This window comes from Paenibacillus sp. FSL H8-0548 (genome assembly GCF_038630985.1).
GTDB lineage: Bacteria > Bacillota > Bacilli > Paenibacillales > Paenibacillaceae > Pristimantibacillus.
This window is the reverse complement of record NZ_CP152049.1, coordinates 2,947,385-3,005,055: the sequence shown is the minus strand read 5'-3', so window position 1 is coordinate 3,005,055 and position 57,671 is coordinate 2,947,385. Positions and strand designations below refer to the sequence as shown.

51 protein-coding genes (2 of these 51 running past the window's edge) are annotated in these 57,671 nt (G+C 45.3%); 11 read left to right on the top strand and 40 right to left on the bottom strand.

Annotated elements, in window-relative coordinates; all coding sequences use genetic code 11:
- The 7 genes from MHI37_RS12340 to MHI37_RS12310 all read right to left on the bottom strand — a co-directional run.
- A protein-coding gene (locus MHI37_RS12340) for a response regulator (protein WP_256710216.1) crosses the window boundary here: on the bottom strand, positions 1-37 show its 5' portion. Its footprint begins 1,511 nt before the window's first position; 37 of the gene's 1,548 nt are visible here — the first part of the coding sequence; its start codon is at positions 35-37; its stop codon lies off the left edge, out of view.
- Position 38: 1 nt separating this feature from the next.
- Entirely contained in the window at positions 39-1,841 is a 1,803-nt protein-coding gene (locus MHI37_RS12335) for a sensor histidine kinase (protein WP_076335812.1), read from the bottom strand.
- A gap of 178 nt (positions 1,842-2,019) precedes the next feature.
- A complete protein-coding gene (locus tag MHI37_RS12330; protein WP_076335813.1) occupies positions 2,020-2,367 on the bottom strand; it encodes a hypothetical protein in 348 nt (115 codons plus the stop codon).
- Positions 2,368-2,544: 177 nt separating this feature from the next.
- On the bottom strand, positions 2,545-5,373 hold the full coding sequence (locus MHI37_RS12325) for a glycoside hydrolase family 3 C-terminal domain-containing protein (RefSeq protein WP_076335814.1): 2,829 nt from the start codon (positions 5,371-5,373) through the stop codon (positions 2,545-2,547).
- 7 nt (positions 5,374-5,380) lie between these two features.
- Positions 5,381-7,765 (bottom strand): glycoside hydrolase family 95 protein, encoded by a 2,385-nt coding sequence (locus MHI37_RS12320; RefSeq protein ID WP_076335815.1) that lies wholly within the window; start codon positions 7,763-7,765, stop codon positions 5,381-5,383.
- Between the two features lie 505 nt (positions 7,766-8,270).
- The gene (locus MHI37_RS12315) at positions 8,271-9,107 is read right to left on the bottom strand and encodes a sugar phosphate isomerase/epimerase family protein (RefSeq protein ID WP_076335816.1); all 837 of its coding nucleotides are present in this window, start codon (positions 9,105-9,107) and stop codon (positions 8,271-8,273) included.
- Between the two features lie 33 nt (positions 9,108-9,140).
- Positions 9,141-10,220 carry a Gfo/Idh/MocA family oxidoreductase gene (locus MHI37_RS12310; RefSeq protein ID WP_076335817.1) on the bottom strand — a complete coding sequence of 360 codons (1,080 nt, stop codon included), beginning with the start codon at positions 10,218-10,220 and terminating at the stop codon, positions 9,141-9,143.
- Between the two features lie 160 nt (positions 10,221-10,380).
- On the opposite strand from MHI37_RS12310, the gene MHI37_RS12305 reads away from it, so the two are divergent.
- Positions 10,381-11,262, top strand: coding sequence for an AraC family transcriptional regulator (locus tag MHI37_RS12305; protein ID WP_076335818.1), 882 nt, complete (start codon positions 10,381-10,383; stop codon positions 11,260-11,262).
- 306 nt (positions 11,263-11,568) lie between these two features.
- Here the strand turns inward: MHI37_RS12305 and MHI37_RS12300 are convergent, their stop codons facing one another.
- Positions 11,569-12,804 (bottom strand): MFS transporter, encoded by a 1,236-nt coding sequence (locus MHI37_RS12300; RefSeq protein ID WP_076335853.1) that lies wholly within the window; start codon positions 12,802-12,804, stop codon positions 11,569-11,571.
- 199 nt (positions 12,805-13,003) lie between these two features.
- Here MHI37_RS12300 and MHI37_RS12295 point away from each other — a divergent pair, with 199 nt between their 5' ends.
- Positions 13,004-13,669 carry a GntR family transcriptional regulator gene (locus MHI37_RS12295; RefSeq protein ID WP_076335819.1) on the top strand — a complete coding sequence of 222 codons (666 nt, stop codon included), beginning with the start codon at positions 13,004-13,006 and terminating at the stop codon, positions 13,667-13,669.
- 110 nt (positions 13,670-13,779) lie between these two features.
- Here MHI37_RS12295 and MHI37_RS12290 read toward each other — a convergent pair whose 3' ends face one another.
- The 7 genes from MHI37_RS12290 to fabF all read right to left on the bottom strand — a co-directional run bounded on the left by MHI37_RS12290 (position 13,780) and on the right by fabF (position 22,066).
- The gene (locus MHI37_RS12290) at positions 13,780-14,604 is read right to left on the bottom strand and encodes a uroporphyrinogen-III synthase (RefSeq protein WP_076335820.1); all 825 of its coding nucleotides are present in this window, start codon (positions 14,602-14,604) and stop codon (positions 13,780-13,782) included.
- Positions 14,605-14,698: 94 nt separating this feature from the next.
- Positions 14,699-15,778 (bottom strand): AI-2E family transporter, encoded by a 1,080-nt coding sequence (locus MHI37_RS12285; RefSeq protein WP_076335821.1) that lies wholly within the window; start codon positions 15,776-15,778, stop codon positions 14,699-14,701.
- 182 nt (positions 15,779-15,960) lie between these two features.
- Positions 15,961-16,923, bottom strand: coding sequence for an ABC transporter substrate-binding protein (locus MHI37_RS12280; RefSeq protein ID WP_076335822.1), 963 nt, complete (start codon positions 16,921-16,923; stop codon positions 15,961-15,963).
- A gap of 1 nt (position 16,924) precedes the next feature.
- A complete protein-coding gene (locus MHI37_RS12275; RefSeq protein WP_076335823.1) occupies positions 16,925-17,962 on the bottom strand; it encodes an iron ABC transporter permease in 1,038 nt (345 codons plus the stop codon).
- A 1-nt stretch (position 17,963) separates the two neighbouring features.
- A complete protein-coding gene (locus MHI37_RS12270) occupies positions 17,964-18,968 on the bottom strand; it encodes an iron ABC transporter permease (RefSeq protein ID WP_076335854.1) in 1,005 nt (334 codons plus the stop codon).
- Positions 18,969-19,113: 145 nt separating this feature from the next.
- The gene (locus tag MHI37_RS12265) at positions 19,114-20,727 is read right to left on the bottom strand and encodes a helix-turn-helix domain-containing protein (protein WP_076335824.1); all 1,614 of its coding nucleotides are present in this window, start codon (positions 20,725-20,727) and stop codon (positions 19,114-19,116) included.
- Between the two features lie 100 nt (positions 20,728-20,827).
- A complete protein-coding gene (fabF, locus tag MHI37_RS12260) occupies positions 20,828-22,066 on the bottom strand; it encodes a beta-ketoacyl-ACP synthase II (RefSeq protein ID WP_076335825.1) in 1,239 nt (412 codons plus the stop codon).
- A gap of 125 nt (positions 22,067-22,191) precedes the next feature.
- On the opposite strand from fabF, the gene MHI37_RS12255 reads away from it, so the two are divergent.
- Complete coding sequence (locus tag MHI37_RS12255) at positions 22,192-23,022, top strand: helix-turn-helix transcriptional regulator (RefSeq protein ID WP_076335855.1); 831 nt, start codon at positions 22,192-22,194, stop codon at positions 23,020-23,022.
- A 9-nt stretch (positions 23,023-23,031) separates the two neighbouring features.
- On the opposite strand, the gene MHI37_RS12250 is transcribed toward MHI37_RS12255, so the two are convergent.
- The 5 genes from MHI37_RS12250 to MHI37_RS12230 form a co-directional block, all read right to left on the bottom strand.
- The gene (locus MHI37_RS12250; protein ID WP_076335826.1) at positions 23,032-23,631 is read right to left on the bottom strand and encodes an ATP-binding cassette domain-containing protein; all 600 of its coding nucleotides are present in this window, start codon (positions 23,629-23,631) and stop codon (positions 23,032-23,034) included.
- The gene (locus MHI37_RS12245; protein ID WP_076335827.1) at positions 23,621-24,544 is read right to left on the bottom strand and encodes an ABC transporter ATP-binding protein; all 924 of its coding nucleotides are present in this window, start codon (positions 24,542-24,544) and stop codon (positions 23,621-23,623) included. The genes MHI37_RS12250 and MHI37_RS12245 overlap by 11 nt, the downstream gene beginning before the upstream one ends.
- A 30-nt stretch (positions 24,545-24,574) precedes the next feature.
- Positions 24,575-25,342 carry an ABC transporter permease gene (locus tag MHI37_RS12240; protein ID WP_256710219.1) on the bottom strand — a complete coding sequence of 256 codons (768 nt, stop codon included), beginning with the start codon at positions 25,340-25,342 and terminating at the stop codon, positions 24,575-24,577.
- A gap of 89 nt (positions 25,343-25,431) precedes the next feature.
- Entirely contained in the window at positions 25,432-26,427 is a 996-nt protein-coding gene (locus tag MHI37_RS12235) for an ABC transporter permease (protein ID WP_076335829.1), read from the bottom strand.
- Between the two features lie 21 nt (positions 26,428-26,448).
- A complete protein-coding gene (locus MHI37_RS12230) occupies positions 26,449-28,029 on the bottom strand; it encodes an ABC transporter substrate-binding protein (protein ID WP_076335856.1) in 1,581 nt (526 codons plus the stop codon).
- Between the two features lie 249 nt (positions 28,030-28,278).
- Between MHI37_RS12230 and MHI37_RS12225 the strand changes: the two genes are divergently transcribed.
- Positions 28,279-28,971: a response regulator transcription factor gene (locus tag MHI37_RS12225; protein WP_076335830.1), complete on the top strand. Its 693-nt coding sequence runs from the start codon at positions 28,279-28,281 to the stop codon at positions 28,969-28,971.
- Entirely contained in the window at positions 28,949-31,180 is a 2,232-nt protein-coding gene (locus tag MHI37_RS12220) for a HAMP domain-containing sensor histidine kinase (RefSeq protein WP_076335831.1), read from the top strand. Before MHI37_RS12225 ends, MHI37_RS12220 begins: the two co-directional genes overlap by 23 nt.
- Positions 31,181-31,303: 123 nt before the next feature.
- Here the strand turns inward: MHI37_RS12220 and nikR are convergent, their stop codons facing one another.
- The gene (gene nikR / locus MHI37_RS12215; RefSeq protein ID WP_076335832.1) at positions 31,304-31,789 is read right to left on the bottom strand and encodes a nickel-responsive transcriptional regulator NikR; all 486 of its coding nucleotides are present in this window, start codon (positions 31,787-31,789) and stop codon (positions 31,304-31,306) included.
- Positions 31,789-32,133, bottom strand: coding sequence for a Dabb family protein (locus tag MHI37_RS12210; RefSeq protein WP_256710203.1), 345 nt, complete (start codon positions 32,131-32,133; stop codon positions 31,789-31,791). The genes nikR and MHI37_RS12210 overlap by 1 nt, the downstream gene beginning before the upstream one ends.
- A gap of 196 nt (positions 32,134-32,329) precedes the next feature.
- Here MHI37_RS12210 and MHI37_RS12205 point away from each other — a divergent pair, with 196 nt between their 5' ends.
- Both MHI37_RS12205 and MHI37_RS12200 read left to right on the top strand, forming a co-directional pair.
- The gene (locus tag MHI37_RS12205; protein WP_076335833.1) at positions 32,330-33,760 is read left to right on the top strand and encodes a PLP-dependent aminotransferase family protein; all 1,431 of its coding nucleotides are present in this window, start codon (positions 32,330-32,332) and stop codon (positions 33,758-33,760) included.
- Between the two features lie 24 nt (positions 33,761-33,784).
- Positions 33,785-33,919, top strand: a complete 135-nt coding sequence (locus tag MHI37_RS12200) for a hypothetical protein (protein ID WP_256710205.1) — start codon at positions 33,785-33,787, stop codon at positions 33,917-33,919.
- A 51-nt stretch (positions 33,920-33,970) separates the two neighbouring features.
- Here the strand turns inward: MHI37_RS12200 and MHI37_RS12195 are convergent, their stop codons facing one another.
- The 7 genes from MHI37_RS12195 to MHI37_RS12165 form a co-directional block, all read right to left on the bottom strand.
- Positions 33,971-37,006, bottom strand: a complete 3,036-nt coding sequence (locus MHI37_RS12195) for a glycoside hydrolase family 2 TIM barrel-domain containing protein (RefSeq protein WP_076335834.1) — start codon at positions 37,004-37,006, stop codon at positions 33,971-33,973.
- Between the two features lie 75 nt (positions 37,007-37,081).
- Positions 37,082-37,906 carry a carbohydrate ABC transporter permease gene (locus MHI37_RS12190; RefSeq protein WP_076335835.1) on the bottom strand — a complete coding sequence of 275 codons (825 nt, stop codon included), beginning with the start codon at positions 37,904-37,906 and terminating at the stop codon, positions 37,082-37,084.
- A complete protein-coding gene (locus tag MHI37_RS12185; RefSeq protein WP_083676137.1) occupies positions 37,899-38,738 on the bottom strand; it encodes a sugar ABC transporter permease in 840 nt (279 codons plus the stop codon). The genes MHI37_RS12190 and MHI37_RS12185 overlap by 8 nt, the downstream gene beginning before the upstream one ends.
- Before the next feature lie 177 nt (positions 38,739-38,915).
- Positions 38,916-40,217: an ABC transporter substrate-binding protein gene (locus tag MHI37_RS12180; RefSeq protein ID WP_076335837.1), complete on the bottom strand. Its 1,302-nt coding sequence runs from the start codon at positions 40,215-40,217 to the stop codon at positions 38,916-38,918.
- 185 nt (positions 40,218-40,402) lie between these two features.
- Positions 40,403-42,178 (bottom strand): sensor histidine kinase, encoded by a 1,776-nt coding sequence (locus tag MHI37_RS12175; RefSeq protein WP_076335838.1) that lies wholly within the window; start codon positions 42,176-42,178, stop codon positions 40,403-40,405.
- Positions 42,179-42,181: 3 nt separating this feature from the next.
- Positions 42,182-43,753: a response regulator transcription factor gene (locus tag MHI37_RS12170; protein ID WP_076335839.1), complete on the bottom strand. Its 1,572-nt coding sequence runs from the start codon at positions 43,751-43,753 to the stop codon at positions 42,182-42,184.
- Between the two features lie 49 nt (positions 43,754-43,802).
- Complete coding sequence (locus tag MHI37_RS12165; RefSeq protein WP_076335840.1) at positions 43,803-44,705, bottom strand: ArsR family transcriptional regulator; 903 nt, start codon at positions 44,703-44,705, stop codon at positions 43,803-43,805.
- 157 nt (positions 44,706-44,862) lie between these two features.
- Between MHI37_RS12165 and MHI37_RS12160 the strand changes: the two genes are divergently transcribed.
- Positions 44,863-46,374 carry an alpha-N-arabinofuranosidase gene (locus MHI37_RS12160; RefSeq protein ID WP_076335841.1) on the top strand — a complete coding sequence of 504 codons (1,512 nt, stop codon included), beginning with the start codon at positions 44,863-44,865 and terminating at the stop codon, positions 46,372-46,374.
- Between the two features lie 1,231 nt (positions 46,375-47,605).
- Positions 47,606-48,850 carry an IS4 family transposase gene (locus MHI37_RS12155; protein ID WP_076340182.1) on the top strand — a complete coding sequence of 415 codons (1,245 nt, stop codon included), beginning with the start codon at positions 47,606-47,608 and terminating at the stop codon, positions 48,848-48,850.
- Positions 48,851-49,058: 208 nt separating this feature from the next.
- Here MHI37_RS12155 and MHI37_RS12150 read toward each other — a convergent pair whose 3' ends face one another.
- The gene (locus MHI37_RS12150) at positions 49,059-49,319 is read right to left on the bottom strand and encodes a hypothetical protein (RefSeq protein ID WP_076338814.1); all 261 of its coding nucleotides are present in this window, start codon (positions 49,317-49,319) and stop codon (positions 49,059-49,061) included.
- 275 nt (positions 49,320-49,594) lie between these two features.
- Positions 49,595-50,188, bottom strand: a complete 594-nt coding sequence (locus tag MHI37_RS12145; protein ID WP_144023766.1) for a hypothetical protein — start codon at positions 50,186-50,188, stop codon at positions 49,595-49,597.
- A 252-nt stretch (positions 50,189-50,440) separates the two neighbouring features.
- Between MHI37_RS12145 and MHI37_RS12140 the strand changes: the two genes are divergently transcribed.
- Positions 50,441-50,659, top strand: a complete 219-nt coding sequence (locus MHI37_RS12140; RefSeq protein WP_076338812.1) for a hypothetical protein — start codon at positions 50,441-50,443, stop codon at positions 50,657-50,659.
- A 60-nt stretch (positions 50,660-50,719) separates the two neighbouring features.
- On the opposite strand, the gene MHI37_RS12135 is transcribed toward MHI37_RS12140, so the two are convergent.
- The 8 genes from MHI37_RS12135 to MHI37_RS12100 all read right to left on the bottom strand — a co-directional run bounded on the left by MHI37_RS12135 (position 50,720) and on the right by MHI37_RS12100 (position 56,833).
- Positions 50,720-51,907 carry an MFS transporter gene (locus MHI37_RS12135; protein WP_076338811.1) on the bottom strand — a complete coding sequence of 396 codons (1,188 nt, stop codon included), beginning with the start codon at positions 51,905-51,907 and terminating at the stop codon, positions 50,720-50,722.
- Positions 51,908-52,428: 521 nt separating this feature from the next.
- Positions 52,429-52,602 carry a hypothetical protein gene (locus MHI37_RS12130; RefSeq protein WP_179090291.1) on the bottom strand — a complete coding sequence of 58 codons (174 nt, stop codon included), beginning with the start codon at positions 52,600-52,602 and terminating at the stop codon, positions 52,429-52,431.
- A gap of 21 nt (positions 52,603-52,623) precedes the next feature.
- Complete coding sequence (locus MHI37_RS12125; RefSeq protein ID WP_076338810.1) at positions 52,624-53,205, bottom strand: GNAT family protein; 582 nt, start codon at positions 53,203-53,205, stop codon at positions 52,624-52,626.
- 39 nt (positions 53,206-53,244) lie between these two features.
- Positions 53,245-53,820, bottom strand: a complete 576-nt coding sequence (gene lepB / locus MHI37_RS12120; RefSeq protein WP_076338809.1) for a signal peptidase I — start codon at positions 53,818-53,820, stop codon at positions 53,245-53,247.
- Positions 53,821-54,062: 242 nt separating this feature from the next.
- Positions 54,063-54,755, bottom strand: a complete 693-nt coding sequence (locus MHI37_RS12115) for a metal-dependent hydrolase (RefSeq protein WP_076338808.1) — start codon at positions 54,753-54,755, stop codon at positions 54,063-54,065.
- Between the two features lie 26 nt (positions 54,756-54,781).
- Positions 54,782-55,399: a cyclase family protein gene (locus MHI37_RS12110; RefSeq protein WP_076338807.1), complete on the bottom strand. Its 618-nt coding sequence runs from the start codon at positions 55,397-55,399 to the stop codon at positions 54,782-54,784.
- A gap of 190 nt (positions 55,400-55,589) precedes the next feature.
- Positions 55,590-55,856, bottom strand: coding sequence for a hypothetical protein (locus MHI37_RS12105; protein ID WP_144023764.1), 267 nt, complete (start codon positions 55,854-55,856; stop codon positions 55,590-55,592).
- A gap of 251 nt (positions 55,857-56,107) precedes the next feature.
- The gene (locus tag MHI37_RS12100) at positions 56,108-56,833 is read right to left on the bottom strand and encodes a hypothetical protein (protein WP_076338806.1); all 726 of its coding nucleotides are present in this window, start codon (positions 56,831-56,833) and stop codon (positions 56,108-56,110) included.
- A 173-nt stretch (positions 56,834-57,006) separates the two neighbouring features.
- On the opposite strand from MHI37_RS12100, the gene MHI37_RS12095 reads away from it, so the two are divergent.
- On the top strand, positions 57,007-57,222 hold the full coding sequence (locus MHI37_RS12095) for an alpha/beta-type small acid-soluble spore protein (RefSeq protein WP_076338805.1): 216 nt from the start codon (positions 57,007-57,009) through the stop codon (positions 57,220-57,222).
- A gap of 142 nt (positions 57,223-57,364) precedes the next feature.
- On the opposite strand, the gene MHI37_RS12090 is transcribed toward MHI37_RS12095, so the two are convergent.
- Positions 57,365-57,671: the 3' portion of a hypothetical protein gene (locus MHI37_RS12090; RefSeq protein ID WP_076338804.1), read on the bottom strand. Its footprint extends 248 nt past the window's final position; 307 of the gene's 555 nt are visible here — the last part of the coding sequence; its start codon lies beyond the right edge, outside the window; it ends in the stop codon at positions 57,365-57,367.

Here is a 57,671-nt window from a genome sequence, read left to right as displayed (position 1 = left end):
CTTCTCGAATCATTGGCTCATCGTCGACAATCAGCACTTTATGCAAATGGATGACCCCCTGTCGGTATTTCAAAATTTATACGCGTACCTTCCCCCGGCTCACTTGTAATACGCAAGCCGCAGTCCTCGCCATAAATCATGACCAGTCGCTGATGAACGTTTCGAAGTCCAATCCGGTATTCAGCCTCTTCCTCCATATCAAGCAGCGCTTCGTTGATTTGCCCCAGCTTTTCCCCACTAATTCCAACTCCATTATCCGCTACCTCGATGCAGAGAACCTGCTCCTTCACTTGAGTAGTCAACGAAACGAAGCCGCCCTCTGCAATATTTTCCAGTCCGTGCACGACAGCGTTCTCAATGAGCGGCTGAATAATGAGCGGCGGTATTTCAATGTTTTGGCTGGAATCATCGATATCAAGCCGGAAGGTTAAGCGCTCGTTTCCGTATCTGAATTTTTGTATTTCCAAATAACAGCGCACCATTTCCAGCTCGTCCTTTAACGCGATTTTGCGAGAGCCAACCTCTAGGTTGCGGCGAATCATTTTCCCAAGCATCCTGACGATTGAGGAAATTTCAGTTTCGCCCTTGATATGAGCCTTCATGCGAATCGATTCGAGCGCGTTAAAGAGAAAATGCGGATTGATTTGGCTTGCCATCATTTTCAGCTTGATCTCTTTCTGCCGCAGCTGCAGCTGCGCCTGCTGCTTATGCGATTCTGCAACCTCGTCCATTAAACCGCGTATGCTCACAACCATATTGTTGAATTGCTTAGATAAAATGCCGATCTCGTCATTGCCTGATACATGAGAAATTACGTTAAAATCACCCATGGCCACCTTGTTCAAATCCTTGTTCAGCAGCAGCATCCGCTTTGCTAACATGACCGAGAATATATAAATTAAAACAAACGCAATGACCAAGCTCACCATAATTATCCCAAATCCAAGAAGACTAATACGATTCGCGCCGCTAACAATGCTTTCTATTGTAAAGACCGAGATAATTTTGAGCCCATTGTTGCTAGACTCGGGAAGAAGATCCTCCACAACGATTTTGGAGGACTTGCCTTCAAACTTAAACTCGTAAGTCCCTGCGACCTTATCCGTTAATTGACTGGCAAAATCCAATTCTGATATGTTCTTGCCGACCCAATCAGGATTTTTCGCCGCAATCATATAGCCGTTGTCATCAATGATCATCGTGTCGAACGGCTCTTCACTAATCATCGCATTCAGCTCTACAGGATTGACGCCAATGACAAGCACTCCGCTTGATCGGTACGTAGGAAACGTGATTTTTCGAATAAGGCTCAAATAGTTCTGATTGTTCTTCGTCTCGTCAGCAAAATATCCCCAATGAATGCCATCCTGTTCCATCGCAGCGATATACCAGTCTTCATCCGTCGTCGCAGGGGTCACCTTTAGAAACTCCCAATTGTCCAAAATCGTCATATTCGTTGTATAGAAGCGCACGTTGTACACTTCACTGTATAGGCGTATGTAATCGCGAAAATCGCGATAATCCCAAAACGCCTTGACCACTTCAAAGGTAGAATTATAATGCGTATTAACAACATTCGTTAATCGGCTATCTACGAGCAGCTTATCCGAAATTTCAATTGGCATTCGAATAACATCGAGCGTCTGCTTCTTTATTCGTTCCACATTGTTCGTAATTTGCTGCGTCGCCTGATCAAGGACATTTTGGCGAAAAGCGACCGTCAAAAATACGCCGACGATCAGCACAGGAACGAATACGACGAGTATAAACGAGAAGATCAGCTTTTTTTTTATTCTAATATTGTTGATTCTAAGTGCAAGCGCTCTGATGCCAGTCATCATATAGGCGGCTCCCTCCATTATTAAGGAAAGCGTTTTCTTTTCTATGTTGAATTTTGAAGCATCCTATATTATAAAGCAGGGGTATAGACATTCATACATGACTTATTCGTTATTTTATCCTATATAAATTAGACATTTCGATACTTACTCTGTTTCTTATTCGCTAAAACCGCTCCAACTAGAGCGGTATGCGGTACATAGAGTGCTGCTCGACGACATGCTCCCCTTGATTATATACCCACTTAAAGGTAAAGCTATCTCCGGTGTAGCTTGTCCTGCTGCGAATATCGGGCAAAATAGCCGTCTCAAAATGGTCCAAAATAATTTGCTGCGCAGTGAGCAGCCGCTCCTTATTAGCTTCCAACTGCTGCTCCGCGTCCTCACTGGATTCCGCAGTCTGCAAAAAATATGCCAATGCTGCTTCCTTATCGGTAACGGTCTCAGGCAGTGGCGATCCAGAGCCGCTAAATACTTCCTTCACCGTATTTATCCAATCCTGATACAAGTCGATCTGTAATTCATTCATCACTGGAACTTGCTCCTTTATGTAGGTTAATGGTCAATCTAAAGAATAAAGCTGCTCTCGATAAAATGCAACTGTTCATGTGTATAGACGAAGTTATGGCTAGTCACTATTAAAAAAAAGAGCTGTTTCAAGAGCTGCCAAGGGCAGCCTATGAAACAGCTCTTTCTGAGTCATTTATTATTGAATATGGAACCAGCTCAGCTTGACGCTCCCACTTAGCTTAATAATCAGATCGCCATCCGGCTGAACCTCTGGCAGCTCGATATGAATCGTTTGCCATTCCTGTTCGCCGCTTGCCGCAACCGTACAAGAACCGATAACGGAGCCTTCAGCACTTCCAATCAGGATCGAAAGCTGTCCGCCCTCAGATCCGCCGCTCACACGCGCTTCAAAGCCGCTATTGCCGTTCGACCAATCAATATCAGCGAATTGAATCCAGCCCTCAGCATGCGACAACCGAACCGCCGTTCCGCCTTCCTTGCTCTCATCTAAATATACCTGTGCATAGTCATCATAGTTTTCTGCCCGAGTAGCAGTTGAAAGGTTCCGCTTCGGAATCTTTTCCCCCTCAATCACAATCGTAGCCGAGGACTTCACATCCTCAGACGAGCCGCCTGCCGCAAACGTATATTCAGCTGTTTCCAGGCAGAAGCGGTCGCGAGTAACATCCCAAATGGCCAGCTCCTCCGCAGGCACAATCAACTCCACAGCTTTTGTTTCTCCCGGCTGAAGCGTAATACGCGTAAAGCCTACCAGCTTCTTAAGCGGGCGCTCTACTCTTGAGCCTTCCACGCGCACGTACAATTGAACAACCTCATCCGCTGTTCGATCCGATTCATTCGTTACGTGCAATTGTACGATTACGTGACCATCCATGCTTGTCGCATGATTCGTAATTTCGAGCGGGCTGTAGCGGAATGCTCCATAGCTTAGTCCATAGCCGAACGGATACAGCGGCTCGCCGTCAAAATACAAATACGTTCGTTTGCCCTTCAAAATATCGTAGTCCATCAGATCAGTCAGCTGCTCCTCTGATTGGTACCAGGTCATATTCAGGCGTCCTGCAGGAGAATAATCACCGAAGAGTACATCAGCAATCGCATTGCCAAGCTCTTGGCCGGCATGCGATAAGTAGATGATGGCCGGAATTTGCTCATTCACAGCATTTAACGTAAACGGATAGCTACCGATAACGACAACTACTGTGTTCGGATTAGCTGCAAAAACGGCGCTGATCAGCTCATTCTGCGAGGCTGCTAGATCAAGGCTCGGACGGTCAATCTCTTCTTTTCCGTTGATGAGCGGATGGTTGCCAACGATGACTATAGCTGTTTCCGCTGCTTTCGCAGCTGCTACAGCCTCCTCAAGCCCGTTTGCAACGATATCCTTCGTGAACAGCTCGTTAGCTCCGATCTCCTCGTCCTCTATCACTTGAAGCGAATCTGCACCGCCGTTTGGCGCTGATACCAGCTTGCCGTTCCATGTACGAATCGCAAATTGATCATTTTCCTGCTCATCCAGCTTGAATACTTCCTTCACATACCAGCCAAATGCTTCGCTTGCTGCTGCAGCGATATTGACATCATCTGCGCTAGTTAACAGCTTGCCAGTGACTTTGCTCTCCAGTGTATAGCTGCCCCAGCCCCAATCCGTAACTTCAAACGTTTCATTAGCAGCTTGCGACTCCTCCGCTTGCAGGCGCCCCTCGTTATCAGCTGCAGCACGAAGTGCTTTGCCGTTCGCAGCTGATTTTAATACGATACGATCGTTTCCGCTGCTGTAGCCTACCTGTTTGCCTGCCAGCTTGCTCTTAATGCCCTCAAGCGGCGTTACTTTATAGGGAAGCGAGCCCGAATACCAGTCGCGGTAAACCACATCTGCAAGCGGTCCGATAACAGCGACGCTGCTTAGCTTCTCTTTGTTAAGCGGCAATGTATTGTTTTCGTTTTTCAACAATACAATCGACTCACGCGCAGCCTGCAGCGACAGCTCGCCATGCTCAGGCGCACAAAGCTTTGATTCCGGTACATTCGCATACGGATTCTGATCAGCAGGGTCAAACTCGCCCAACCGGAAGCGGACACGGAATGTGTTAATAAGCGCTTTATCCAAATGCTGTTCCGTCAGCAAGCCCTCTGCAAGCGCCTCGCGAATGGCCGCACATGATTTCTCCGCATCGTCCGTAATGCTGTCGATACCGGCTTTAATCGAATGCGCGACCGCGTCCTTGTAAGAATCATAATAGTTGTGATCATTGACGATTCCGAGCAGGTCACCAGCATCGCTTACGATGAAGCCGTTCATGCCCCACTCCTCTTTCACCACTTTATTGACATCCTCATGCAAAATCGTTGGCGTACCGTTGACCGAGTTGTACGAGGTCATCATCGACTGCGCGCCGCCCTTGACGAAGGCTGGTTTGAACGCCGCTTGATAATATTCCTTCATATTGCGCGGATCAATGCTCGCCGAGCAGCTGCCGCGGTTAATTTCATTGTTATTTCCGATAAAATGCTTCAAGGTCGCTACCGCTTTGAAATAAAGCGGATGATCGCCTTGAATTCCTTGTACAAGCGCTGCGGACAGCTCACCAGTCAGCTTCGGATCCTCGCCGTACGCTTCCTCCGTCCTTCCCCAGCGCGGGTCGCGCTCCATATCGACCGTCGGTGCCCAGAGTGTCAGGCCATTAATGGCTGGGTTGCGCTGGAAATAAACGCGAGCTTCATCGCCGATGACTGAGCCCACTTCCTTTAGCAGCACTGGGTTCCACGTGCAGCCGAGTCCGATCGGCTGCGGGAATGTCGTCGCTTCTCCCAGCCACGCCATGCCGTGTGCCGCTTCCGTTCCATGCTTGTAAGGCTTGACGCCAAGACGTTGAATTTCCGGCTGATATTGAACCATCGAATCAATCTTCTCATCAAGTGTGAAACGAGATACAAGATCAATCACTCGATCTTCAATCGGAAGTGAACTATTTTCAAAAGGAAAATTAGTCGTTGCAGTCATAATTTGATTACTCCCCTTCGTTAGTTGCAGATATAATGCTGTACCATTCGTTCTTACTCGTCGCAAATGGCTTTGTCGGATCTATCTTAGTGCCATCAGAAGACCTTACAGTGATTTGAACATTGGTGCGCAATTGACATGGTGAGCCATGTGTCGAGAAAATCCGGCCGCCAGTCAGCTTGCCCCTCTCCCACTCGATGTCAACAAGGAAGCCTCCCCTTGCTTTAATGCCCTTCACATAGCCGCTTGGCCATGCCGCAGGCAGTGCCGGCAAGAGCTCGATACCGTCTTGATGGCTTTGCAATAGAAGCTCTGCTATGCCGGCTGCTCCTCCAAAGTTTCCGTCAATCTGGAAAGGCGGATGATCATCGAATAAATTTGGATGCGTTGACCGTGCAAGCAGCGTGTGAATAAATCGATAGGACGATTCCGAGTCCTTAAGCCGCGCATACAGATTAATTAGCCATGCGCAGCTCCAGCCCGTATGCCCGCCTCCGTTCTTGATGCGGCTCTCAAGCGACCTCCTGCTTGCTTCAACTAGTTCAGGCGTTTCTGCTTCGTTGATCGACGTACCAGGGTACAAGCCGTACAAATGTGAAACATGGCGGTGACCGGGCTCATGCTCTTCGAAATGTTCCTGCCATTCCTGCAGCATTCCGCTCGGTCCGACCATTAGCGTAGGAAGCTTGAGCATCGCTGCAGCAATACGCTGCGCGAATGCCTCATCCTGCTGAAGCAAGCCTGCCGCACTAATACAATGGTCAAACAGCTCCCCGATTAATGTAATATCCATGGCTGACGATTCTGCTACGCTGCTTGCTTCGCCGTCAACTGTCAGGAACTTGTTCTCAGGGGAGGTCGAAGGCACCGTCATCAGAATACCTTTTTCATTCTCTTGCAGCCAATCCAAACAGAATAACGCGGCACCCTTCATGAACGGAAAAGCTCTATCCCGTAGAAAGGCCTTGTCCGGATTGTACAAGTAATGCTCCCAAAGATGCTGCGTAAGCCATACGCCGCCCATTGGCCAGAAAGCCCAGCTTGGATGGCCTGCAGTCGGAGTTGCCGTCCGCCATAAATCAACATTGTGATGGGCAACCCAGCCAGCGCTGTTATAATGGATAGCTGCTGTGCGTGCCCCCGTCTCGCTAAGCTCCTCGATCAGCTTCAGCAGCGGCTCATGACACTCACTCAAATTTCCTAGCTCCGCGGGCCAATAATTCATTTGCGTATTGATATTCGTCGTATAATCACTGTTCCATGGCGGCTGTACACGATCATTCCATATCCCCTGCAAATGAGCTGGCTGCGTACCCGGGCGCGAGCTTGCCATGAGCAAGTACCGGCCGTATTGAAAATATAGCGCTTCCAGCTGCGGGTCCTGCTCGCCTCTCTTATACGCTTCAAGCCGCTCATCCGTCGGCAGCAGTGCATTTGGTGTTTGACCTAAATCGATTTGAACCCGCTGGAACATAGCGCGGTGATCCTGCACATGACGATCTCGCAATTGCTCATAGCTATAAGCTTCCGCCGCTGCCAAGACTGCATCATTTTGCTCGCTTAACGCTGCTTCACTTTTATTCGGTTGACGGTCAAAACGCTCGAAGCTCGTCGCTGCGCTTAATAGAAAAGTTACCGATCGCGCGCCGCTTATAACTAATTGGTTGTTGTCGTTTACCGCAACCTCTCCCGCGTCTAGCTTTACTAGCAGCTTTGTCTGAAACGTAATGCCGCGATCATCCTCGTATTGCACAGCCTTTGGATGATCACCCCTATAATTGTCTGCCACATGACTAGGACAACGGCCGTGAAGCACAATCGCATTGCTGCTCTCTGCTGTAAGCTTGTACTGCACGGATGCTTGCAGAGAAGCCGTAAGTGCAAGCAGCTCACTCCCTTGCGCTTCGTAACGCGAACATAGCACTTGATCGACTGCGCTTACAAACGTCTCGCGTGTATACATCGTTTGACCTTTTTGGAACCTTGCTGCCGTAATGCCCGCATCAATATCTAAGCTGCGAGTATAGTCGATCGTCTCTTTATTTTGCTCTGATAGATGCTGCTCCACATACCAATCGCCCATAGGTTGATACGATTCTGTATTTGTGCCGAGCATCTTGGCCTCAACAAGCTGCTCCGCCTCTACAAATCGCTTTTCTGCAATAAGCTCCCGAGCGCGCTGTAAATACCTCAAAGCCTCGTAATTATTCGTATCGCGCGGAAAGCCCGACCAAAGCGTATCTTCATTTAATTGAATCCGTTCTATATTTACGCCGCCAAATACCATGCCGCCTATTCTTCCATTGCCAATCGGCAGCGCCTCTTCCCATCTAGAGGCAGGCTGTTTGTACCAAAGATTCCACGAATGATTCTGATTTTCCCCAATTGTCATATTTACGTTCTCCTATTAGTTCGAACATTTTGATTTTATATCTACATATAGTATCCATCATAACGGAGAACACACCAAGTACAGTACCCATCAGATTTCATATAAACTCATATCAAAATTAGCGGTCTAGGGTGATTGGGAACCGCAGACGCGTCAGCTCGAACTTCTAACGGAAACCAGAGACGCTAAATCGCCTATATATGTCGTTTCAAGATTGTAACGGAAACACGGGCCTTTATTTGTACAAAAGATACACGATATCGCTTCATTTCTGCGGAATAGAGTCTCCCACTTCCGTTAAAATATGACGCTAACCAAAAATGGGACTTTAGCGTCTCTAGTTTCCGTTAGCTTTCGTTATCCGCTCTCCGGCTGCTCGCGCAGCAACGTTATCAACAAATTCGGAGAATCCATAGTTTCCTATACAAAACAAAAAGAAGGCTGCGCATACCCATGCGGGATGTGCAGCCTCCTTTCTGTAATCATTTAGAGCCACAGCAGCTCTTTATAGGCCTGCTGCGCCAAACACTTTATCAAAGCCAGCCTTGGAGCGTAAAACGAGCTCTTCAGGTGATTCCGATGGAGCCTCTGCTGTTAATATTTCTTGCGATATTGCTCCCTTATAGCCGATACGATCGAGCGCTTGAAGGAAGCCCACCAAATCAATCACGCCCTCGCCTGGATATACCCGGCCATTATCGAGCGCTTCCTCTACCGGCACATTCGGTGCGTCATTAATATGTACATGTACGATTTGATCAACGCGAAGCGCGTCAATATCCGCCACAGTCAGGCCATTCGTATACCAGTGATAAGCATCAAACAGCAAGCCAACGTTGCTCTCGCCAATAGCGTCGATCCACTCCAGCGTCTCCTCAAGCGTCCAAATAAAGGGATTGGCCCAGCGAGTGCGCAGATGGTGCGGACCTACAAACTCAAGCCCCAAGCGTATACCGTAGGCGCCGAGAATTTGTGCACATAGACGCAATCGGCGTGTAGCCTGCGCCATAAAACGGGCAGCTTTCAAATCAGTAGAAGGCAATATATAAGTGCAGCAGCTTGTACAGCCAAGCGCTGCTGCCGCCGCTGCGGACGATGCTAGGTTTTTCAGTCCTTCAAGGAATGCCTCTTCCGTCGTTCTCCATTCCACTGAAAGCCCAATGGTTCCAATTACAACGTTATTGCTTGCCAGCAGCTCTCTCGCTTTATCAATGCCATGGCGGTTAACCAATGATGCAGCATCAATATCTACTGCCTGAAAACCATGTGCTCCGGCCAGCTCAATGAGTTTTTCATCATTTTCAATACGGCCTAGGCCAGCTCCAGTTAATCCTCTTAGCATTTCGGTTGCCTCCTTTTTCTACTTCACTACCTACTAATTTAAATTCCAATTCAGCTTCACTTCATTGCCTGTGCGCGAGGATTCGTAAATGGCATCCAGCACAAGATTGTTCGTAAAACCCGTAAGCGCTGTCGTAATCGGCTGTTTTCCTTCGCGAATACATTCCAAGAAATGCCGGCTCAGCCGCGCACGTTCTCCCTCATCCTGCTCAGCCCTATGCAATTCCGTTTCAATTGGACGGTTGAACTTCTCCGTCAGCAGCTTGCCTTTCCCTCCGCGGTAGCTGGCGCCACCCTCTGAGCCCATCAATTGGATAAATTCCGAATTATCAGTATCCATATGAACGGCCCAGCTTACTTCTAATGAAAGTGTGCTTCCATCTTCCATTTTAATCAACGCTGTTCCGAAATCCTCTACATCGTAGGTTCCGTCCCAATCAGGCGTGCCCCATGTGCCAATTCCTTTACGCTTCGGACCGAACTCCGCGTAAGTAGCACCGAATACGGACACTGGTTTTGGATTACCCATCAAATATAACGCAAGATCAAGCATATGAACACCAATATCGATAAGCGGTCCACCGCCAGATTGACCCATTTGTGTAAACCAGGTACCCCAGCCTGGAATCCCTTTGCGGCGGAACCACCCTGCCTTCGCCGAATAAATGTTGCCGAGCTCACCGCGATCGATTTGCTCTTTAATTTGCATCGCAACCGATTCCCAGCGCATTTGGTGCGCAACCATTACTACACGATCAGATGCTTGGCTAGCATTCAAAATTTGACGAGCAGCTTCGCTATTAATGCCCATTGGCTTCTCTAGAAGCACATGCTTGCCAGCAGCGAGCGCTTGCAGCGCAAGCGGCGCATGAAATTGATTCGGCACACCAATAATGACGGCATCTATATCCGGACGCTGGATCAGCTCTTCATTTGTAGCTATAACATGCTCAATTCCGTATTGCTTCGCTTTCTCCTCCGCACGCGATAAATTCAAATCGGTTATCGCTGTAATCACACAATCATCGCCTAGCTTTGAAAACTCATTTGCGTGCACATTCCCGATATTACCCGCTCCAATAATGCCTATTCTAATTTTATTTTCAGTGGACATTGTTGTTCCTCCTAAAATGTATTTGATCAACAAAACTCGTTTCACAAGCAGCCGCTTTTACTAACGCCTGATCTCTTTATTTATGTTAGAATAAACGGGATGAGAAATCGTGCTTGTTTTTCGATAAAAGTCTCAGTATTTCGGAGGAAACCATTATTTCATGACCTATATACCTGATTATTTGAAAACGTATCCAAATATGAACACTTCTTCTCCGCTGCATATTAGCCTAAATCGTCTGGTTAGCGGCTTTCGTCAGCATCGGCATGACTTTTTGGAGTTTTCTTATGTCGTCGATGGAAAAGGCAGTGAATTGATCAATGATGCCCGCCATCCGATGCTCCCAGGTACGTTCACGTTTGTGCTGCCTTATCAGGTGCACGAAATATTTACAGAACCCGGCCATACGCTCGTACTCTATAATTGTATGTTCAGCATGGATCTGCTCATGGAGCCAAGGCAAGAGGAAAGCTTGATGGACCTAATTGAGCAGAGTGCTATGCTGCCTTTTGTTCAACTGAGCGGCCCTGACAACGACCGAATAAAGCATTTGATCGAAGATATGTACCACGAATATACGGGAAATGAACCTTGGCGGCAAACGATGCTTCAAGTCAGGCTAAAGGAAATTTTAGCTTGCTTTGACCGGTACCGTCGGAAATCCCCATCTTCTATCTCTGTAGCGACGATATCAGCGAGGCCTAACGCCTCCGTCTGGCCGATCATTCATTATATTCATCTCCATTATCAGGATGAGCTTGCGCTGTCCGACCTTGCAAGCCGCTTCTCGCTTAGCGTTTCTCGGATCAGTGAGGTCATTAAGCAAACGACTGGACAAACCTTCGTTCATTTTCTGCATGATTTGCGATTGCGGCATGCTTGCAGCTTATTAGTCTCAACGGAGATGAGCGTAGCGGAAATTGCACTTGAGGTGGGCTACGGCTCCTACAAAACATTTTCACGTATTTTTCGCGAGTCTAAAGGTATCGTTCCGAAGGATTTTCGTAAAATGAAGCAGAATCAGAGCAGCCTGAGCAAATAGCCGCTTCCTCAATAAACAAGGGCTGCCTTGTAAGTAGAATATTCTACTTATAGGGCAGCCCTTGCTTGTTGCTTTGTTATGTGTTTACTGGACAATAGATAATATCAGGAATAAGATGGCTAGCAAAACGTAAATGACCAACGATAAAATCATTAAGGTCCGTTTACTCACAGCACGTCTCCCCTTCCAGCACCTTTATAAGCTATACACCATCATTGTATGTGCCCAGTGAAAAACGTGGAAATTGTCCAAGTGAGAAATTCGTCCTCTCAGAGCTTCGTTTAACGCCCTACAATCCCTGGCTGCTTAACTTATTTGCTCTGCTTGCCCTTTCCGATCGGAAGGAAGCAGTATCGTGAGCATGCCGAGCAGAGGCAAATAGGAGGTGCAGCGGATTACAAATTCGATGCCCATCTCATCCGCCAAATTGCCAAGTACGGCAGAACCAATACCGGCAAGACCGAACGCCATTCCGAAAAAAACTCCCGATACCAGCCCTACTCTGCCTGGCAGCAGCTCATTGGCATACACCAGTATGACAGAGAAGGCTGAGGCTAATATCAATCCGGCAAAGAAGATCAATATAATGGAAAACGTTAGATTGGCGTAAGGCAGCAGCAGTGCGAACGGTGCCGTTCCCAATATCGAGAACCATATCAAGCTGCGCCGGCTAAATCTATCTGCGAGCATACCGCCAAGGAGCAGACCGATAACATTCGCTGCAAGAAACACGAACAACACGATTTGTGCCTGACTGACCGAAAGACCAAAATGCTCGATCGCGTAAAAGGAATAATAGCTGCTTATTGCCGCTATATATACGTTTTTAGAAAACACAAGAATCATTAGAATCGTGATGGCAAACACAACCTTGCCTGTGGTCACATTCAAATTGGAAGCTGGCTTCGCCGCTTTCTTCGAGCTTGAGACAGGCATAAGCGAAAGCTGATTCCCGTACCATTTTGCCACATTGAACTGGATGATGACGCCAATCGTAACGACTAAAGCAAACCAAATGACGCCGCGCTGTCCCGTATGTACAAAAAGCACCGCAGTCATAATAGGAGCGAGCGATTGCCCGAGATTGCCCCCGAATTGAAAAATAGATTGTCCAGTTCCCTTCCGCTTTCCTGCTGCCATATAGGCAACACGTGCAGAAATCGGATGGAATACCGCTGATCCAATACCGATCAGCATGACCGCTGTCATCACCATCCAGAATTGGGTTGCATAAGAGAGTGCGGCAACTCCCCCTAACGTAAATAACATGCCAATAGGAAGCATCATCGGCTTAGGGTGTGAGTCGGAGAAAATGCCAATGACAGGCTGCAGCAGCGCAGCCGTCAAATTAATCATTAACGAAATTAGGCCAATTTGTGCAAAGCTGAGCGATAAAGAATCTTTTAAAATAGGAAATAATGCCGGTACGACCGATTGAATCGTGTCATTAATTAGATGTACGAAGCTGATTGCAAACAGTAAAGGAAATATTGTCTTTATAGCGGATGGCGATACTGCAACTGAAGCTTGATTGCTGGACATGCTAATGTCTCCTTCATTTTTCGAGTAGGCTTTGCGATATGCAATATATCGCATATTATATTTCCTATCCTGCTCAAAAGCAATATATCTTTTTTCGCTAGCAGGTGATTTGCGTCAATCGTCAATCGTGCGATATATTATATAGTGTTATTCTGATTATCTATTTACAACATTACATTCATATAAAGGAGGGTCTCCGATGCCGATCCCGACGGATTATACAACACCGATTAGATTATCCGCCAAAGAGCGCACCTTGACCCAGCTGCAAAAATGGATCATCGACGGAACGCTCCAGCCAGGAGAAAAGTTAAATGACACAGCACTTGCCGTAGCGCTTGGCGTAAGCCGTACGCCTATTAGAGAAGCCTTCCAATTACTTGAGGTTCAAGGGCTTATTCAGACGTTCCCAGGCAAGGAAACACGGGTGACTACCCTTGAGAAAGCGGATATTATTAAACTTTATGCGCCTCTAACAGCTCTACATACGCTCGCAGCGGAGCTTGCAACTGTAAATTGCCAGCAAGAGCATATCGAGCAGCTACGCGCGATCAACGCAAGCTTCAACAAGCATGTCAAAAATGAACAATTATACGAAGCGATGGAATTTGATGAGAAGTTCCATGAAACTATTTTGCACATCGCCAATAATCAGCATATTCTCACTTTCTGTTCCTCCCTGCAAATGCATATTCGGAGATATAAATATATTTTTATCAAACGCCCAAATTGGGAATCACAAGCTGCGGTAGCCGACCATGAAGCCATTATTGATGCGCTCGAAGCACGTGATGCAGAAGCAGCTGCCCGTCTAATGAAGCATAATCTCATGAGGCCAATCGAGCATTTGGACAAAATGTTTTAAGAGCTCCGCCTCTTGAAGCTTCCCTCGCATACTTAACCGGAATAAAAAAGCGGTGTCGCTCCAAGCCTTAAGGCTGAGAGCAACACCGCTTCGCTATTTTGATGCCTTGTCTATTCCAATTGGGATATCGCATAGTATCGACCAATCTCAATAATCAAAGCACCCATTCTCTCTAATTCTGGGACAATAATTCGCTGAACCCCATATTCCTTCAACGCCTCGGCTGTAACCTTGCCCACTGCAGCTGCAACAATTGTTTCAGCGAAGGCATGCAGCAGCAGCTCCTTGCGGCCCGTTTCAATTGCATACTTAAACAAATAATGCACCTGCACCGCAGTTGTAAAGCAAACGGCATCGACTGCTCCCGCCGCAAGCTCCTCGATAAGTGTTTCTAATGTAGCACTAGCTGGCGGAACATGCTTATAGGGCAGAACCGCTTCCACCGTCGTCGCACCTTTTCCTTTAAGATATTGCTCCAGCTCTGGCGCCGGTTCTCCATGCAGCTGTATCCAAACACTTTGACCTTTAAAGTCATAGGCCGCGAGGTTGTCCATCAGTCCCTGCATCGTCCCATCGTCATCGCTGACGATAGCCTTAAGTCCGCTGCGCTTCACGAACGCAGAGGTTTTGTAGCCTCTTGTTGCAATTTTCGCCTTAGTGAAGCGCTCAAGAACAACTTGTCCGATACCTAGCTTCTCTGCCGCAGCGATCAAGCTGTCCGAGCCCATTCCTGTCGTCAGAATAACCCAATCCGCCCCCTGCTCTGCGAATTTCCGCAGCGGCGCCTCAAGCAGCTCCTCATCAAACATCGTCAAGCCTTGCAGCGAACGAACAACAGGATCTCCGCCCTGTTTTTCTACGATTAAGCACATCTCATCTGTTTTTCGAGAGCCCGCAATGACAATTCGTTTATTTTCCAAAGCAATTATACCCATAAGAATTCAGCCACCGTACTTTCGGTTAATTTGTCTAATCCGACGTCATTATACCAAAAGCCTTGTAAATACGCATCCTTTATGGAAGATCTGTTTAGGCATTTTCCCATCGCTGCTTAAAAAACAACACATATACTTTGCTATAAACAATTTTCAAAATCATATAGATCGGAATAATAAGTAAAATACCTAAAATCCCTCCAATATCCCCTCCAACCAACACGAGTAGAATGGTCGTCAGCGGATGAATATCCAGCTGCTTGCCAAAAACGTAAGGCCCAATTAAATTATCCTGAATTTGCTGGGCAATCGTTATAATGACAATCGACCAAATCGCAATAGACGGTGATTCAATAAATCCAATAATAACAATAGGCACCGAGGATAAAAAGGAACCGATAAACGGAATGAAATTAAGTATGACCGCCACGACAGTGAGCAAAAGCGCATAAGGCAAATCAATGATGAGAAAGCCAATATACATCAAAACACCGAGCGCAACATTGACGATTACCCGCCCAACGATAAAGCTGCTAAGCATATGGTCAATCTCATCCATAACCTCACCTCCGTCATGACGGAAGCGCTTCGGAATAAACCGAACGATTTGCTCACCAAACTTCCCACCCTCCTTAAGCATATAAAATAGCAGGATCGGAAAGGTAATCAGCACAATTGCAAAATTGGAGAAAAACGTAAGCAATCCGGAAAAATACTCTGTAAGTAGAGTAAAGCCTTTGTTTAAATACTCCGTCAGCTTAGTGAGCAGATTTGAATTTTGCGGCAAAAAGGATGATAAAAAGCCGTTGCGCTCAAGCTCTTCCACTTGCTTTCTTAAAGAGGTGAAGAGCGTTGGAGCAGAATCAACTAAATTAATTAATTGTGTTCGCAAGGAAGGCCAAACCCAAATACTAAAACCAATTATAATGATGGCGAAGGCCAAATAGATGAACAAAATAGCCAACGTACGATTAACCTTTCGGCGTTCCATCAGACCGACCAGCGGACGCAGCAAATAGTAAAAAAAGCCCGCCAGCATCAGCGGAATGATACTCATGCTGAATAACGAAAGAATTGGCTTGAATATAAAATCTACGAGTGACCCCAGATAAATAATAATAAGCACCAATATAATCGTAATACACCAGCGGATGAAGCGGTTATGTCTAGCCATATGTGCACCTTCTTCTCTCATTCAAATAGACCTGGCTTGCCTGATTGCAACTGCAGCAAGCCTTCTCCGCCAGATAGGTTACATACATTATACCCGCTGCCGTCGAAGCTGAAACTCCTATATAAAACGGACCGCCGCAGAAGCCATTGCTCCTCTGCGGCGGTCCATCCTTTGCTATTGCCTTACTTTGAAAATAGTTTTTCCGCATCATCCAGTGCCATGCTGTGCCCAAGTGAAGAATAATCCAGCCATTTCTGACCATCCAACACGTATACTTGATTGTTTTTCACAGCTTTAAGGTTTTGCCAAACGACATTTTTGGCAAGCTCATCGAATCTCGCCTGCGCTTCGTTTCCTTTGCTGATAATGACGAATATCGCATCGGCATCAAAGTCTGGCAGTACTTCTTGAGATATGACGGCAAAAGGCTCATCCGTTATTTTCTCGACGCCGGCAGCTGGGTTCAAGCCCAAATCCTCGAACATAATTGGACCCACTGGGCGTTTCATGCCCATGACTCGCAGCTCCTTGGCCGTCATCCGAATGGCCATGACCTTAGCTTCTGCTCCTAGCTTGGCGTCAATCATTTCTTTAACCCGCTCTGCTTTCTTGGCGTAATCAGCAATGAAGGCTTCTGCCTCCTTCTCCTTGCCGACATGCTGCGCGATCCGCGTCAAATGGTCGAGCCAAGTGCCCTGATCCATATCGATGCTAACGGCAGGAGCGATCTTCTCGAACTTGTCTAGGTCTTCACCCGAGTATACTTCGTCCAAATAGATAACGTCCGGCTTCAGTGCCAATATGGATTCCATATCCGGATCTGTTACCACGCCGAGCTTTACAGCCCCTTGCAATTGGTCGGCTACGTGAGGCAAGAAATCTTTCACGTCACCGCCAACTACAGAGCCTGCCGGCTTAATGCCAAGTGCAAGCAAATTGTTCGTAATATGTATGGACATGGATGCGATTCTCGCATCCGCATCATGTCCAGCTACGACATCACCTGCTGCCGGCGCTTCCGTCGGAGCCTGTGAAGGAGCGTCTGAGGCAGCATTAGATTGATTGGAAGCAGCCTTGCCTCCGCATGCTGATAATACAGCAATCAGCAGTAGTGATACTAATAAAGTAAGCCATTTTCTATTCATGTTATCGATTCCTCCGAAGGTTAGGTTTGGACTGCAAAAGCAAATATAAGAAATAAGGCCCGCCGATTGCGGCAACGACAATGCCAGCCGGAATGGCATTCGGCTGAAATAATGATCTGCCAACTGTGTCGGCGGTTACAAGTATGACTAGCCCGATAAGTCCGGCAATGGGCAGAAAATGCCGATGCTGAGGTCCGACGAGCCGCCTTGCGATATGAGGAGCGATCAGCCCTATAAAGCCAATTCCACCTGCCATGGAGACACTTGCGCAGGCTAATGCTACCGCAAGGCTCGTCATCACCAGCCGATTGCGTCCGACATGACTGCCGACTCCAGAAGCCGTTTCATCTCCCAATGCAAATAAATCAAGCGTGCGGGAATGCATATACACAATTGGAACGAACAGGACAATCCACGGCAGCAGTGCTAGAACATTGACCCATTCCCTGCCCCATACACTGCCGGCAAGCCATCTCGCTGCAAATGCGTACGTGTCCTCATCAAGCCGAAGTGACAGAAACAGCGTAAACGCACTGATGCCTGCCTCAACCGCGATGCCGACAAGCAGCAGCCGAATCGGGATCAATCCTTTAAAGCGATCATACGCAAGGACAAAGATTAGCAGCGATATGCATGCTCCTCCAGCAAAGGCAAACAGCGGAATAAGCAGCGTAGACGGACCTTCCATGTTTCTAAAGAAAGAGACAAACAAAATCAGCCCTAGAGCGGCGCCGGCATTAATGCCGAGAATACCGGGGTCGGCAAGTGAATTGCGGGACACCCCCTGCAATACGGCACCGGATATGCCAAGCCCGATACCTGCAAGCACTGTAACAACGATACGCGGCAGTCTGTATTCAAACAGAACAAGGTTCTCGTCTGCAGCTCCTCCGCCAAGAAGTGTCCTCCAGATGGCAGCGGAAGACAGACGGATCGTTCCTGTGTTCAAGCTCACCACCACAACAATGGCTGCTATAATCAGTAGTATGAGTCCGACGACGATTGCCTTGACTGTTCGTTTCTGCTCCAAACTAGCCATATTAAAGCTCCCGCCTTTCTTGCCGGGCGAGATAGAGGAAGAATGGTACGCCTACCATGGCTACCATCGCCCCAATTGCAAATTCACGGGGTGGATTCACCATACGTGAAGCGAAATCAGCCCATATGAGCAATATCGCGCCAAGCAGCGCAGAGAAAGGGATAAGCTTACGATAGTCGACACCTACCATTCGCCTAGCAATATGCGGAACGACAAGCCCCACAAATCCAATTGAGCCCGCCACTGCAACGGAGGCGCCAGCTAGAATAACCGCCGCAGTCATGCCGAGCACTTTCACTCTTCCTGTATGTATGCCAAGACTTGCCGCCGTTTCATCGCCAAGTGAAAGAAATGAAATTGACCGGCCCATGATAGAAGATGCAAGTATAACGACGAGTACGATCGGTGCAAGCAGCTTCAGATGCTCCCATTTCACACCAGCGACGCCTCCTGCATACCAGAATGCAAGATCCTGGCTCAGCTCATAATAAATCGCAATGCCGCTGCTAAAGGAATGAAGAATAGCAGCAATAACTGCACCTGCAATCGTCAAGCGAATAGATTGAAGTCCTCCCTGCGTAGCTGAGCCGAGAAGAACGATCAGCAGCGTGCTGAGTGCTGCACCGGCGAAGGACATAAGTATAAGCTCCGAATAAGCGATACCTGGCAGAAACGCGAAGCAAAGCGCAACAACAAATGCAGCACCCGCATTCACACCTAGAATGCCCGTGTCTGCCAACGGATTTCGAGTAACGCCTTGCATCAATGCACCAGCAACAGCGAATGCCATACCGGTTACAGCGGCCCCCAATACACGCGGAAACCTGTACTCATGCATGATTTGATGTGCAGATGCATCGGGATTGTAGGCAAAGACGGCGGTCCACACTTCATTTAGGCTAAAGTCCTTCGCCCCGAAAGACACCGCTATGACTAGTGATAATAGGAGTAGGGCCCCAGCCGCTGCAAACCATAATCCTGTAATTAACACATTATTCCTTTTCATCTTGATCGTCTTCAAAGCTCCTCCCTTTCACGATAATATTGATAATCATTATCATTATTTAATTATAGCTTCCTCTCTCCGTCCGTACATGGCATAAATCAAGATTCCTTCATGGATATTTCGAAGATCGGCGTATCAGCTGCTGTCAATTGCCCAGCAGCCGTCCAGCCTCTTCTAATTGTTGGTCAATTCCATGAGGCGCATACACGATCCACTTGCTCCAATCCAAAAAACAAAGCTTCTGACTTCGAACAGCGGGATGCTTAGCCCAATATGGGTTAGTCTCTATATAACGCTGCACTCGCTGGTGGTCCTGTTCCGTCTCGCATACAACAAACAAATAATCCGATTCGAAATCCAAAATCTCATCCGGCTTGATGGACATCCAGTTAAAGCCGGTGCCGATCTGGTAAGGTGCTTGAGCTTGTACGATTCGTGCTGGCATACTAAGCTGCAGTGAGCGGTAAAATACGTGGCCGATGTTTCTTGTTCCATACATTCTCAAATCATTTTTGCGGACAACGCAAATCGCAACGGTTGCTTCCCCTATCCTCGCCTTAACTTTCCTGCGCAGCCGCTCGGAGCTGTGCTCATGCCCGTCCAGCCAGCGCCGTGCAAGCTGTCTTCTGTCGACCAGCTCGGCAAGCTCATTATGGTGAGCATAAATGTCCTTGCTTGCCCACGAAATTGGAATGATAGGAGCAATGTCGTTAATATGAGCTTTCGCCTTTGCGAGCACGTTATCCTTGCAGACAATTAAATCCGGCTTCATATCGCTGAACGATTGCCGGCTGGTTTCCCATGGCTCAGCAGCATGCTTAGGCAATATTAGCTCCTTAGTCACCAGCGGCATAAAGCGATGAACCTGCGCAGCGCATGGATGCAGGCCAAGCGTAAACAGATGATCGGTATAAGGGGATGAGAGGGAAATAATATTCAAATCCTGTTTTTTCGTGTAAATGCTTGGGGAATACCCGCTCGTTTCCTTAAAACGGCGGCTGAAATAAAACTCATCCTCATATCCTACGTCCGCTGCAATATCGTTGACCGATTTATCCGTCGTCAGCAGCATTTCCTTCGCTTTGTTCATGCGGAGATGGGTCAAATACGACACAGGCGTCTTATCCATCGATTTTTTGAATATTTGGGAGTAATACGACGGATGAAGCCTGGCCATTCCTGCCAGCTTGTCCACTCTAATTTCTTCTCGGTAATGGCATTGCATATAATCAAGCGTCAATCTAAGCCGGTCAGGCAGCTCTTCCACCTCCGCCGGCTCTGCATGCTGCAGCAATATATATAGCAAGTCCGACAAATGCTGCTGGGCGAGCAGCGGACTTCTATCTGACTCTCCGCCAGCCGAAAGCAAATAGAAGTACCGCTTAACTAAGCTGCCGCTGATGAGCTGCTTGCCTTGTAACGGAAAGCTCAGCTCACGCTTATAAGATCGGCCAGCATCCGTCTGCTCGGTTAATCGAAACCAATCAAATGATAAATAATAAAGCTCGTTCTCAAAATCTGGTGAGAGCTGAGCAGCCAGCATAATGCCTGGTGCATATATATGAAGCGAATCCCGCTCAAGGGCAATCGGCTGGCCGTTCATCGTCAGCGTACCTGCGCCTTTGGCCAAATAAAGCAAAGTATGCTGGGCTAACGGCGTGTCACCGTCAACCCAGCTTGGCACTTGCGTTCCTTTTCCAGCATGTCCAATATCCAATAATACATCTGTTAACCATTGATGATGATCAAGCGTGCTCATTACAGCTCCGCTCCCCTCAGCTGACGCTTATGTGCGAATGACAGCATTAATTGAAAATCATTATCAATTGTAATGAAAAAAGCTGCTTATTTCAATGCTTTTATGCTGTATATTTTTTCAAAATAATAACCGCATTATGACCACCGAAGCCAAATGAATTGGACATGCCGATATCGACACTCGCCTCGCGCGCCTTATTCGGCACATAATCAAGATCGCATATCGGATCTGGCTCCTCTTGGTTGATCGTTGGAGGAATAATTCCTTCCTGAATGCTCTTTACAAGGGCGATCGCCTCTACTCCGCCCGCGGCTCCCAGCATATGACCCGTCATTGATTTGTTTGCTGTCACAGGAATACGATAAGCAAACTCGCCGAACAGCTTTTTGATCGCGGCAGTTTCTGAACGGTCCCCGATTTCGGTGCTGGTTGCGTGAGCGCTGATCAAATCAATTTGCTCGGGCTGCAAATTAGCTTCTCTTAACGCATGCTTCATCGCCTGATAAGCTCCAATTCCCTCCGGATGCGTAGCAACCATATGATAGGCATCTGAGCTTGCGCCATAGCCGATGACCTCCGCATGAATGCGAGCCCCTCTGCTTAGCGCATGTGAGAGAGACTCCAGTATGAGAATTCCCGCTCCTTCAGCCATAACGAAGCCGTCTCGCCCCGCGTCAAAAGGACGACTCGCCTTCTCAGGCGCATCATTCCTTGTTGATACGGAGGTAGCATTGCCAAAGCTCGCCAGTGAAATATCCGTTATTGCCGCTTCTGTACCTCCAGCGATGACGACATCGGCGCTTCCTGAGCGGATAAGCCTCCACGCCTCCCCTATTGCTGTGTTTCCAATCGAGCAGGCGGTTACTGGCGCCATGGAAGGCCCCTGCGTCCCGAATCGAATGCTGATCATCGCCGCTGCCATGTTTGCAATCATCATCGGCACAAGCGTCGGACTCACCCGATCAGGGCCGCGTTCCTTTAGCAGCTCTGCTTGGGTGAGCAGCGTCTGGATACCGCCAATCCCCGAGCCTACATAAACGCCAACACGTTCGAGGTCTGTCTGCTCAAGCGACAGTGCAGCATCCTTCAGTGCTTGCTCAGCAGCGGCTATGGCGAACTGGCTAAACCGATCCATGCGGCGCGCTTCCTTACGGCCAAATAATGCCTCAGCATCAAAATCTCGCACAATACCTGCTATTCTGGCTTTATGTTTACTTGCATCGAAAGCGTCAATTTTTGAAATGCCTGATACTCCATTCACTAGTCCGTCCCATAAATGCTCGACACTATTTCCGAGTGGCGATATGACACCCATCCCTGTAATAACGACTCTTTCCACTTTGCATCCCCCTCATTGCTACCTTGCTTGAATGTAGTTTGTCACATTGGTTATCCTATTACAAGTTGCAGTTTATTATAGTATAATGAGTACCACTCTATCGTATGCTAAGGATGGTTGCTATGATCAATCAAGAAACTAGACTTCAAGCCTTATCCTCCTTCTTAAAATCAAAACGCGCCAAAATTTCTCCCGAAGCAGCAGGCTTTCCTTCCGGTACTCGCCGGAGAACGCCAGGCTTAAGGAGAGAAGAGGTTGCTCAGCTGGCAGGCGTCAGCCCAACCTGGTATACGTGGCTGGAGCAAGGGAGAGATATTAAAGTATCCAGCTCTGTTCTGGATTGTGTCGCAGCAGCTTTGCAAATGAATGACGACGAGCGCAAATATTTATATGCACTCGCGCTTGGGTCTGGTCATAGCACAGCCTCCGTTCATGAGGAGCATTCCGAAATCACCCCCTCCTTAAAGAGGATCTTGCAGGAGCTGCGCTTCTGTCCGACCATAATTTCGGATCGTCGCTGCCAGATCGTGGGTTGGAACCGAGCAGCCTCCCATGTGTTTATGGATTTCGAACAAATTCCTATTGAACAGAGAAATATGATTCAACTGTTGTTCACGCGTAAGGAGCTGCGCAGGCTTGCGGGAAACTGGGAGCATTTTGTGGGCGGATATCTCGCTATCTTTCGTGCTTATTACGGTCAATATGTACAGGATGATTGGTATGAACGTTTTATCGAGGAAATGAAGGGGAGCCATCCAGAGTTCCAATACCTATGGGAGCAAAGCCAGGTTAGCTCTGCCCCAGATGTATTGCTTGAATTCCGGCATGCGAAGGTGGGAAAAATGTTATTTCATTTGACTTCTTTCCAAGTACAAGGAAATACAGACCTCAGATGCAGCGTCTATACGCCTGCACCGGAGTCGTCAACCGAGACGAAGCTGAGCCGACTGCTCTAAGGGCAGCTGTCAGGAATGAAATTGAACGGTACGATCACAGATTTTACTGATGAGCGCATGATCATGACTAATAACGAGCAGACCAATTTGACGGGATTGAACGATGCCGAGCATGGTATGCCAAATTTGAGCCTGCGTAATTGCATCCAGCATCGTCGTCATTTCATCCGCAATGATAAACTTTGTATCTGGTCCAAGTGCTCTAGCGATGCAGCAGCGCTGCAGCTCCCCGCCGGACAATTCATTCGGAAACCGCTGAAGCCAGTCCGCCTTAATGCCTAGCGCTTCAAGCAGCGCTTCATCAGGCGTCCAGCCCTCCGTTAAGGTTTTGGCCATTCGCCATCTCGGATTAACGGCCCGCTCCGGATGCTGAAAGATCATTTGAACAGGATGATAGCTCCCCGTGTGCTCCGGCTTACCTGTTATCCGAACGTCGCCTGTAATCGGCCGTATATAACCAGCCAATAAACGAGCGAGCGACGTTTTTCCGCTTCCGCTCGGACCGACCAGACCAATGACCTCTCCAGCCTTAAGCGTTATGGAGAAATCGTTAAAGAGCCAGGGCCCGTTCCCATATCGCCAGCCTAGATTGTTTCCTTCAAGTTGCATGCAGACACCTCACCATTCCACCGCGAAGCTCTCGCTGCCCTGGTCGCTTTGAAAGACAGCCCTCTGTACAAGAGCTGCAGCGATCAGCGAAAAAACAGCCTTGCAGGTCAGCGCTTCGTGCAGGCTGCGTCCCAGCGATCGGCTCAAAGCCATTTTGGGGGAGTGCACGCCATAAGGCTTTGCTGTATGGATGCCTTAGCAACTCACCCTGTCCCTGAAAATCGCTTGCAGAAGCGAACTCCACAACCGTTCCCGCGTAAAAAACAGCCACCTTATCCGCGATTCGCAAGGCCGCCTCAATGTCATGGGTAATAAACAAAATAGCACAGCCGCCATCAGCAAGCTGCTTAAAGTGCCCCAAAGCCTCCGCAACATCATCCGGATGCATGCCCGGCGTTGGCTCGTCCGCTATAATGAGACGCGTCCTGCCAATCGCAGCAGTGGAAACGAGCACCTTGCGCGCCATTCCTCCTGAGAGCTGAAATGGGTAAAGCCGTCCCACATGCTTGCCCAATTGAAAACGCTCAAACAAGCTTTGACGCTCCTTAAGCTGCTTCGCGCCATCTGTTCTCACTCGCAGCTGCTTATCCACGCGCATAAGCGGGTCAAGATAACTTACAGATTGCGGCACAAGCGCGATTTCCTGCCCTCGGTAAAGCCGGAGCTTAGCTTCATCCAGCAGCTCACCGCCATAAGAGATCGTTCCCGTTGTATCCACGTTTTTCGGTAAAATACCCATAATTGCGTGAGCAAGCAAGCTTTTTCCTGATCCACTCGCGCCAACAACTGCAACGATCTCGCCTTCATTTATTGAAAAATCCAGCTCGTCCATAACTGTCGTTCTTTGCTGCCCGAAGCCCTTAACATACTGTATAAAGGAGATCGATAATTTGTTCACCTCAAGTAGAGGCATGCCGTTTCCTCCTTCCTTTGCATCCATTGCTTATAAATGCGCATTTCGCGGATCGATGAGCTGTCGCAAATGATTGCCCAGCTTATCGAAGGCTCGCACAGTGGCAAGCAGTCCGAGGCCTGGAAAAACAGCCAACCACCACATGCCCGTCGATAAATAACGCATAGATTCCGATAATATAATTCCGATTGCCGGCTGATGAGGCGACATGCCAAGACCGATGAACGTAATCGCCGCTTCATGCAGCACTGCATGAGGAAATAATAGCAAAAAGCCGACAAGCAACTGTGGAAACAAGTGCGGCGCAAGGTGGCGGGTCGCGATCCAGTATCTCGATCTGCCCAGCTTGCTGGAAACGAGCACATATTCTGCTGACATGAGCTGAAGCGCCTCCGCTCGGATCACCCGCGCGAGACTCGGCCAATGGGTCAGCATAATGCCTATGGCAACTCCTTTAAGCCCACCGCCGCATACGAAGGCAATTAGAATGAGCATGACAAGATGCGGAACACTTAAAAAAACATCGATCAGCCAGGAAATGATCCGATCAGCTGTTTTGCCAAGTGTAGCCGCCATGAGACCCATAACCGCTGCAATGACAGCACTGCATGCAGCACCCAGCAGTCCCACTTGTATACTTAAAGCAAGTCCCTTCACCGTACGGGAAAGCATATCTCTTCCAAGCCAATCGGTCCCAAACCAATGGGCAAGCGAGGGCGGGAAATTCCTATTTTCCAGCTGTACGGAAAGTCCTGTGGAGCCCAGCAGCCAGCTGCCGATGCCAATACTGGCAAGCAGAACCGCTGCCGCTGCTGCTGAGAAATAGGCGCGGCGCCGCCCATTCCAGCCTTTACTCTGTTTATGCTTAAATAGGGATGCAGAATGTTTCAAGCTCGCTCCTCCTTCCCGTGCCGAAGCCGAGGATCGACTATACGGTAGAAGTAGTCAGCTAGAGCGTTGCCTGTAAACACAAACAGCGTGCTGCACAAAACAAGTCCCATCAGCAAAGGTACGTCGCCTCTCAAGCCAGACTCTACCGTTGCTTGTCCAAGACCTGGATAGGAGAATACCTGCTCCGCAAGCACAGCACCTCCAAACAGCTCGCCAAAGGATGCGAACTGAAGTGTAATCGCGGGCAAAGCAATATTCCGCAGGCCGTGTCTGAACAGCAATCCCCAGCCTCGTTCTCCTCTAGCTCTAGCAAACAAAATAAAGTCGCTGTCCATCACGTCAATTAGCTTCTGCCTTGTATGCAAAGCGATGGGTGCAATTCCTACAACACTAAGTGTCAGTACCGGTAAAATCATATGCCGAATATGATCAGCAACCGTAACATTTTCTGCAAGCACGCCTGCCGGAACGCCTAGTCCCACAGGGAGCCAGCCTAGCCACACCGCAAAGATCATCATAAGCAGCAGCCCAACCCAAAAGGCAGGCGTTGAAGCAAGCGTGTAACAATAGCTCTTAATTATTCGATCCAACCACGAATCCTTCCTCAGAGCCGCCGCCACACCTGCTGTAAAGCCAATCACCCCAGACAGCAGCCAAGCAAACGCCATGAGCATAACAGAATTCATAAAACGATCGGCGATAACATCGGTTACCGGCTCGCGATAAATCATCGATGTGCCCATATCGCCTTGAAGCAAGGCTGCCCCCCATTTCAAAAATCGTTCAGTGAAAGGGCGATCGAGGCCCCAATACGCGGCAATCTCTTGTCTTTGCTCTGCCCCAACGCGCATCACATCCGCACCAATATAAGATTGAACGGGGTCGATGGGCGACATAGCTACCAGTCCGAAGGTGATGATGCTTACCGACGCAAGCAGCGCTATGAAGCGTATGAGTTTTTTTCCAATAAAAACAGCAACTTCCTGCAACATGCTACAACCTCTTCCCGCTTACTACTCTTTCCAGCTCCAGTTCTCGATATTGTCCGTCACCGGCCAGCCATGGCCATGCGGCTGAATGCGCTGCTTTCCAATGTCGAGGCCATCCCTTACTAAGAAGAGATGATCGATATTGACAAGCCATGCCCACGGCGCATCTCCTAGAGCGCTGAGCCCTGTCTGTCCGTCCCATTGCGCTTTTTTCCAATAGTCCAGCGATTCCTCTTCCGTCTGGGCGCCCAATGCTTGCTCAAATAGCTGATCAACAACTGGATTGCTGTAATAGCCCGTGTTGTAGTAATCGACACCGCCAAAATCACTGCTGTATAAATTGAACATTTCAAGTGGATCATGACTGCCCCAGCCAAGCATAATCGCATTCGAATGCATAAGCTTCTCTATCTCATCCCAGCTCTTGCCTTCCACTTGAATGTCAATGCCAACGGCCTTCACCATATCTGCAGCAGCCAAAGCAAGCGATTGACGGGTAACGTCACTGGACGGATAGATAAGTGAGAACTGAGCTTTTAAAGCACCTTTTTCAACAATACCATCCTTATCGCTGTCCACCCAACCGCTATCTGCTAATATTTTTGCAGCTGCTTCAGCATCATTATCTTTAATAACTGTCTCTTTATTCCACCAAGGCAGCCCGTCATTTGCAGTATACGCCGGTGAGCCGTAGCCCTCTAGAATACCATCGACCAGCTGCTGACGATTAATAACCGTATTGATTGCCTTACGTATAGCCACATCTGCGGTAACATCGTTGCCAATCGGATACCCTTCCGCCGTCTTGCCTCCAGACTTGACATATGGGAAGGCAATTCCACGGTTATCGACTGTTTTCACGGCTTCAAGCTTCATGCCTGCAACCTCTTGCTTACTAAAAGCAGAAGGTATGTATGCCACATCGACGCTGCCTGCTTTGGCTGCTGCGAATGCGCCATCCTCATTTAGAAATAAGAAGGTCAGCTTATGAAAGGATGGCTTCTTTCCATAATAATTTTCATTTGTTTTTACGATCAGCTGTTGGCCGCGGTCCCATTGTACAAACTCAAATGGACCTGATCCAACAGGCTTTTCGGCATAAGTGCTGCTATATGCATGCTTAGGTACAATGCCCGTCGTAATTAAATAATAAACAAAGGTAGATTGCGGCTTTTTCAGCTGAAAAACAACCTCATGCTGACCGGCCTCAACGCTTGCCAAATTGGTCAAATCAATAGACGCCCCGTTATTCGCCGCCGTATCGAAAGTGAACTTCACATCCTCAGCGGTAAGCGGCTCCCCATCAGAGAACGTCACATCATCCCGCAGTTGAACGGTCCAAAGCTTGCCATCTTCACTCACCTCGTAAGACGTCGCTAGATCGTTCACAATTTTCAAATCATCATCACGCTTTAGAAGCGTACTTTGGAACAGCGGAGAGCCATAGCGTCCCCAGCCCTTCGTTGGATCGAAGCCTGTATCCGGCTCCGAGCCTATAGCAACCACAAGTTCATTGGATTTAGCAGATTTGTTCTCAGGCTTGCCTACACTGCAGCCAGAAACAATTAACAGGATAATTCCTGTGTAGAGAAAGCTTAAATACATTTTCCTCACGATTCTTTCCTCATTTCACCCCGAAGTTTGTAACACGAATATGGAATATTGTAACACGAAAATTTTAGATTTTCATCACTTTTTTCAGTTTTCTAATCTATAGCAGTCAACTATTTGGCTTTTTCGGAGTCAAATCTAAAAAATATTAAGAAGTTCTTCATAATTATCCTAAATGGTTGTTAAGATTTTCCGTTTACTATTAAGATAATGAAAGAAGAATGCTGGAGAGTAGGTTGAGAAATGGATCATTTTTTTGTGCTGGTTGTTGATGACGAAAAGGAAATACGGGACGCTATAGAAATTTACTTAAAAAATGAAGGCATTACTGTGTTAAAAGCAAAGGATGGGATTGAAGCTTTAGAAATTATAAATGAACAGCAAATCCATCTCATTATACTAGATATTATGATGCCAAAGCTGGACGGAATTTCTGCTACGTATAAAATTCGCGAGAAGAAAAATATTCCTATCATTATTTTGAGTGCTAAAAGTGAGGATGCTGATAAAATATTAGGCCTCCATATGGGAGCGGATGACTATGTCACCAAACCATTTAATCCAATGGAGCTCGTTGCCCGCGTGAAATCCCAGTTGAGAAGATATGTTACTTTTGGTACATATGAAGGCATTAAAAAAATAATTGATTTAAATGGACTTACGCTGGACAAAGCAGCAAAAGAAGTAACGGTTCACGGAGACCCCGTCAAGCTTACACCTATTGAATATAAAATTGTTGAATTTCTTATGACTCACGCCGGCCGGGTGTTCTCGATCAACGAAATCTATGAACGGGTATGGAAGGAGCCTTGCTATAACGCAGAAAATACGGTAGCCGTCCACGTCAGAAAAATTCGTGAGAAAATCGAAATTGATCCGAAAAATCCAAAATACTTAAAGGTGGTATGGGGAATTGGATACAAAATGGAAAAATAGAATCGTCATGGGTGCGTGGGCCTTTATGTTTACGATTGGCCTCAGCGGACTCTTATCCTTTTTCTCTTTCGGCAACAGCTACACTCAGCAGGACTACTTCCATACACCGGAATTCCGATTCGAGCTTGATCAATTCGCAGGCTATCTGAGTATGTTCGAGTTAAACAGCGTCAATCTCGAGGAAGCGAAAAAATCGATAAAGGTTACTGAAGCTGATATTACGGAGTACCGTGACAGGTATGGTTATCTGAATGATCAAATCAATCATTTGAGAAATGAGTTCGAAGCCCTTATTCAGGATGCTTTGGCATCTGGTAACCAAGAGGCAGCAGATATCTATCTTGCGGAAAGAGACAAAAATATAGACGATATTACCAGTGTGTTCACAAGTGATGAGTATGTCACAGCAAAGGTGATCCATGAAAAAGAACAGACCATGAACAACTACTATAGGGAGAGAGAAAATTATCGTTCGGATTATTTGAAATACAAAGAAGCATTCCAATACTATTTTAAAAACAGCGTTACCGGTAAAGTCTATACCAATCTAAGCAACGTAGAAAATGAATCCGTAACGAACAATATGTTCCCAAGCAATCTGTTATTTATTACAAATTATTCTATACCAAAAGTATTTTCCATGTACCATGGCATCCCAGGACATGAAGAATTGGCAGATTCATTTATTCCATTTGAAGGACAGCTCGCCATAACTCAATCCCTAGCATCATCGAATCCAGTTATGATTGCTTTCGAACGCTACAAGCAGAAAAAAATCATCTCCTTTGTGTATACCTTGGCAAGCATTGTCGCTCTTATTCTGTGTTTCTTTCTCTTTAAAAAAGCGAGAGCTATTTCTGCCGGAATTGAAAAATGGATGCCGTATTATAACAAGCTTCCCATTGACTTACGAGCTCTTTTAATCATCATAAGCGGATTTAGCGCCGTGATCTTTCTATTTTCTATTAATGACCAAATCTTTAGTGAAATTGAAAATCCATTTGTTTACGGCCGGGATATCTTGTTCAGTATCATGATGGCATCAGTTATTTGGTGTCTCACACTTATCCAAGGAAGGTTCCTTGCTTCACAATTACAGGATTGGCAAAACATAAAAAAAGAATGGGATCATGCGCTCCTTAATAGGGTAATACAGAGCATGAAGGCATTCTACAATAAAACAAAGCACAGCCTGAGAGATGCTTTTTTGAATAAGAGCACGGGTATGCAGTTGTTCATTATTTTGTTTGCTGTATTTAGTTTAGGTCTAACCTCGATCATGATGATCGTACATCCATTTTTCATTCTTGTTTATATCATACTTCTTGCTTTTATAGGGCTTCCAATTGTAATGATCTTGATCAATCGCATCGGATATTTTAACGGGATCGTAATAAAAACGAATGAATTAGCTGTTGGAATTCTAGGGCAGGATCTCCCGGTGTCAGGCAAATCCGTTCTGGCAACGCTCGCTGAAAATATCAACGTGTTAAAGCTAGGAGTAAAAACGTCTCAGAACGAGCAAGCAAAGAGTGAACGGCTTAAAACAGAACTAATCACAAATGTAAGTCATGATCTGCGGACACCGCTAACCTCCATCATTACTTATACGGAGCTGTTAAAATCAGAAGATGTGTCAAGTGAAGACAGAATAGCCTATCTAGAAATAATCGATAAAAAATCAAAGCGGTTAAAGGTAATCATTGATGATCTATTTGAAGTTTCGAAAATGGTCAGTGGAAATATTGAATTGACAACGGAAAGAGTCGATCTCGTCCAGCTTTTGCAACAGGCACTTGCGGAATATGACAACACGATCAATGAATCCAGTCTGCAATTCCGGATTACATACAGCAAAATGCCCGTTTACGCTCTTGTCGATGGAAAAAAGCTATGGCGAGTCTTTGAAAACTTAATTGGAAATATCCTTAAATATTCACTAGAAAACTCGCGAGTGTATATAACAGTAGGAACGTTCGACAATCAGGCGATTCTTACGTTCAAAAATGTCTCTAAATATGAGCTTAGCGAAAATATGGATGAGTTATTTGAACGTTTCAAACGTGGAGATACGTCACGTCAAACCGAAGGCTCTGGCCTCGGGCTGGCTATTGCGAAATCTATCGTGGATCTTCATGATGGCAGTCTTGATATTGAAGCTGATGGCGACTTATTTAAAGTATGTATTTCACTGAAGCTTGATTTATAAACAGCTGTTTCAGAAGAGCTTCTGAAACAAACAATGGCAGTCTAGGACTTTATTATATTGTCCCAGGCTGCCGTTTTTTTTTCGGAAAAACAATCCAATGCTTATAACCGAAATTTCCAACGCTTAATTATGGTCATGGTCATGATTGTGATCGTGGTTGTGATTATGCTTCTGCTTCTGATCTGAATCATGCTTGTCTGCATAGGTCACCGATAACTCAGCGTATATAACACCCTTCTGCGTCTGGATCTGCTGATGCAGCGAGCGAAGCCTTGTAAGCTCTCCTCTAACGACGATGACTTCTAAGCACTGATCGTGATTCAGATGGACATGCATATTAGAAATAATATCATGATGAAAGCGATGCTGTACCTCCATCAACACAATGGGAAGATCGCTTACGTGGTGATCGTAAACAAGCACAATCGTTCCAGCAACATATTCATTCCCATTCATTCGAGCGGGCTCAAGCAAGGCTCGTCTTGCCAAATCACGGATTGCTTCTGATCGATTCGTATAGCCCTGATCATCAATATACCGATCAAACTGATCGATTAACGGTGCTGGGAAGGATACTCCAAACCGCACCAATTCATCTTTTTCTGCCATTAGTTCACCTTGCCTGAAATGGGATAGTCTATGACAATAACGTTTTCGATCAGACCATCCAGCATGCTCACAAAGTTCTGATGTGCCGGATGCGGACCGTAGTCAAGCAGCGACTGCTTGTCCGTGAATGTTACTCGCAGCCCCAACGTGTAGCCTTGGATATTGTCTGTTTCGGTCGTTTCATTGCAGCCAGCGGTTAGCTCCACAATGCCTGAAATGGCAGATGGCAGCGCATATAATGCATTCAGCAGCTCTTGTTCTTTGCTTGCGGACAGTTCTTCTTTAAACTTAAATGATACCAAATGCTCGTACATCATAGAACGATCTCCCTTCATTCTGTTCATGCCTTATTTTCTTATCATATCATGGACAGCTATCCTCATGTTAACATCCTACTGATGCTTTAATCTAGTGTCCCATTCCCCTAATTGGAGGGGTATTTATACTTCCAATTGGATCTTTACATAATAGTCTTAGTACGGTACGGTTAATAGACGTACAATTACAGTATTCATCAAACGCAGAAGGTGCAGGTATGCCATGTGGAAACCAGATCGTTCAGCTCAAACACCCTTGTATCAGCAAATTGTCGATCATATTGAACATGCCATCACCTATGCGGAGCTGCCGCCAGGCAGTCTTCTTCCGTCTGAGCGGAAATTAGCAGATCAGCTCGGCGTTAATCGAAGCACAGTCATTCAAGCCTATGACGAGCTGCGTGCCTCCGGTTTAGTGGAGAGCGTCATTGGCAGCGGAACACGCATCAGCCTAACCAAATGGGGCATCTCTCCATCAAATACTCCCAATTGGCGTCAATATACAGAGGGTGGCACATTTCTACCTAATCATCGACTCACGAGGCGCATTAGAGAAGCAACGCAGAACGATCCCTCCATTATTAATATGGCAAGCGGCGAGCTCTCGTCCGATTTATTTCCAAACGAAATGGTGAGCAGCATTCTTCGAGAGCAGCCGTTTCATGAGCATCTGGGCTACGATGATCCGCAGGGCTATCATCCATTAAGAGAATCACTCGTCGATGTCTTACAAAAATATAACAGCATCAATACGACTAAGTCATCCATGCTCATCACCTCGGGCTCGCAGCAGTCCTTATATTTAATTACGCAATGCTTGCTCTCGCCAGGAGATGCTGTTGCCATTGAAGATCCATCCTACAGCTATTCCTTGCCTATGTTTCAATCTGCAGGCTTGCGGATTTATCGCCTGCCCGTTCATGAGGATGGCATTGAGCCGGATGATATTATGAATTTGTATCGCAAGCATCGTATTCGAATGGTTTTCTTAAATCCCAATTATCAAAACCCGACCGGAACCAGCCTTAGCGAAGCGAAAAGAATAAAGCTGCTTCGAATTGCCGCAGATCTGCGCATTCCTATCGTTGAGGATGATCCTTTCAGCTTAACGACCTTTGACGGAAACGTACCGCCTCCTCTCAAATCGATGGATACGGACGGAACTGTGCTTTATATCGGATCGTTGTCGAAGGTAGCGGCTTCCGGACTCAGAATCGGTTGGATGGTCGCCCCGCAAACTGTAATTGAACGCTTAACCGATGCTAGGCAGCAAATGGATTTTGGATTGAGCATTTTGTCGCAATGGGCTGCGCAGCGGCTGCTCGCCTCTGAGCACTTTGACCAGCATATTACGAGCCTGCGTCAAGCCTTGTTTCAGAAGCAGCAAATGATGGTGCAAACCTTGCAGGAGGTGCTGGAGGATAAGGTTAGCTTTGTCCCTCCACTTGGCGGCTTGAATTTATGGTGCAAAATCAATCAAACCATTGATGATGGAAAATTGCTGGAGGAAGCTATAAAGAGAGGCGTTGTGTTCGTACCCGGAAGCGTATATGGCTCAGAGCCTGGTTATATAAGATTCAGCTATGCCAAGCCTAAGCTTGAGGATATACGCAGAGGAATCCTTGCCTTTTCGGATGCTTTGAAGCAATTTTGAACCTCTGGAAAGGAGGCTGAAGCAATGACTTACATTGTAATCTTGAGTGCGTTATTCCTTGTTGGCATCTTTTATATTGTAATTGCAGGAGCAGGCATTATTAGAGATGACGATCAAATCGTGGATCAACAGCTTGCGCAGCTGAACAAAACTCATTAATGGACATGCAGAAAAGCAGGGGCAAGCCCCTGCTTTTTCTTATCTTCCATATTACAATCGATAAATATTAAATTCAAACGTCAGCTCTTGATTCGCCTTAATCAAATACTCGTCATGCACTGGCGCCCCCCAGCTGTCGTCACCGCCGACACCCATTTGCTTGCCCGCTACGGTGACCACCGTATAGTGCACATTTGGCAGCTCATAATGATGATTTGCGCTTTCCAGCTCAAATGCGGTATACGGTGAAATATTGCATTCTACAGGCTGCGCGGCTGGCGCAGTAATCCGAATACCTTGTCCATAATCATTGCTAATGCTGACACGGCGAACTCCTGTACGGTTCCCCGATTCCTGAGGTACCACATAACCAGATACATTATCAGCGGCATCATTTTTAAATACGCCTAATCGAGCCCCGAAGGCACGGTCGATATAATTCTCCTCCGGCCCCATCGCATACCAGTCCAAATGGCAGTAATCAGCCGGAACCTTGAAGGATAGTGCGAATATCGGCAGCTTCGGCAGCCCTTCAGCTCCCTCGTAGCGCGATTTAACGTTCAAGCTGCCATCTGCAAATACCGTATAGGCAACGGTCACAACAACATCCGCGCTAATGCTTAGCTTGTAACGGAACGTGACGGTGGCACTTTCTTCCTGCTCCTTCAGCTCAACACTAATGCATTTGCGAGTCAGACTCGCAGCGAACCAAGCCGCAGAATCAAATCCTAGCGAGAAGCCTTTATCATTATCCGTTGTCGCCCGCCAAAATAACGGTGCTGGAGGAATGGCAATCATTTCTTTGCCCGAATAATTCAAAGAAGTCAGCGTCCCCGCCTGCTTCGAGAACATAATGCTGAAATCGCCGCCATGCACGCCAATATTCACATCGCCCTCGACCACTCTAAGCCCGCCTACTGGATTCACGGAAGCAGCTGTCTCTGCGATTACAAACACATGCTGTCCGAACGAGATTTCATGTCCGGCATCCGCCCATAACGTACGCTCCTTCAAGTTCAGCGATACATGCAAAGCATATTCGCCAGACTCAGCTATAGCCGGCAGCTCCAGCGGTACATAAGATTCGCTTTGCGCAGCAACATCAATGTTCAGCCGGCTCTCGAATATTTCGCGGCCTTCGTGATGAAGTCTAACGACCAAATCATAAGCTTCTGTTCCTTCAAATAGATTTTCATTAATGACCTTTACACCTTGACGATCAGGTAGAAGCTTAATGTTCTGATACAGAAATTTAACCTCCTGCATCTTCGGAGACTCCTTGCGGTCAGCATATACAATACCGTTCGTACAGAAATTATAATCCGTAGCACGGTCGTCGAAATCACCGCCGTAAGCTAGAAACTCTTTGCCATAACGATCCTTCTTCACAATGACTTGATCGATATAATCCCAGATGAAGCCGCCTTGGTACATCGCATACTTCTGCTCAAGCTCCGTGTACTTGTGCATACCGCCCACGGAGTTGCCCATAGCATGCATATATTCGCAGCTAATATAAGGCTTCTGCGGATGATCATTCAAATACTCTTCAATATCAGCTGGCTTCGCATACATGCGGCTCTCCATATCACTCGTATCATTATAATTGCGATTATGGAAAACACCTTCATAATGAACGAGTCTGCTAGGATCTGTTTCCCGGAAATAGTTCGACACGTTCAACAGAACCTCTCCAGCATACGCTTCATTGCCAACCGACCATATTAATATAGAAGGATGGTTTTTATCCCGCTCTACCATCGAGATTGCTCGGTCCATCACGATCGGCTGCCATTCCGGCTTGTTTTCAGGTATATTCCATGAAGGCTCTACAGCGCCCATCTTCTGCCATGAGCCATGAGTTTCGAGGTTCATCTCGTCAATGACATATACGCCGTAAATGTCGCACAGCTCATACCACAGTGATTGATTCGGATAGTGAGAGGTACGTACAGCATTCAAATTATTGCGTTTAAGCGCTGCGATATCCCAAAGCATATCTTCCTTCGTAATTGCCCGCCCTCTGCGGCTGTTGAATTCATGGCGGTTGACACCCTTGAATACGATTCGTTTTCCATTAATATGCATCACTTTATTGATCATTTCAAATTTACGGAAGCCCACTCGTTGAGGTATTACCTCAATAAGTGCCCCCTCTTGATCGTATACCGTAATATAAAGCATATACAAATAAGGCTTTTCTGCGCTCCAAGCCGTTACCTTGCCTGCTTCTAGTGAAAGCGACAATTTATGATCACCGGCATCTGCCTGTGACTCTGCAGAAGCTACAGCTGCGCCATCTGCATCCTTCAATTCGAGCTTAATGACAGATTTCTGTACCCCTGAAAGCTTAAGATCCACAGCCAAACTGCCTATTGTATAAGATGAATCCAAATCAGCATGCACGAATAGATCACGTACATGAATGCTAGGAACGGTATATAAATATACATCGCGGAAAATACCCGAGAAGCGCCAGAAATCCTGATCCTCCAGCCAGCTGCCCGTGCTCCGTTGATAGACCTCGACTGCAAGCTTATTTTCCCCTTCGACCAAATACGGCGTGAGGTCAAATTCCGAAGGCGTGAAGCTGTCTTCGCTATACCCTACAAATTTGCCGTTCAACCACAAATAGAAGGCTGATTCCACTCCCTGAAACGAAACATACACAGGCTTGTTCTGCATGATGGAAGGCAAATTAAAATACTTCACATAACTCCCTACTGGATTATGATCCTCAGGAATCGCAGGCGGACGGATATCGTTATGACCATCCCATGGGTACATCGTATTCACATACTGAGGCTTGCCGTAGCCCTGCAGCTGAATATGTCCAGGCACCTCAATATTTTCCCAGCCATTCGTTGGATGCTCTATTTCGTAAAAATGCTGCGGACGATCAGCAGGCTTCACGGAATAGCTGAATTTCCAGCTGCCATTCAAGGAATGACGTAGTGCCATGGGCGCTTCTGCCATCGCTTCTTCGATTGATTCGTAATATTTGTGATCCGAGTGAGCCGGCAGCCGGTTCACAGCAAATACACTCACGTCAGTGAGCCAGTTAATGGAAGGCTTCATTTCTATCATTGCATTTTCCCCTTAAAGTTATTTAAAAGTCAGGTGGCTGCGCATCATGCGCACAGCCACCTGACTTTTTTCTTCTTATTTTACTGAACCAGTCATCCCTGCTACAAAATGCTTCTGCATAAGGAAAAACACAAGTGCAGTAGGTATCGTCGAAATGACAATCGCTGTCATGATAATACCATAATCCGGTGTATAGCTCGATCCTAAATTTGAAATCAACATAGGAATCGTCTTTTTCTCCGGCGATTGCAATACGATAAGCGGCCACAAATAGTTATTCCAGCTCGACATAAATGTAATGATCCCAGCCGCAGCATAAGTAGTCTTCATCGTAGGCATATATATCCGGAAGAAAAGACTTATTTCACTCAGTCCATCGATACGCCCCGCTTCGAGCAGCTCTCTCGGAAACATCTTCGTATTTTGACGGAAGAAGAAAATAAGAAACGCGGTAGTAAAGGTAGGCAATACGACACCCGAAAGTGTATCTAAACCGATGAACGGTATAGCTCTTGATACGCCTGCAAACATTTGATACAAAGGCACCATGATCGCCGCGAACGGAATCATCATGGATAACAACAATATCGTAAACACAACATCCTTTGCTTTGCTCCGATAAATTTCAAAGCCGTAGCCTGCTAGCGATGCAATAACCATAGCTAGCACAGTAGTCGACACTGAAATTTTTGCCGAGTTCATCAGCGCTGGAACGATGTCTACCGTCGTAAACAAGTTTTTAATATTATCCATCAGCTGGCTTCCGGGAAGCAATCTCCCTTTGGTCACATCCGCTGACTTATTGGTAGCGCTGATAATCATCCATAGAAAAGGGAATATGGATATGAACGCAGCAACGGATAGAAAAATATAAACGAACGCCCGTTTTAATTTATCCATTTTTATCACCTGCCGCTTTAAACTGTACAATCGCTAATATGACAATCATAATTACAATGGAATACGACACTGTAGCTGCATAGCCGAAATCGGACGTATATTTGAACGAAAGATTGTAAATATATTGAGAGATGGACATGGATGCATTCCCCGGTCCGCCCTTCGTAATATTCACAACTTCATCAAATAGCTGCAATGTGCCAATCGTAGAAGTGATCGATGTAAACAAAATAATCGGCTTAAGCAGCGGTATGGTAATACCAAAAAATTGTCTCGTAGACGATGCGCCGTCAATTTTTGCCGCTTCGTAGATCGAATGATCAATATTTTGAAGCGCAGACAAGTAAAAGATCATGTTATAGCCTGTCCAGCGCCATGTGATTGCAATAATAATCGTTATCTTTGCCCAAAACGGGTCTGTAATCCATTGAATCGGATTAGTGATCAAATGGACATTCATTAACAGCTTGTTAACCAGACCATCTGTAGCAAATAAGTATTTGAAAATAATAGAATAAGCTACGAGCGAGGTAACAGCCGGCAGGAAAATCGCCGTACGGAAAAGCCCTCTAAATTTCAATTTGCTGTCGTTCAACAAAACAGAGATAAACATCGCCAGCACAATCATAATCGGCACTTGAATAATTAAGTATATAAACGTATTTTTTACTGCTGTTAGAAACGTCTTATCACTAAACAAACGAACGTAGTTATCAAATCCAACATACGACAAATTCATGCCCTTGCCAGACTTGAAGGATAGAAGTAGCGCCTGAATCATCGGATAAAAATAGAACGCCGCAATCATTACGACTGCCAGTATAATGAACATCCAACCAGTAAAATTAGCTCTAGTGCGAATATTCACGCCAGGCTTCGCTGCTTTCACGTTAGCCTAACCCCTTTCTTTACAATCTTGCGACTTCTCCAGCCCTTCAGCCGAGCCTTGGGCATGCTGATCAGGAGAAGGAGAAGCCTCAGATTTTTATGACTTACGGTATGATTTTATTTATTTTACTTGTGTTTCTGCTTGTGCTTGCGCATCACTTAATACTTTATCAATATCTTTGCCACCCAAGTAATTTTGCATTTCTACGACAAGAATATCCTCAAGCGCATACGTATGCATGCCATAGTTTACATTCGGAATTTGCTCTGTCCATTTCGCAAAGTCTTCAATTACTTTTTGGCCGCCAAAAAACTCGTCCGCTTGCTTGTACGCTTCGCCAGTTGCTGCTGCTTTCAAAGTACTGATCGCACCAATCTCTGTCACAAGCTTCTGATAAAGCTCAACATCCGAACCAAAGGTTTGCTTCAAAAATTCTGCTGCGGCTTCTTTACCGTCAACATTCATAACATACCACGAGCTGCCTCCAAGGTTAGACGCATGCACGGAGTTCGCATTGTTCCCAAGTTTAGGGAATGGTACAACCGCCCATTTGCCTGCTTGTGAAGCTTCCGCTTTAATCGAAGCTGTGATCCAGTTGCCCGTAGGAACAGTCGCAACCTCTCCGCTATTAAATGCGCCCACAAACTGGCTCCAATCGGATGTTACTTTGACAATATCTGCACTCATAAGCTCTTTGTACGATTCAAATGCTTCCTTCAGCGCTTCGTTGCCTACAAGATTTGGCGTTGTGCCATCATCCTTCAGGTACCAAGAACCAGCGGATTGAATCATCATTCGGATCAGACCAAGATCATTAGGATCTTGCGTCAGCAAAGATTTGCCTGTTTTGGCTTTCACTGCTTTACCAATTTCAATAAATTTCTTCCAATCAATATCCTGCAGGTCAGCAACTTTATAGCCTGCTTCTTCTAAGTAGTCACTTCTTACATACAAGCCAGCAGCACCAGAATCAAATGGTACGCCGTATTGCTTGCCGTCTACACTTGTTGGCCCGATTTTGTAATCTGCGAAATCGCCTGGATTAATGAAATCGGTTAGTTCAAAAAACGCATCCGGGTAAGATTGTAAGAAGCTTTGTGCACGGTAATCCTCGATCAATACGATCGTTGGCAAGCTTTTTGTTGTACCTGCATTCAAGCCCGCATTCATTTTTTGGATAATGTCCGCTTGAGCATTTTCAATAATGTTGATCTTTAGATCAGAATCGGGATTTTTTGCTTTATAAGCTTCACTAGCACGCTCCATAGCACCGATGTTAAACACCTTGTCCCATGCCCATACTGTAATTTCTTTTGTTCCTTCTGCTGCAGTACCGCCATTATTAGCGGCATTGTTTCCAGTGCTCGAGCATGCCGTAAGAAGCACAAAGCTGGCGAGCATAATTGCGAGTAGTTTTTTCAAAATATTCAGCCCCTTTTTCGATAACTGATAGCCTTGTTGAAAGCGTTTGTTGGCTAACGAATTTCATTATAGCAATACGGAAATGGGACTCGTTAGCAATATATTTGTGCGGATTTGTCATTCTATTGTTACCTTTCCAATCGTTATTATGTAATTAGCAATAAATTTGTTTATTGGTATTTTTTTTAGGACTTATGGAGGGGCAGTCTAATTTTCACTCTAGTTCCCTCTCCAATATCACTTACGATCGAAACGCCATATTCCTCGCCATATAGCAGTTTGATCCGATCATGAACATTGCGAATACCGATTCCTGAGAAAAAATGGCTCGAGCTAATCGAGCTGTGAGCAGGATTTTGCTGGTCATACCCCGCCATTCCAACGCCATTATCTACAACCTCACATACTAATGCATCTTCCTCACTGGAAATAAGCACATAAATATACCCATCCTTCCGCTCTTGAAAAGCATGAAAGAAGGCATTTTCTATAAACGGCTGAATAATAAGTTTCGGTACATGATAGCCATAGCAGTTGTCTGCAACAAAATAATTAACGACAAATTGCTCGCCATAACGAACATGATTGATATAGACGTAATTTTTCAAATTTACGAGCTCTTGAGATACGGTGATCGTCTCACTAATGTTGCTTACCGTATTTTGCAGCAATGAAATTAAAGAGTTGATCGTAGCTGCAGCCTTCTCCTTATTTCCTTGCTGCACCAAAATTTTAATCGATGCCAGCGTATTATAAAGAAAATGTGGATTAATCTGCATTTGCAATGCCGACAGCTCTGCGTTTCGCTGATCCTTCTGCGTCTGAATGAGCTTCTTAATATAATCGTTCAGCTCATCGAGCATATAGTTGTAGGCATGTCCGAGCTGTTTAATCTCAAAGCTGCCGGAAACCTCAATATAATTGTCGAATGCATTCGCTGTAATGCCTGACATTTGTTTGGCCAGCATCGTTAATGATTTCGTTAATCTTCTGGAAATAATGAAAACAATAAATAGCGCTACGATAACGATAGCGAAACTAATGAGTGCAACCATTTTAAAATCGACCATTTCACTAAGCACTTCCTGCTTATTGATCAGATTCACAAGGTAAAAGTTATATTCCGGCAAATACTTGGACAAAACGAGACTGCTGTTTCCGAGTACATTAACATCTTTATAGTCCTGCTTCTGTTCCTCAATATCTTTGGCATAACCAAGCAAATCAAGCTCTTTGTTCCCGATCAGGTCCTGCCGATTGCTCGAGACAACGACTCCCGAGTGATCCAAAATAACAACATCATTGCCATTGCTTGTGAAGCTTGCATAAAAGCGCTTAAAATCACTCTCTTTGATCGCAAAATAAAGCACCCCATATTGGTTAGCACTCGTTCTCTCCATTAAAGCTCGGGAAGCAACAATAGCCGGATCATCATGTGATGAACCAGCTACATTTTCTGTATCTAATTGATAAATAAGCTTTTTAGGATAAATAAGCGTATTTACTGTCAAAATGCTATTTCTTAGCATCTCGGTTGAGCTTGGCCAATAGGAGCTGTCCGTGGAGTGTGTCTTCTTATTCACTCCCGATATGGTCATTGTTACCGGATAAGCGGCTACATTCGAATGAATTTTCTTCATTTGCTGGCTAGCCAAGTAATAGCTCTGCAAAGAGGAGAGCGAGTCCATATCCGGTTTAGTCAAGAAGCCTTTGATCTCGCCATTTTGGAGCACATTGTTAGATGCAGTTACGACTGAGTAGTTGAATGATTCGAAATTCGTCTGTATTTGACTGATAATTTTGGAATTCGTAATACTGAATGTATTCATGAAAAGCCGCTCCGACATTTGAATCATAACGATAGATGTCAAGAGTGACACGGTTACAATGCTAACTAGCGTGACCATAAACATTTTAATAAATAAGCCGTGAAATTTAAGTTTGTCCAAAAAGCTTCTCATCTGCTAATCCCTCTTCTTGCCCATGTATTGTTTTCTATAGTGGCTTGGCGATAGGCCCGTCAGCTTCTTAAACACCTTCGTGAAATAGCTGTGGTCCGAATAGCCGACCATACCGCTTATTTCAGAGATAGACGCCGAATGATACTGCAAAAGCTCAGCAGCCTTCTCCACGCGGATCTTGTTCAAATATTCACTAAAGCCTTCCTTATTATGCGATGTGAAATAACTCGATAAATAAGACGGATTAAAATGAAAATGCTTGGCTAGCTCTGTTAGACTAAGCGGCTCTGCATAATGATCTCGAATATATTGAAGCAGCTGCGTCATACTGGAATTGCTGCCTGCAGCTCCTCTTGCCCTAATAACCTCGTTTGCTTTTGCAATAAAGCTCTCGAGCTGCGAAATGGCTTGGCTTACATGCGTCGTTTCACCGATCGATTTGAAATACGCATATTTGGCCTCTTCTAATATTTTATTATCCGATTCCAGGCGACCTAGCAAAATCGTAATATTAAAAATAACATTGCCTAAAAAGGATTTGAACTCAAATACATCGGTTTGGTAATGAGACGCCTGCACATAGGCCAGCAGTCCGCCAAATGCCTTATCAAATTGCCTGCGGTTCATCAGCTCTGAAAAATCGTTCATATTAAAGCTTCGAGCTTCTTCGGTTATGAACGGCAGCTCCTCATGCATAATCAATCGCTGTGCTTCTGGGAGGAAGAAGCGATAGGCATTAAGCTTAAGGAAGCTTTCCTTGTAGCACACACCCAGCTGGCTTAGGTCAGTAAAGGCTTCTCCGAGCGTCCACCCTAGCTCCGGCAATTGCTCGCTCGTTCCCGCTGCCAGCTTCCTGGCTATATTCGTCAGCTTCTGCTCATCCTGATTTGCGACATTAACAAGCACAACTACCATTCCCTGCTCCGTAGGGATTTCGTAATATACGGAATCGGTTAAGCCGGCTGCCAGCTCCTCTGTTATTTTGTCTAGCCACTGGGAATCAGCTTGGCGATCTCTGCCCTTATTCATCAGCAGTTTCGTATCCACTCCTAGCAATCGGAAGCTAGGATGAGGGAAAGCTTCTTCAACTACTGGATTATTCGTATCTGTCTCATAGCCCGAAACGAGCTTATCTAGGACCTGTTTAACGGACAAGCCGTCATCCTCATCGGCCTCCATTAGCTGTAAAGAAGGAATTTTTCGAGCTGTCCGTTTCACGATGCCGAGCAGTTGAAAGGCTTCCAGCTTTGGCTTTAATATATAATCAGCAACACCGCTTTGAAAGGTAGATCGCACATAATCAAATTCGCCGAAGCTGCTTAAAATAATGACCTCAATTTCCGGAAAACGCGTCTTTATCGTGCGAGTCAGCTCCTCTCCTCCCATAACAGGCATCACAATATCTGTGATGACAATATGTGGTGCCAGCCGCTCGATTTGCTCGAGTGCCTCCTTCCCATTGGAAGCCTCTCCTACGATTTGGAAGCCTTCATGCTCCCAATTCAACAGATGCTTGATCCCCTGTCTTACTAATAATTCATCATCTACGATAAGAACACGACAAGCAATACCCATGGTTCAACCTCCAGCCTTAATCTTCTCCTGCTAGTCTATCCAGGCGCCTTTATTCATAATAGCTGCGAATGACAATATCCTGGTCATAGTTTCCGAAGCCTTTTCCGTACAGCGTCAATCCGCCTCTACCGCGTGAAATATCATCAGAACTAATACGGAATGTCCACTGTGAGCTGTCCCAAGGCACATCCTTTATCGTGAGTTCCGAAATTCGCTCTCCATCCACATAGCTCCCGTTCTCATTAATGCGAAGTACCTTCAACAGCCCATATTGATTGACATCGGAATGCCACCATTCAGGCGACAAGCGCCCCCTAAGCCTTCCAAAATCACCTGGGCTTGTCCAAATGCCCATTAGTTTGTCGTTAATCGTAAACTCTATATCCGAGGGCCAGTTTTCATTAATATGCGGAGCCTCGGAGCCGATCTCCAACGATATTTCAATTTCGGTTACCCGTTGATCCTTGAAGAGATAATTCGGAATTTTGTATTCAAGAAAACCGCGAGCAAACCATAAAATGCCTGCATGGACACGCTCTGGATCTAGAAAATAAGTCGGATTATCATAAAACCCGATCATTTTCGTCGTTGTGGCGATCCCGCAGGTTGGCGCTGCTTCAAAATCAGTGTAATGACCGACAGGAATGGATACCTCTGTAAATTTCCTAGTCTCATGCTCGGATTTCGACAATCGAATTTGGAGATACTCCGTAGATAAAGAGCAATACTTATAGGTGCCTCCGTTGATTCTTCGCATTCGATAGCTGACCAGCCCGGCCGTCTGCAGCTTGTTGACATGTGTACTGACGATTGCGCTGCTCAAATACAGAGAAGACGCCAGCTCTTTAATATGCATCTCTTTCACGTATAATAAATCGATAATTTGCAAGCGCACCTCGCTGGCTAACGCTTCGTATACACGAAGTGATTGTGAATCAGTCGTTAAATACATGTACTACACCTGCTTTTACAATTAGTAATTTAGCTAATCCTAGGTATATTCAAGAACACAGTATTGATTGTATATATGTATTATGATAAATATTATAGAAGATATCAACAATTATGAATTAGTTCATTAACTAATTCAACTAGGAGGAATAAATTCTATGTCTATGAAATCAACAATGCTGATCGATAAAAACTTTACCGTCTCTGAGGTTGACCCAAGACTCTATGGCTCCTTTATTGAACACTTAGGCCGCGCCGTTTATGGCGGTATTTATGAGCCGGGCCATAAGACCGCTGACGAGAACGGCTTCCGCCTGGATGCGCTGGAAGCTATCCGTTCCCTGCAGGTGCCCATCATTCGTTATCCTGGGGGGAACTTCGTATCCGGCTACAATTGGGAGGATGGTGTCGGTCCGAAATCAGAGCGCCGTCGTCTGCTTGAGCTCGCATGGTGGACAACTGAAACCAATGAAATGGGCACCAATGAATTTGCAGATTGGGCCAAGCTCGCTGGCACTGAAGTTATGATGGCAGTCAATCTCGGCACTCGCGGTGTAGACGCGGCTCGAAATCTTGTTGAATATTGCAATCATCCTTCTGGCTCCTATTACAGCGATCTCCGAATTTCACACGGCTACAAGGAGCCTCATAAATTCAAAACCTGGTGCCTCGGTAATGAAATGGACGGTCCTTGGCAGATCGGCGCAAAAACTGCTGTAGAGTATGGCAGACTAGCGAATGAAACAGCCAAAGCGATGCGCTGGGTAGACCCTTCCATTGAGCTGGTTGCATGCGGCAGCTCATCAAGCGGAATGAGTACCTTCGCCGATTGGGAAGCTACTGTGCTTGACTTAACCTATGATCAAGTCGACTTTTTGTCTCTGCATACCTATTACAATAACAACGAGAAGGACTCGTCCAATTTCCTAGCCAAATCACTCGATATGGATCAATTCATCTATAGCGTAACCGCGATTTGTGATTATGTGAAGGCCAAAAAGCGGAGCAAGAAAAAGCTCATGCTGTCACTCGACGAGTGGAATGTATGGAATTCCATCGGTACGAGCCGAGCTGATGAACGCTGGCAGATCGCTCCGCCTGAATTCGAGGATGTGTATACACTAGAGGATGCACTTGCTGTCGGCTGCTTTATTATCACATTACTAAAGCATGCGGACCGTGTAAAAATGGCTTGTATTGCTCAGCTCATTAATGTAATCGCACCGATCATGACAGAAAATGACGGTCCGCTCTGGCTCCAAACAACTTATTATCCTTATCTTCATGCGTCCGTTTATGGCAGAGGCACCGTGCTTCATCCGATTACTTCATCGCCTAAATATGATTCCAAGGATTTTACAGATGTGCCTTACCTTGAAGCAATCAGCGTATTTAATGAAGAGAAAGGCGAAATAACGATCTTCGCTGTCAATCGTCATTTGACGGAAGGCCTTGAGCTTGAGGTTGACGTCCGCAGCTTCGGTGACGTTAGCCTAATCGAGCATGTCGTTTTGGAAAATGATGACCTGAAAGCTACGAATACGAAAACGAACCCGAGTCGTGTCACGCCTCATAACCGCGGCAATGCCAAAACCGATAACGGAGCTGTGAAGGCTGTACTCGGAAAAGCATCTTGGAACATGATCAGACTGCAAACGAAACAAGGCTGATAGAATCTCTTAACTTAAATACACGTGAAATTACATGAGGAACTGCCTCATTTTTCAAAAAATCAGCCGATCAAGGTTTCTATACTTGATCGGCTGATTTTCTGATTTCAACTGCCTCGCTGAACCATTTGAAATCCCTTTTGATGGAGACGTTTAGAAATAGGTCTATTTTTTAGACTTATTTCTGACAAATGCGATGAGTTTGGAGAAATAGATCTATTTTTTAGATCTAATTTCTGATAAAACGGGTTCTACACGGTCATTTGATGGATATGAACGAAAATAGGTCTATTTTTTAGACTTATTCCCTTCTTTTGTACTTATTTGAAGAATTAGGTCTAAAATTTAGACCTAATTCTTTGGGGAACAACACTTGAGACACCCTCTAGCCAGACTCACTATTCTTCTAGGTACTTGACCTTGGACTCCTCCTAATGTTCACATTTCATAGGCTAAGAGTCTGTCATTTGTCTCGCAAGGCGCTAGCACAAGCATATCCTTAGGGAGTTTCATATTGTATAGAAGACTACTAGGGAAGGAGCTGACAACATTGTCTTGCAAACCATTTTGTCCAACAGTCAGAGTATATGATCCGCCTGTAACTGTTACTAATGATGTTTTCCATCCTCAAATCGTAGAGGTCGTTCATCAAATAAACGTCGTAACTCGTCATCACTGCGTACCTGTTGAAAGACATCTTTATCAATATTGCCACCAAAATGAAATTGCTTCAGAGCAGGCTTCAGAGCAGAATAACCGTTCTAACTGTTCTCACAAACACCACAAGAGCAAAAAATCTTATATCTCCAAAGCAACAAAGAAAAGAAACAAATAAATAAACCCTTTGTTGTCCCCTCTATTAACAACAGATAACCTCAAGGTGAAACGGCTGTCACCGTCCTTTGGCGGCGCTGCGCGTTTCATTCCCAGAAATATAGAAGTAGTATGGCGAAATGTTATACTTTCCTATATTTGCACAAAAAAAGAGCTCTCTGCTGACAGCGAAAATCCCAAGGATTATCCGCTGTATGGTAGAGTGCTCTTTGCTTTGAAATCAACTCACTAGCATTGCATAAACAAAAATCAGATTTGTCAAGTGCGATCACCGAAAAGCCTATATGAGAAAATTGTTCTAAATATGTAATAATTAAGGTGGCTTTACCCAAAGAAAAAACCTTATGATTAGGGAAGAAGACAGTCCTGTCCAAATCCCTACTCATAAGGAGATCGCATGGACAAGGATACTACAAAATCCACTTTTAAGGAATACCTTATTCCTCTTGATCGAGAATTTTTATTGAACCAGATTGCAAAACTTGGACTGGATAAGTACACGAAGAAGCTGGATTCCGTTACATTCTGTAAGTTGTTTATCTTTGCACAGTTGTGCCAAGTCAAGAGTTTGGCTGACATCAGTTTGGACGTTCGCATGAGTGAAGAGCTGCAACGAGAACTGGCATTGGAATCGATCAGTGCTTCGCAGCTTTCCCGAAAATTGCGAGACTTGGATCCAGGTCTATTCGATGCGACACTTGGCCATCTCATTCAGCAGATTCACAGGGAATACGGCTTTCAGAAAGGAACGGCAGCACTTGGACGGTTGAATCTGATTGATTCTTCCACGATCTCTCTCTGTCTAACGAAGCATCGGTGGGCAGAATTTCGCAACACGAAAGCTGGCATCAAGATGCATACCCGCGTAGTCTATCACGAACAGATGGTAAGTCCAGATAAAGTCGTCCTTAAACCGGCAAAAGCCTCGGACAAGACAGAGATGAACGAGCTTGTCGTGCAGGAACCGGATGCGATGAATCTGTTTGACCGCGCTTATCTCGATTATGACTTATTCGACCAGTATTGCGAAAATGGTACGCGATTCATCACTCGTTTGAAGGCTAATGCGGTCGTCACGGTCCTTGAAGAGAAGGTTGTGAATGCCGAGGGACCCATTCTAAGAGAAGCCATCGTGCGATTAGGCAAGCCTGGTGTAAACCAAATGGAGCATACGCTGCGGTTAATCGAAACACATGATAGCAAGGGCAATCTCATTACCATCATCACGAATGAAAGGACCATGGAGCCAATCGAGATTGGCGAGCTCTACCGTCGCCGCTGGCACATCGAGTTGTTCTTCAAGTGGGTCAAGCAGCATCTGCACATTAAGCGGTTCTATGGTATCAGCGCCAATGCAGTCTATACGCAAATCCGCATTGCACTCATCACGTATTGTCTGCTTCTGCTTCTTAAGCGAAAGATTGCGTTCCAGGGTAACTTATTAATCATCTATAAACTGATGCAACGTTGCTGGGACGAGCCCTTGATAGCGATGATCCGAAAATGGTACGGGGACCGCACCCGAACATCCAAGGGGCGACGGACCTACGATCATGAGCGCATATTTGCGGAGACGCTACAGCAATTCGAGAATGGTGAAGAAGATCACTTGGACGAACTGGCATATGATCCGGTAATTTAAATATCTAACATTATGTGGATAATGGATTGTCTGAATCACAGCACCCCTTGTCTTTTTGGCACTAACTGTCATGATTTTATATTCTGAAAATTCTCACTAACCATAGGTCTCCTTTCTTTTACTAATACTGTAACCTGGATAAGCGCTTGACAAGACTATACGATTTTTATGCAATGCTAGTGAAATCAACTATGAAATTGACCTATCATTAATAATACGATTCCTTGCGCAACTCCGTAAAATGAAATAGACCCGTTCGATGATTAGACGCCCTGACTTTCTCAATAATCTCGCATAAAGTGACCATTGCGTCCGCATCTTTCGTCGATGAGGCGATCTGATATAAGGTATTAAAGCTTCCAAGGGCATTTTCTTTATTCACAGCCCCGGTCTTCAGGTTCATAAGCACTCGATCAATCTCGCTATTAATGAACCAGATAACTCTTTTTTTCAGATTCGAATTAATCATGAGCAACCCTCCGCTGTCAATGAAATAGTACTTATTAAGTATAGCCCTACGCCATTTAAAACTCTGTCGAAGTACGAAGTCGAATAAAATTTTTTTCACAGTAAAAAGCCTGCTCCCTTAAGCTTAATGAAAGTGAGCAGGCTTTATGAGTTATTACGAAAAAAAACACATTAAACTTCTGTTTTCAGTCGGGTTTACGCTTGTAAATCTGATTTATGTCGAATTATTTATAATAATAAACCAACAAAGGGCGACAATTTTCGAGTAATTAGCAATTAATTATCCTGTAATGATATTTTCACAATCATGGCGAAGCTAACCCTTTTCAGCATTTCAGGTGTTAAATCAACGGCTTGCATAATCCCCTCCGAGGCTTGCAATCCCCATATTGCAATTTCTTCATCCTCAGAGAACTCCTGTGCTTGATTCCCGAAATTAATTGTCCTGCTGCCCGTTAACGCAAGATCGGCCGCGACTTCAGTACCTGAACTAATTGAACCGCCCTGATCAATAAAAGCTGACGTTATTTTAAAACGTGTCTTATTTGCGTTGTCCATTTCATTTTGTTGTTTTACAGATATGATAAATTCACCATCGAAGACTCGATCTCCTCGTTTTGACTCTGATATCAGTGTCCCCATAAAGGAGCTCAACGTTTCTTTTTTCACTCCATTTTCCCATATCTCTAAATCAGCCCTGATCGATTGTTTGCTGCCGGTATAATTAATCTTAATCGCTCCAGACATTGCGCCAAGAAACGGTTGGAATTTCTTCGCATCACCCGCAAATAAATCAACCTCCTTTACCTGCAGCATATTGGGCTTGTTGGAGTCCGTATTTAAACAACCTGAAAGGATCATTGTTAACATGATTAGGGAGCATATGACTAACAGCCTTCTAATTGTGTTCATCTCCTTTATAAAACATCAGTTGCACTCGCTTCACTTCAATAGGTTTCCTAACGTTAGATATGTAGCAGAATACCATGATAATTAGACGTTGAAATTCCAGATTTTGTTGCTCTCCCCCACAATGGAATGGTGAAAAGAGAATACTTGCAAAGTTTGACCAGCCTATCCTATGGGTATATCCATGGAAACAACGAAATGAGGTGGACGAGCATGAATGAATTCGAGAAGGACGCAGACGGAGCAAGCAAAAAAGGAACTCGCGACCATCCTGAGCAGTATCCAACGGAAAACGAGAGCTTGTTCGATAAGTTTAAAAGCCAGCAGACGGTAGATCCAATTCCGGTCGAAGACTTAAACCTCCAGGTGCAGGACGAGAAGCACAAGGAAAAGACCAAAAACAAATCCTCCAGTGCTAATAAATATAAATAAAAATAAAGCAAAGCGGACGCCGAATAATCTCGGCGTCCGGTTATTTATTGCGAAATACAACTAAACAGGTGCATTCGCTTGAGCTTTTGGACGAAACCCCAAACCGAGCAGAGCGAATACGAGAAATGCAGCACCCAGGAACAGAAAAATGCTATGCACAGAATAATAACGTATGCCAAAGCCGCCTAGAGTGGGACCCATAATGCTTCCAATGCTGAAATGAATAGAAGCGATAACATTAGCTGCCGGTAAGATCGCCCGGGGTAAAATATCCGCAGCATAAGCAAGGCCTAATGAATAAAAAGATCCGACAACGCCACCGGCTATTGCAAATAATACGAATAATAATGCGATGTTGTTTCCAGCCAGAGGTATTCCGAAAAACGCAAGTGAGCCAATAATACCGCAAGTAATCAATACAGGCTTACGGCCAATTCGGTCACTCCAGATGCCAAGAGGCAACTGTAGAATCAGACTCCCCACACCAAAGGCAAGCAGCAACAGAGAGATCCAGTGCTGGCTCAGAGAAATACGCATCCCATAGAGCGGGAAACTGCTGTTCATAGAAGCTTCCATTAATCCGTAAAGCAATCCTGGTATGAGTACAAACCACGCTAAGCGATAGGTTCTGACAAATCGATTCCCGCTGGCAGCACTTTTTTCCATACGCTCGGGCATCTCATTTTTCATTCTAATCACTAGCAGCAGCACTGTAGTAAAAAACAAACAAGACACAAGAAACGGTACCGCTCTTCCGAGGGGCAGCAGGTTAATACCAAGCGGTCCAATGCTGAAGCCAAGTCCATAGGCCATACCGTATAAAGAAATGTACCTCCCACGCCGATCCGAGGGACTTGAGCTCACAATCCATAGCTGCGTCGCATAATGGAGGGAGCTGTCTCCTACGCCTACTAAGAGCCGCAAAACGAACCAAACCGCAAGAGAATGAGTGAATGGAAAAAGAAACGTAGCCATCGTAACAAGAGTAATCCCGACTAGAATAACCTTTTTGTAGCCAAAACGCATAACCGGTCTCTCTACAAAAAACATCGTACAGAAGATTCCAATATACATAGCTGCCGAGTTAATGCCGTTTCTGTCAGGCGAGATCCCGGATTCCTCCAGCATAATAGATAACAGAGGCAGTAGAAGCCCCTGACTCATACCCGCAACGACAACGACAAGCAATAATGTAATTAAACGATACCGAAAAGAAAGCAAAGCTGAAGCAATAACATTAGACGACAAACCTGTTGCACTCTCCCTAGCAAAAACTATTGTTCTAATTTACCCTTTCACATTGTATACTCGTCAGCTACACCTGACAACCACCTTTTTATTTACAGCTAGCTTCATGCACAAGGATGAAAATAAAGTACCGATTACCTAACTAGTGTCCATAGCTATGTGATGCTTCATCTAAGTACTGTAGAATTCCAAAAGCTACAAGGAAAATGGCCATTATTATCAATACGTAACCTATCCAGCGTATTTTAATAGTGCTCGAAGACGATTTTGATCTAAAGATACACAATAATCCAATGACTATCAATAACAAAATAACTAATCCAGCTTGCACGTAGTCAGCCAAAAGCGTACTCCTTTCAAGCCATTAATTCAATTCTATGTCCTTCGGGATTAATAATAATTCCTATCGTCCTCCGAGCAAATGTTAGAATTTCCAATTTCGTTCCTATGGGTATTTGCAACGAGCACATTACAGCTAATTAAGATCAGCCAATGCCATTTCTACACTGCACTTTGTACAATCAAACAGGCGGCTTGGAAGCTTCAATGAATGCAGAGTGTACTAAGTGCAATAGAATGGTATCAATGTAAGCAAATAGGCCAATTGGGCGGGAATCTACTGCATTTTGTGCAGTGTAGCCCTGTGAAATGCGGTTTAAGCTGTCATCCATTGCACAAAGTACACTACTTGTCATGACCCCCTAACAAGCCCGCTGCTACTTCAATAAACCTATTAATCTCGTTTTCACTTCAGCCCATTCATCATCAAGGATACTGTAAATGACTGCATCACGAATATAGCCGTCGAACAAAACTCGCTCTTTTCGCAATACCCCTTCTTTTTGCGCGCCAATTCTTAAAATCGCTTGATTTGAACGATTATTCCGGCTATCTGCTTTAATCTGAACTCGTAAAATATGTAAAGTCTCAAAGCAATAGCTGAGCAGCAGAAATTTACACTCTGTATTTACTCGACTCCGCCATACCTTCGATGAATACCACGTCCAACCTATTTCAAGGCTTCTATTTTCTAAAGAAAGGTTTAGCAATCTTGTCATTCCAACAATCTCATTCGTCTCTTTATCGATCACAACAAAAGGGATCTCTGTCCCTTGCCCTCTTCCATGCAAAGCGCCTTCGACAAGCTTATTCATATCTTCAACGCTGTCCATTCTGCTAGGCAAAAACGTCCAAACCTCTGCACTGTCTACAGCATCATATAATTGTTCAACATGATTATGGTTTAATGGAATAAGCTTGACTCTTTCTCCTTCTAATGTGAGTGTTTCTAAATCCATCTCTACCCCTCCATTCTGTTATTCCGATAAATTCAAAGCTTACTTCTTCTCGTAGCCGACTACTTTTCCTAGTATTTCATCTTTCTGAAATCCAGCTCTAGTGGATTGGCTATCATTCATACCTCTCCAGCGAATATCGGCAAGGATATAATATTCGTTCGCTTTGAGTGTTACTGCAGCTAAGGAATCATTGTTATCAGATGAGGTATCTTTTCCATAAAAGGTATCTAATTTATTTCCATTAATATACACGGTACCTTTTTTTATCGTCACCGTTTCTCCAGGCAGCGCTACAATTCTGGCAATATCGGTTTGCTGGTCTGTATTGTTCCTTGTTTTAAATACGACAACATCACCGCGGGAAATGCCGCTGCTGTCATAGAAATCAAAATCAACTAAAACTTCCTCATTCAGTCCAAATGGATGAGGGCTGCCATAACCATCTGCAAGCATGCCGTCTGTTTCAACGATTACCCTCTTTAAGGCTTCAGAAGGCTTCTCCATTCCCATCATTTGTTGTTCAGTCACGGTATCCGTGACTGTAGCTTTGCATGCATTAAGTAAAAGCAAACTGGCAAGAGCAACAGCTATAATTAGAAAGGCACGTCCCCTCATAAAATATCTCCCATCCATAATCACCTCGAATTAAGCATCCAACTATTAACATTCGTGTCCAATCCTTAAATTCCCTTTTCATAAGTCGCACAAGGTGAAACGGCGGTCGCCGTCCTTTGGCCGCGCCAGCACGTTTCATTCCCAGAAATATAGAGAAAGTATGGCGAAATGATATACTTTCCTATATTTTAAAAAAACGAGTCCTTCCATGAGGAAGAGCTCGCTTTTTTTCACTGCCTAGCTTATACAGACATTTTCTCGCCTGGCTTTAAGACTAATCCTTTGATTCCTTTAGCTTGCAGCTTCTGAACAAAAGCTTCTGCTTCCTGTTTGATGACAGGGAACGTATTATAATGAACGGGCACGATGACTTTGGCATTGTACCATTCAGCAGCTTGCAGCGCGTCTTCAACTCCCATCGTATAATGGTCACCAATCGGAATGAAGGCAACATCGATAGCATGACGATCACCGATCATTTTCATATCGCCAAACAAAGCAGTATCTCCTGCATGGAGAATAGTTACGCCACCCATTTGTATAATGTAACCAGCTGGCATGCCACCGTACAAAATGTTCTGTTCCTCTGCTATAACAATACCCGAGGAGTGGAAGGCCTGAATCATTTTCGCCTTAGCAAAGCCAAGATCCAACGTTCCGCCGATGTTCATCCCTATCGTTTTAACACCTTTCCAGGACATATAGGCAGCCAGCTCCGGATTTGCGACGACAGCCACATCATTATTTTTGGCAATAAGATCCGCGTCCAAAATATGATCGGCATGCGCATGTGTCAGAAGTACAACATCTGTCTTTATTTCCTCAGGCTTGGTTACAGCAAGCTCATTCCCTCTAAGAAAAGGATCGATCATTAGAGACTTGTCTCCGTCAATGATTTGAATACTAGAGTGACCATGATATATGATTTCCACCATTATTTATTCCTCCCTTATTGTGTATGCTACTCCTTCACCCTTGCAATGACACGCGCAATAGAAGAATCTGCTCTGATCGCTAGCGGCAGCGCAATGATTTCGAACGCTTTGACATCCAGCAGTTGTTCTATATTCGTTAAATTTTCAATAATTAACATATCGTTTTCAAAGAAAATATTATGTATGTCGAAAGGAGCATAATCAGGTGAAGGGGTATCCAATCCGATCATCTTCACTTTTTTCCTAACGAGTAATTGAGCAAATTCCGCTGTCAAAGCAGGATACTCCGTAAAATATTCCGGCTGACCATAACAATCGCTATGACCCGTATAGATAACGACAATTTGCCCATCCTTCATGATCTCTTCGTATTCTTCCTTATAGTCGATTGACTTTTCCCCGGCCACATTAAGCAGTACAGCATCACCTAAAAATCTGTCCAGCGAGTATTCATGGATGTATTTCTGAATGTCCAGCAAATGCATCGGTCCATCGATATGTGTGCCTGCATGCATGTTAATCGAGAGCTGATGATTGTTGTAGCCGTCCTTGCTGAACTGCTTCGAATGTTCCAAAACAGTGTCCGCATCACCGGGATAAATCGGCATCTCCTCTTGAATGCTATGCGTGAGATCAATAATCATGCTGCCCCAGCTCCCCCCAATCTAGTATTCATTGGATTCGCTCAAATGTGCTGCGCTTCCTATAAAAAACTATAGCATAACAACGATACTTTCGAAAATGGCTCGATCGATCGAAATGCATGATGTACGTGCATACGAAAAAAACCGTGCATAGACGGTTAAAAGATCCGATAGCAGCACTCCATTAGAATTAAACCGTGTGCTGCAGCATAGCTGCTTTCGTTAATAGGGCATACTTCATAACTTTTTGCTTAATTTTTATGATTTGACTCTCTGGGAGCTCTGAAAAAAAGGATTCCTCCTGAAAGCTTGCAAGCAGTGCCTGCGTCGCTGCTTGCTCAGCCAGTGCTTCGTTCTCAAGCAAGAAATACGCCGCTTGATAAGCATATACCTCATGCTGCTTCAGTAAAGCTGCTTTCTTCTGCAGCTTTTGCTTCATCATTGTCGTCATCTTCACCGCGCTTATTCACCCTCCTGCACTCCCTTATTCAACTGTCATCGTTGCCTATAACGACTCCTGCCAGAAAACATGGAATGTTGACGATTGCGGATAACGTAACTATACAATATTTTCCGAAGTTCCCCCAGTACCATATTTCTATGGTACTGGGGGACAGCAAGGCTTCATGCACCATCAAAAATGACCTAAAAATAAAAACAACAGACCAAAATTGCTTGAGGCCTGTCGTTTTTATTTTCAAATTCCAATTATTTTAGAGGAACTCTAACCGACAAGCTCTCTAGTTTTACTAAATGCGGATTAACCTCTGACTGAAGACCTTTCAAATAAGTCAATACCGTTTTATTTTGCTTCACTAATGATGGGTTCTCATCAAAAGTTATGGAATAATGCTTCATCACATTGCCTTTTGAATATTGAATCGTATGAAATTTCCCATCTTTCCAAGCTTGCTTCATATTTACATTCGTGCCGAAGATTTGAAGGTTCATCTTGGCATCTTTATAATTGAAGCTGTATGGATGATCTTCTGTTGAGTGCTTAACCGAATAGCCTGTGGCGAAGCGATCACTCGTAAAGGTTCCAAACTGAATCTTATGGTATTCAACCTTATTATTCATACCCGTAATTTTCGTTAATAAAGTACCCGTACCCGATTTCATATCATTTTTCCATTCACCATCATAAGTAACAAGATAGTCCTTGCCTTCACTCTCGTATCTATTCACATATTTCCCACTCCCGGTACGGAAACCGTCGACCCAATCACCAGAATATGTTTTCGTCGCATACCAGGTCATGGTACCTTTCCCGTGCGGCTTGCCGTCTTTCAATTGTCCGTAATAAGTAACATTTTTCGAGATCTCACGATAAACCTTCTCGGACGCTGCTTCTGCAGTCGATGTTCCCCCTGCTGCTGCTGTAAAAACGAATACCAAAGCCAAACTGATCGCTAATTGAATAAACTTTCTCATAAGCTTTCACTTCCCCACTGTGTTTTTATCTAATTTGATTCTATTATGACAATAAACACCATATGCAGATTTGAAACAGGAAACTTGAAAACAAAAATTTATTTTACATTTTTGCATACATTTACAAAACACACCGCATAATAAAGTTACACCCAAAGAAGGAGTGAACTAACATGAGCAGAAGAAATTCGAATACACTAGTTGTACCGCAAGCAAGAGCAGCCATTGAGCAGTTAAAAATGGAAGCAGCACAGCAGCTCGGCGTCCAATTCTCACAAACAGGCTATAACGGAAACTTATCCACTCGTGATGCCGGCTCAATCGGCGGTTACATTACGAAGAAATTAGTTCAAATCGCAGAGCAGCAATTAGGTCAACGCGGATTCTAAATACAAACAGCTAAACCCTCCCTCACCGGAGGGTTTTTAATTTATTATTTTTGAAGATGATCAGGCACTGTAGCAATGACGACATCCTTTTTCGAAAATAAATAAGTACGCAGCGGGAAATCCGCATATGATTATCGGATTTTCACTTTAATAAATTGCCTCCTAAATAGTCTTTCATCAGCTCATTTGCCGCCGTCAAGGCGCTAGTTCTGTCCACGGCTGGCGCTGTGATCATCCAGCCATCTTCACCCGTCCAGCCTCCGCTTCCCTCATCATCTTTGTCAAATATAGCAATCGCAACCTTGCTTAAATCGTTATTTACATATAAAACGCCATAGGCATATAGCCTTGGCTGTCCATTCTCATAATAGCCGTAAGTGATGATTCCAGCTTGGTCTCTTCTAAAGCTGATCTCCAATTCTCTTTGATCTTCTGGGACAGGCAGTATC

Coding starts and splice junctions, on each gene's coding strand:
- MHI37_RS12305 (WP_076335818.1), top strand. CDS start 10,381: ATGACCTATATACCTGATTATTTGAAAACGTATCCAAATATGAACACT.
- MHI37_RS12150 (WP_076338814.1), bottom strand. CDS start 49,319: ATGATTAATTCGAATCTGAAAAAAAGAGTTATCTGGTTCATTAATAGC.
- MHI37_RS12145 (WP_144023766.1), bottom strand. CDS start 50,188: ATGTTAACAATGATCCTTTCAGGTTGTTTAAATACGGACTCCAACAAG.
- nikR (WP_076335832.1), bottom strand. CDS start 31,789: ATGGCAGAAAAAGATGAATTGGTGCGGTTTGGAGTATCCTTCCCAGCA.
- MHI37_RS12125 (WP_076338810.1), bottom strand. CDS start 53,205: ATGGATTTAGAAACACTCACATTAGAAGGAGAAAGAGTCAAGCTTATT.
- MHI37_RS12095 (WP_076338805.1), top strand. CDS start 57,007: ATGAGCAGAAGAAATTCGAATACACTAGTTGTACCGCAAGCAAGAGCA.
- MHI37_RS12170 (WP_076335839.1), bottom strand. CDS start 43,753: ATGGGTATTGCTTGTCGTGTTCTTATCGTAGATGATGAATTATTAGTA.
- MHI37_RS12275 (WP_076335823.1), bottom strand. CDS start 17,962: ATGGCTAGTTTGGAGCAGAAACGAACAGTCAAGGCAATCGTCGTCGGA.
- lepB (WP_076338809.1), bottom strand. CDS start 53,820: ATGAGGGGACGTGCCTTTCTAATTATAGCTGTTGCTCTTGCCAGTTTG.
- MHI37_RS12295 (WP_076335819.1), top strand. CDS start 13,004: ATGCCGATCCCGACGGATTATACAACACCGATTAGATTATCCGCCAAA.
- MHI37_RS12290 (WP_076335820.1), bottom strand. CDS start 14,604: ATGGGTATAATTGCTTTGGAAAATAAACGAATTGTCATTGCGGGCTCT.
- MHI37_RS12330 (WP_076335813.1), bottom strand. CDS start 2,367: ATGAATGAATTACAGATCGACTTGTATCAGGATTGGATAAATACGGTG.
- MHI37_RS12100 (WP_076338806.1), bottom strand. CDS start 56,833: ATGAGAAAGTTTATTCAATTAGCGATCAGTTTGGCTTTGGTATTCGTT.
- MHI37_RS12205 (WP_076335833.1), top strand. CDS start 32,330: ATGTGGAAACCAGATCGTTCAGCTCAAACACCCTTGTATCAGCAAATT.
- MHI37_RS12210 (WP_256710203.1), bottom strand. CDS start 32,133: ATGAACAGAATGAAGGGAGATCGTTCTATGATGTACGAGCATTTGGTA.
- MHI37_RS12315 (WP_076335816.1), bottom strand. CDS start 9,107: ATGCTAAGAGGATTAACTGGAGCTGGCCTAGGCCGTATTGAAAATGAT.
- MHI37_RS12115 (WP_076338808.1), bottom strand. CDS start 54,755: ATGGTGGAAATCATATATCATGGTCACTCTAGTATTCAAATCATTGAC.
- MHI37_RS12320 (WP_076335815.1), bottom strand. CDS start 7,765: ATGACAATTGGGGAAAATCAGAATCATTCGTGGAATCTTTGGTACAAA.
- MHI37_RS12265 (WP_076335824.1), bottom strand. CDS start 20,727: ATGAGCACGCTTGATCATCATCAATGGTTAACAGATGTATTATTGGAT.
- MHI37_RS12160 (WP_076335841.1), top strand. CDS start 44,863: ATGTCTATGAAATCAACAATGCTGATCGATAAAAACTTTACCGTCTCT.
- MHI37_RS12235 (WP_076335829.1), bottom strand. CDS start 26,427: ATGTTGCAGGAAGTTGCTGTTTTTATTGGAAAAAAACTCATACGCTTC.
- MHI37_RS12270 (WP_076335854.1), bottom strand. CDS start 18,968: ATGAAAAGGAATAATGTGTTAATTACAGGATTATGGTTTGCAGCGGCT.
- MHI37_RS12300 (WP_076335853.1), bottom strand. CDS start 12,804: ATGTCCAGCAATCAAGCTTCAGTTGCAGTATCGCCATCCGCTATAAAG.
- MHI37_RS12110 (WP_076338807.1), bottom strand. CDS start 55,399: ATGATTATTGATCTCACGCATAGCATTCAAGAGGAGATGCCGATTTAT.
- MHI37_RS12195 (WP_076335834.1), bottom strand. CDS start 37,006: ATGATAGAAATGAAGCCTTCCATTAACTGGCTCACTGACGTGAGTGTA.
- MHI37_RS12130 (WP_179090291.1), bottom strand. CDS start 52,602: ATGACAAGTAGTGTACTTTGTGCAATGGATGACAGCTTAAACCGCATT.
- MHI37_RS12185 (WP_083676137.1), bottom strand. CDS start 38,738: ATGTTCATTATACTGGCAGTCGTAATGATTGCGGCGTTCTATTTTTAT.
- MHI37_RS12200 (WP_256710205.1), top strand. CDS start 33,785: ATGACTTACATTGTAATCTTGAGTGCGTTATTCCTTGTTGGCATCTTT.
- MHI37_RS12285 (WP_076335821.1), bottom strand. CDS start 15,778: ATGGCTAGACATAACCGCTTCATCCGCTGGTGTATTACGATTATATTG.
- MHI37_RS12190 (WP_076335835.1), bottom strand. CDS start 37,906: ATGGATAAATTAAAACGGGCGTTCGTTTATATTTTTCTATCCGTTGCT.
- MHI37_RS12165 (WP_076335840.1), bottom strand. CDS start 44,705: ATGTATTTAACGACTGATTCACAATCACTTCGTGTATACGAAGCGTTA.
- MHI37_RS12140 (WP_076338812.1), top strand. CDS start 50,441: ATGAATGAATTCGAGAAGGACGCAGACGGAGCAAGCAAAAAAGGAACT.
- MHI37_RS12155 (WP_076340182.1), top strand. CDS start 47,606: ATGGACAAGGATACTACAAAATCCACTTTTAAGGAATACCTTATTCCT.
- MHI37_RS12325 (WP_076335814.1), bottom strand. CDS start 5,373: ATGACTGCAACGACTAATTTTCCTTTTGAAAATAGTTCACTTCCGATT.
- MHI37_RS12175 (WP_076335838.1), bottom strand. CDS start 42,178: ATGAGAAGCTTTTTGGACAAACTTAAATTTCACGGCTTATTTATTAAA.
- MHI37_RS12230 (WP_076335856.1), bottom strand. CDS start 28,029: ATGTATTTAAGCTTTCTCTACACAGGAATTATCCTGTTAATTGTTTCT.
- MHI37_RS12335 (WP_076335812.1), bottom strand. CDS start 1,841: ATGATGACTGGCATCAGAGCGCTTGCACTTAGAATCAACAATATTAGA.
- MHI37_RS12250 (WP_076335826.1), bottom strand. CDS start 23,631: ATGCAACTTGAAGGAAACAATCTAGGCTGGCGATATGGGAACGGGCCC.
- MHI37_RS12245 (WP_076335827.1), bottom strand. CDS start 24,544: ATGCCTCTACTTGAGGTGAACAAATTATCGATCTCCTTTATACAGTAT.
- MHI37_RS12225 (WP_076335830.1), top strand. CDS start 28,279: ATGGATCATTTTTTTGTGCTGGTTGTTGATGACGAAAAGGAAATACGG.
- MHI37_RS12310 (WP_076335817.1), bottom strand. CDS start 10,220: ATGTCCACTGAAAATAAAATTAGAATAGGCATTATTGGAGCGGGTAAT.
- MHI37_RS12280 (WP_076335822.1), bottom strand. CDS start 16,923: ATGAATAGAAAATGGCTTACTTTATTAGTATCACTACTGCTGATTGCT.